54 protein-coding genes (1 of these 54 cut by a window edge) are annotated in these 56578 nt (G+C 65.7%); 27 read left to right on the top strand and 27 right to left on the bottom strand.

Translation table 11 applies throughout. From position 1 onward, the window contains the following. Together RMP10_RS06130 and RMP10_RS06125 are read right to left on the bottom strand one after the other, a co-directional pair. Positions 1 to 130, bottom strand: partial view of an alpha/beta hydrolase gene (locus RMP10_RS06130; RefSeq protein ID WP_310569488.1) — the 5' portion only. 725 nt of this gene lie to the left of the window's left edge; 130 of the gene's 855 nt are visible here — the first part of the coding sequence; it begins with the start codon at positions 128 to 130; its stop codon lies beyond the left edge, outside the window. A 154-nt stretch (positions 131 to 284) separates the two neighbouring features. Next, a complete protein-coding gene (locus tag RMP10_RS06125) occupies positions 285 to 680 on the bottom strand; it encodes a hypothetical protein (protein ID WP_310569487.1) in 396 nt (131 codons plus the stop codon). Positions 681 to 941: 261 nt separating this feature from the next. On the opposite strand from RMP10_RS06125, the gene RMP10_RS06120 reads away from it, so the two are divergent. After that, positions 942 to 2069, top strand: coding sequence for a hypothetical protein (locus tag RMP10_RS06120; protein WP_310569486.1), 1128 nt, complete (start codon positions 942 to 944; stop codon positions 2067 to 2069). 41 nt (positions 2070 to 2110) lie between these two features. Then, positions 2111 to 3271, top strand: a complete 1161-nt coding sequence (locus tag RMP10_RS06115; RefSeq protein WP_171227460.1) for a DEAD/DEAH box helicase — start codon at positions 2111 to 2113, stop codon at positions 3269 to 3271. A gap of 49 nt (positions 3272 to 3320) precedes the next feature. Here the strand turns inward: RMP10_RS06115 and RMP10_RS06110 are convergent, their stop codons facing one another. Then, complete coding sequence (locus RMP10_RS06110) at positions 3321 to 3776, bottom strand: GspH/FimT family pseudopilin (protein ID WP_310569485.1); 456 nt, start codon at positions 3774 to 3776, stop codon at positions 3321 to 3323. Between the two features lie 222 nt (positions 3777 to 3998). Here RMP10_RS06110 and RMP10_RS06105 point away from each other — a divergent pair, with 222 nt between their 5' ends. The 3 genes from RMP10_RS06105 (at position 3999) to RMP10_RS06095 (ending at position 6646) form a co-directional block, all read left to right on the top strand. Continuing rightward, positions 3999 to 4232: a hypothetical protein gene (locus RMP10_RS06105; RefSeq protein ID WP_310569484.1), complete on the top strand. Its 234-nt coding sequence runs from the start codon at positions 3999 to 4001 to the stop codon at positions 4230 to 4232. Positions 4233 to 4294: 62 nt separating this feature from the next. After that, complete coding sequence (locus RMP10_RS06100) at positions 4295 to 5374, top strand: ATP-dependent 6-phosphofructokinase (RefSeq protein WP_310569483.1); 1080 nt, start codon at positions 4295 to 4297, stop codon at positions 5372 to 5374. Between the two features lie 291 nt (positions 5375 to 5665). Further along, complete coding sequence (locus tag RMP10_RS06095; RefSeq protein WP_310569482.1) at positions 5666 to 6646, top strand: hypothetical protein; 981 nt, start codon at positions 5666 to 5668, stop codon at positions 6644 to 6646. Between the two features lie 12 nt (positions 6647 to 6658). On the opposite strand, the gene RMP10_RS06090 is transcribed toward RMP10_RS06095, so the two are convergent. Continuing rightward, complete coding sequence (locus RMP10_RS06090; RefSeq protein WP_310569481.1) at positions 6659 to 7474, bottom strand: hypothetical protein; 816 nt, start codon at positions 7472 to 7474, stop codon at positions 6659 to 6661. 38 nt (positions 7475 to 7512) lie between these two features. Beyond that, complete coding sequence (locus tag RMP10_RS06085) at positions 7513 to 8115, bottom strand: DNA-3-methyladenine glycosylase I (RefSeq protein WP_310569480.1); 603 nt, start codon at positions 8113 to 8115, stop codon at positions 7513 to 7515. 66 nt (positions 8116 to 8181) lie between these two features. On the opposite strand from RMP10_RS06085, the gene RMP10_RS06080 reads away from it, so the two are divergent. Beyond that, a complete protein-coding gene (locus tag RMP10_RS06080; RefSeq protein WP_310569479.1) occupies positions 8182 to 10863 on the top strand; it encodes a DEAD/DEAH box helicase in 2682 nt (893 codons plus the stop codon). Positions 10864 to 10871: 8 nt separating this feature from the next. On the opposite strand, the gene RMP10_RS06075 is transcribed toward RMP10_RS06080, so the two are convergent. From RMP10_RS06075 to RMP10_RS06065, 3 genes are all read right to left on the bottom strand, one after another. Then, entirely contained in the window at positions 10872 to 12875 is a 2004-nt protein-coding gene (locus RMP10_RS06075) for an EAL domain-containing protein (protein ID WP_310569524.1), read from the bottom strand. A 268-nt stretch (positions 12876 to 13143) separates the two neighbouring features. Then, a complete protein-coding gene (locus RMP10_RS06070) occupies positions 13144 to 14289 on the bottom strand; it encodes an FIST C-terminal domain-containing protein (protein ID WP_310569478.1) in 1146 nt (381 codons plus the stop codon). Positions 14290 to 14354: 65 nt separating this feature from the next. Further along, positions 14355 to 14852: a GNAT family N-acetyltransferase gene (locus RMP10_RS06065; RefSeq protein WP_310569477.1), complete on the bottom strand. Its 498-nt coding sequence runs from the start codon at positions 14850 to 14852 to the stop codon at positions 14355 to 14357. Positions 14853 to 14996: 144 nt separating this feature from the next. Between RMP10_RS06065 and RMP10_RS06060 the strand changes: the two genes are divergently transcribed. Together RMP10_RS06060 and RMP10_RS06055 are read left to right on the top strand one after the other, a co-directional pair. After that, a complete protein-coding gene (locus RMP10_RS06060) occupies positions 14997 to 15722 on the top strand; it encodes a TetR family transcriptional regulator C-terminal domain-containing protein (RefSeq protein ID WP_310569476.1) in 726 nt (241 codons plus the stop codon). 43 nt (positions 15723 to 15765) lie between these two features. Continuing rightward, entirely contained in the window at positions 15766 to 16440 is a 675-nt protein-coding gene (locus RMP10_RS06055; RefSeq protein WP_310569475.1) for a sigma-70 family RNA polymerase sigma factor, read from the top strand. Positions 16441 to 16468: 28 nt separating this feature from the next. Here RMP10_RS06055 and RMP10_RS06050 read toward each other — a convergent pair whose 3' ends face one another. Continuing rightward, a complete protein-coding gene (locus RMP10_RS06050; RefSeq protein ID WP_310569474.1) occupies positions 16469 to 17137 on the bottom strand; it encodes a hypothetical protein in 669 nt (222 codons plus the stop codon). Positions 17138 to 17156: 19 nt separating this feature from the next. Then, positions 17157 to 17810 (bottom strand): CGNR zinc finger domain-containing protein, encoded by a 654-nt coding sequence (locus RMP10_RS06045; RefSeq protein WP_310569473.1) that lies wholly within the window; start codon positions 17808 to 17810, stop codon positions 17157 to 17159. 96 nt (positions 17811 to 17906) lie between these two features. Between RMP10_RS06045 and yjjX the strand changes: the two genes are divergently transcribed. Then, positions 17907 to 18464 (top strand): inosine/xanthosine triphosphatase, encoded by a 558-nt coding sequence (yjjX, locus tag RMP10_RS06040; protein WP_310569472.1) that lies wholly within the window; start codon positions 17907 to 17909, stop codon positions 18462 to 18464. Positions 18465 to 18475: 11 nt separating this feature from the next. On the opposite strand, the gene RMP10_RS06035 is transcribed toward yjjX, so the two are convergent. After that, a complete protein-coding gene (locus RMP10_RS06035) occupies positions 18476 to 19396 on the bottom strand; it encodes a universal stress protein (protein WP_310569471.1) in 921 nt (306 codons plus the stop codon). Positions 19397 to 19460: 64 nt separating this feature from the next. On the opposite strand from RMP10_RS06035, the gene RMP10_RS06030 reads away from it, so the two are divergent. The 7 genes from RMP10_RS06030 to RMP10_RS06000 are packed head-to-tail and all read left to right on the top strand — an operon-like array spanning position 19461 to position 26145. Further along, a complete protein-coding gene (locus RMP10_RS06030) occupies positions 19461 to 19922 on the top strand; it encodes a thioesterase family protein (RefSeq protein ID WP_309669351.1) in 462 nt (153 codons plus the stop codon). 9 nt (positions 19923 to 19931) lie between these two features. Then, positions 19932 to 21167, top strand: coding sequence for a 4-hydroxy-3-methylbut-2-enyl diphosphate reductase (locus RMP10_RS06025; RefSeq protein ID WP_310569470.1), 1236 nt, complete (start codon positions 19932 to 19934; stop codon positions 21165 to 21167). Positions 21168 to 21205: 38 nt separating this feature from the next. Beyond that, the gene (locus RMP10_RS06020) at positions 21206 to 21484 is read left to right on the top strand and encodes a dienelactone hydrolase family protein (protein WP_310569469.1); all 279 of its coding nucleotides are present in this window, start codon (positions 21206 to 21208) and stop codon (positions 21482 to 21484) included. Then, complete coding sequence (locus tag RMP10_RS06015; protein WP_310569468.1) at positions 21481 to 22998, top strand: bifunctional metallophosphatase/5'-nucleotidase; 1518 nt, start codon at positions 21481 to 21483, stop codon at positions 22996 to 22998. Before RMP10_RS06020 ends, RMP10_RS06015 begins: the two co-directional genes overlap by 4 nt. A 34-nt stretch (positions 22999 to 23032) precedes the next feature. Further along, positions 23033 to 23827: an SDR family oxidoreductase gene (locus RMP10_RS06010; RefSeq protein WP_310569467.1), complete on the top strand. Its 795-nt coding sequence runs from the start codon at positions 23033 to 23035 to the stop codon at positions 23825 to 23827. Next, entirely contained in the window at positions 23824 to 25050 is a 1227-nt protein-coding gene (locus tag RMP10_RS06005) for an acyl-CoA dehydrogenase family protein (protein ID WP_310569466.1), read from the top strand. The genes RMP10_RS06010 and RMP10_RS06005 overlap by 4 nt, the downstream gene beginning before the upstream one ends. 6 nt (positions 25051 to 25056) lie before the next feature. Then, positions 25057 to 26145 carry a phosphotransferase family protein gene (locus tag RMP10_RS06000; protein ID WP_310569465.1) on the top strand — a complete coding sequence of 363 codons (1089 nt, stop codon included), beginning with the start codon at positions 25057 to 25059 and terminating at the stop codon, positions 26143 to 26145. Between the two features lie 103 nt (positions 26146 to 26248). On the opposite strand, the gene RMP10_RS05995 is transcribed toward RMP10_RS06000, so the two are convergent. The 4 genes from RMP10_RS05995 to RMP10_RS05980 form a co-directional block, all read right to left on the bottom strand. Further along, positions 26249 to 27415, bottom strand: coding sequence for a thiolase family protein (locus RMP10_RS05995; RefSeq protein WP_310569464.1), 1167 nt, complete (start codon positions 27413 to 27415; stop codon positions 26249 to 26251). Positions 27416 to 27437: 22 nt separating this feature from the next. Further along, positions 27438 to 29750 carry a 3-hydroxyacyl-CoA dehydrogenase/enoyl-CoA hydratase family protein gene (locus tag RMP10_RS05990; RefSeq protein ID WP_310569463.1) on the bottom strand — a complete coding sequence of 771 codons (2313 nt, stop codon included), beginning with the start codon at positions 29748 to 29750 and terminating at the stop codon, positions 27438 to 27440. 108 nt (positions 29751 to 29858) lie between these two features. Beyond that, the gene (locus RMP10_RS05985; RefSeq protein ID WP_310569462.1) at positions 29859 to 32402 is read right to left on the bottom strand and encodes a DUF5916 domain-containing protein; all 2544 of its coding nucleotides are present in this window, start codon (positions 32400 to 32402) and stop codon (positions 29859 to 29861) included. Further along, positions 32402 to 33022, bottom strand: coding sequence for a lysophospholipid acyltransferase family protein (locus RMP10_RS05980; protein ID WP_310569461.1), 621 nt, complete (start codon positions 33020 to 33022; stop codon positions 32402 to 32404). Before RMP10_RS05980 ends, RMP10_RS05985 begins: the two co-directional genes overlap by 1 nt. Before the next feature lie 16 nt (positions 33023 to 33038). On the opposite strand from RMP10_RS05980, the gene msrB reads away from it, so the two are divergent. Continuing rightward, a complete protein-coding gene (gene msrB / locus RMP10_RS05975) occupies positions 33039 to 33440 on the top strand; it encodes a peptide-methionine (R)-S-oxide reductase MsrB (protein ID WP_310569460.1) in 402 nt (133 codons plus the stop codon). 266 nt (positions 33441 to 33706) lie between these two features. On the opposite strand, the gene RMP10_RS05970 is transcribed toward msrB, so the two are convergent. Continuing rightward, positions 33707 to 34621 carry a hypothetical protein gene (locus RMP10_RS05970; RefSeq protein WP_310569459.1) on the bottom strand — a complete coding sequence of 305 codons (915 nt, stop codon included), beginning with the start codon at positions 34619 to 34621 and terminating at the stop codon, positions 33707 to 33709. A 105-nt stretch (positions 34622 to 34726) separates the two neighbouring features. Continuing rightward, entirely contained in the window at positions 34727 to 35275 is a 549-nt protein-coding gene (locus tag RMP10_RS05965; protein ID WP_171227485.1) for an RNA polymerase sigma-70 factor, read from the bottom strand. 172 nt (positions 35276 to 35447) lie between these two features. Between RMP10_RS05965 and RMP10_RS05960 the strand changes: the two genes are divergently transcribed. Beyond that, complete coding sequence (locus RMP10_RS05960) at positions 35448 to 36512, top strand: FecR domain-containing protein (protein WP_310569458.1); 1065 nt, start codon at positions 35448 to 35450, stop codon at positions 36510 to 36512. A gap of 56 nt (positions 36513 to 36568) precedes the next feature. After that, a complete protein-coding gene (locus tag RMP10_RS05955) occupies positions 36569 to 39247 on the top strand; it encodes a TonB-dependent receptor (RefSeq protein ID WP_310569457.1) in 2679 nt (892 codons plus the stop codon). Positions 39248 to 39375: 128 nt separating this feature from the next. On the opposite strand, the gene RMP10_RS05950 is transcribed toward RMP10_RS05955, so the two are convergent. Next, positions 39376 to 40905, bottom strand: coding sequence for a S8 family peptidase (locus RMP10_RS05950; protein WP_310569456.1), 1530 nt, complete (start codon positions 40903 to 40905; stop codon positions 39376 to 39378). Between the two features lie 253 nt (positions 40906 to 41158). Here RMP10_RS05950 and RMP10_RS05945 point away from each other — a divergent pair, with 253 nt between their 5' ends. From RMP10_RS05945 to RMP10_RS05930, 4 genes are all read left to right on the top strand, one after another. Beyond that, complete coding sequence (locus RMP10_RS05945) at positions 41159 to 42523, top strand: aminotransferase class V-fold PLP-dependent enzyme (protein ID WP_310569455.1); 1365 nt, start codon at positions 41159 to 41161, stop codon at positions 42521 to 42523. A 22-nt stretch (positions 42524 to 42545) separates the two neighbouring features. Next, complete coding sequence (locus RMP10_RS05940) at positions 42546 to 43205, top strand: DUF4412 domain-containing protein (RefSeq protein ID WP_310569454.1); 660 nt, start codon at positions 42546 to 42548, stop codon at positions 43203 to 43205. Positions 43206 to 43350: 145 nt separating this feature from the next. Continuing rightward, positions 43351 to 43641: a hypothetical protein gene (locus tag RMP10_RS05935; RefSeq protein WP_310569453.1), complete on the top strand. Its 291-nt coding sequence runs from the start codon at positions 43351 to 43353 to the stop codon at positions 43639 to 43641. 57 nt (positions 43642 to 43698) lie between these two features. After that, complete coding sequence (locus tag RMP10_RS05930; RefSeq protein WP_310569452.1) at positions 43699 to 44385, top strand: CAAX prenyl protease-related protein; 687 nt, start codon at positions 43699 to 43701, stop codon at positions 44383 to 44385. Here the strand turns inward: RMP10_RS05930 and RMP10_RS05925 are convergent. Further along, on the bottom strand, positions 44373 to 44690 hold the full coding sequence (locus RMP10_RS05925; RefSeq protein ID WP_310569451.1) for a hypothetical protein: 318 nt from the start codon (positions 44688 to 44690) through the stop codon (positions 44373 to 44375). The two genes, RMP10_RS05930 and RMP10_RS05925, sit on opposite strands and share 13 nt — an antisense overlap. Here RMP10_RS05925 and RMP10_RS05920 point away from each other — a divergent pair. Both RMP10_RS05920 and RMP10_RS05915 read left to right on the top strand, forming a co-directional pair. Continuing rightward, positions 44665 to 45546 (top strand): DUF547 domain-containing protein, encoded by an 882-nt coding sequence (locus tag RMP10_RS05920; RefSeq protein WP_310569450.1) that lies wholly within the window; start codon positions 44665 to 44667, stop codon positions 45544 to 45546. The genes RMP10_RS05925 and RMP10_RS05920 overlap by 26 nt on opposite strands. A 43-nt stretch (positions 45547 to 45589) precedes the next feature. Further along, positions 45590 to 45718 carry a hypothetical protein gene (locus RMP10_RS05915; protein ID WP_309669244.1) on the top strand — a complete coding sequence of 43 codons (129 nt, stop codon included), beginning with the start codon at positions 45590 to 45592 and terminating at the stop codon, positions 45716 to 45718. 34 nt (positions 45719 to 45752) lie between these two features. Here the strand turns inward: RMP10_RS05915 and RMP10_RS05910 are convergent, their stop codons facing one another. From RMP10_RS05910 to RMP10_RS05890, 5 genes are all read right to left on the bottom strand, one after another. Continuing rightward, the gene (locus RMP10_RS05910) at positions 45753 to 48194 is read right to left on the bottom strand and encodes a DUF87 domain-containing protein (protein ID WP_310569449.1); all 2442 of its coding nucleotides are present in this window, start codon (positions 48192 to 48194) and stop codon (positions 45753 to 45755) included. Positions 48195 to 48196: 2 nt separating this feature from the next. Next, the gene (locus RMP10_RS05905; protein ID WP_310569448.1) at positions 48197 to 48718 is read right to left on the bottom strand and encodes a hypothetical protein; all 522 of its coding nucleotides are present in this window, start codon (positions 48716 to 48718) and stop codon (positions 48197 to 48199) included. A gap of 54 nt (positions 48719 to 48772) precedes the next feature. Then, the gene (locus RMP10_RS05900; RefSeq protein WP_310569447.1) at positions 48773 to 50686 is read right to left on the bottom strand and encodes a serine/threonine-protein kinase; all 1914 of its coding nucleotides are present in this window, start codon (positions 50684 to 50686) and stop codon (positions 48773 to 48775) included. Positions 50687 to 50702: 16 nt separating this feature from the next. Then, positions 50703 to 50882 carry a hypothetical protein gene (locus RMP10_RS05895; protein WP_171223446.1) on the bottom strand — a complete coding sequence of 60 codons (180 nt, stop codon included), beginning with the start codon at positions 50880 to 50882 and terminating at the stop codon, positions 50703 to 50705. Between the two features lie 101 nt (positions 50883 to 50983). Continuing rightward, entirely contained in the window at positions 50984 to 51979 is a 996-nt protein-coding gene (locus tag RMP10_RS05890; protein WP_310569446.1) for an alpha/beta hydrolase, read from the bottom strand. Positions 51980 to 52323: 344 nt separating this feature from the next. Here RMP10_RS05890 and RMP10_RS05885 point away from each other — a divergent pair, with 344 nt between their 5' ends. Further along, entirely contained in the window at positions 52324 to 52533 is a 210-nt protein-coding gene (locus RMP10_RS05885; protein WP_171223449.1) for a cold-shock protein, read from the top strand. An 85-nt stretch (positions 52534 to 52618) separates the two neighbouring features. Here the strand turns inward: RMP10_RS05885 and RMP10_RS05880 are convergent, their stop codons facing one another. Further along, on the bottom strand, positions 52619 to 53059 hold the full coding sequence (locus tag RMP10_RS05880; RefSeq protein ID WP_309669249.1) for a DUF2721 domain-containing protein: 441 nt from the start codon (positions 53057 to 53059) through the stop codon (positions 52619 to 52621). Between the two features lie 318 nt (positions 53060 to 53377). Between RMP10_RS05880 and RMP10_RS05875 the strand changes: the two genes are divergently transcribed. Further along, positions 53378 to 54073 carry a hypothetical protein gene (locus RMP10_RS05875; protein WP_310569445.1) on the top strand — a complete coding sequence of 232 codons (696 nt, stop codon included), beginning with the start codon at positions 53378 to 53380 and terminating at the stop codon, positions 54071 to 54073. A gap of 33 nt (positions 54074 to 54106) precedes the next feature. On the opposite strand, the gene RMP10_RS05870 is transcribed toward RMP10_RS05875, so the two are convergent. Next, positions 54107 to 56125: a prolyl oligopeptidase family serine peptidase gene (locus RMP10_RS05870; protein ID WP_310569444.1), complete on the bottom strand. Its 2019-nt coding sequence runs from the start codon at positions 56123 to 56125 to the stop codon at positions 54107 to 54109. Between the two features lie 240 nt (positions 56126 to 56365). After that, positions 56366 to 56578: hypothetical protein (locus tag RMP10_RS05865; RefSeq protein ID WP_310569443.1), on the bottom strand; the 213-nt coding region annotated here is incomplete at its 5' end.

Genomic DNA, 56578 nt, shown 5'->3' with positions numbered 1-56578 from the left:
GGACATCCTGCCACAAGTGCGACGACGTGAAAGCGCCGTGGATCAGGACGATCGGCTCACCGACGCCGCGCTCGCCGAATGCATAGCAGTAGAGGCGTACGCCCCCCAGATCGACGAACTCGCCGCGCATCAGCGCTGGCTAGGGGAGGCGGAGAGAGCAGACATGAGCCGCAGTCAATCTCGACTGCACGGCGTCGCGGAACAAGCGATTCCGCCGCGGGACGACGAAAAGCGGGGGATGCCGACTGGCACCCCCCGCTTGGTCCCACATCCTGCGGTGTCGGTCAGAGACCGCCGCGGCGCTGCGGTATGGCCGCGACGTTCTCGTCGAACTTCTTCTTCTGGTCGTCGGTCAGCGCGGCCTTCAGCGCCTCGTTGCGTTCCGCGTTCATCTTCTGCATCGACTCGCGCATGGCGGCCATATCGCCACCACCGCTGCGCGCGGCCGCCATCGCTTCCTGTTGCTTCGCGGCGGCCTGCATCATGATCGTGTCGACCTTGGCCGACTGCGCGGCCGTGAGCGTGATGTCCTTGAACAGCTGTTCCTTCTGGCGAGCCATGCGCTCGGCGGGCGACATCTGCATGCCACCGCCACCGCCACCACCGCCGCCCTGGGCATAGGCGGGTACAGCGATCGCGAGGGCAGCCGCAGCAACGAACATGCGGATCGTGTTCTTCATGAGAAGGGGGGCTCGGTGGGTCGTTCGGCACCGTCCACGGCGCGGTCACGCCGCTGACGTACCTCACAGGGTAGACGTTCGAGCTGGCAGAAGCGTTAAGACAAAAGAGAAGATTATAGATGAGATCGCCTTATGAACGGTGCTGTTCGTCCCTCGACCTCTGGCGGAACGTCGGCTGAGGGGTACAATTGCAGAATTGTGACGCTTCCGCCCTCGATATCGCCGCTACCTTTGCCTGATTCGCAGCCGGTCCCTCCGGACGTGCGCCTCTCGCTGTACCAGCCGATGCCGGCGCCCCCGCCGCCGCCGGGACCGGTCACGGTTCCCATGAGTCGGTTGCTCCGTACCGCGTCACCGTCGGTACAGTTCCGCGCCACGAAGGCCTTCTGGCCGAAAGCGGCCGCTGAAGCGGGGTGGGCGACACTTCCCTATGCGAGCCGGCAGGGATGGCACCTGCTGCTCATGCAGGATGGGGACGGACAGTGGCCCGGGGGCATGCTCACCGTGCCTGCTGGGTTGTCCCTGGAAGGCATCGGTACGATTCCGGCCTACCGTCGGCTGCTGGAGCTTGGGTGGGACCCCGAGAGCCCGGCGTTAAGCTCGACCAAGCGGCTCCTGTTCCGTCTGTTGGCCGAGGACGATGATCCGTCGTTTCTGGCCGAGATGATGCCGAAGGAGTGGGACGACGATCTGATCAAGCGTGGGCGATTGTTGTTGCGCGAGGGGGCGGCTGCGGCGCTGGCGCAGGCGGGGTATGAGAGCGATCCGCGGCTCCGCGGGGCAGCCCGACGATTGGTGGATCGGGTCATGACGTTCCTCAAGTCACCGTTGGCACAGAAGCCGTGGATCCGTCTGGGCAACCAGCATGTGCTCCCGGCCGAGGTCACGGCCCCATCGTTTCACCTGCTGGTGATGCTGGGCTACATGCCCCATTTCCGCAGCGAGCACTACGAGTTCATGGATCGGCTGTACACCTATCTCACGCAGCCGTGGCCGCGCCAGCAGCCGGTGCAGCAGGTGGGGCCGCATCTTCTCGAACAGCCGCATCTGGTGCTGGGCGACCTGCTGCCCACCCGCAACGCGATGGATGCCGATATGGCCTCGTCGCTGGGCTGGCTCGAGGTCATGGCCCGCATCGGCTTTCTCAAGAAGCACGATGGGTGGTGCAAGCTGCTCGATCGCCTGTTGGACGACCGCGACCGCAAGCACGTGTGGACCCCGCCGCGCTCGGTCGTGATGCCGGAGCGCGTGCCCGTGTGGTCGTGGCCGCTCCTTCCGCTCTCCGATCCGACCTTCGGCGAGCCCACCGACTCGGCCTTTTCCGCCGACGTCACCTTTCGGCTTGCCTTGATCGCCCAGCTGAGCGGTCGAGAGATCGAGCTGCTCTAGGCTTCCCGTACGGCCCGACCGATTAGCTTTCCGGTCAACACATGACTGCAATCGACCCTGACACGCTGATCGACGACACAACGTTCGCCGATCTGGGCCTCGCCCAACCCTTGCTCGCCGCGCTCTCCGATGCCGGCTACGAGCGTCCCACGCCCATTCAGCGCGATGCCATTCCGCTCGCGCTGAAAGGTCGCGATCTGATCGGCCTCGCCCAGACGGGCACCGGCAAGACCGCCAGCTTCACGCTGCCGATGGTGCATCGACTGCTGGGCGGACCGCGTCGGACGCGCGTCCTCGTGCTCACCCCCACCCGCGAGCTCTGTCTCCAAGTGGAGGAGAGTGTCCGCAAGTATTCCAAGTACGCGCCGGTAGACGTCATCCCCGTGTTCGGCGGCGTCGGCTACGAGCCGCAGGAACGCGCGCTGCGCGCCGGCGTCGACGTGGTCGTCGCCACGCCGGGACGCTTGCTGGACCATCTCGAGAAACGCAACGTCGACTTCTCGTATCTCGAGACGTTGGTACTCGACGAAGCGGACCGCATGCTCGACATGGGCTTTGCGCCGCAGCTCAATCGCATCGTCGAACAGGTCCCGCGCTACCGGCAGACGCTGCTGTTCAGCGCCACCATGCCGCCCGAGGTCGAGGCGCTCGCGCGCAAGTATCTCCGCAAGCCCGTCGTGGTGCAGGTCGGTCGGCGTTCGTCGGCCGCGACCACGGTGACGCACGCGGTGTACCCGGTACCGCGTCATCTCAAGAATGATCTGCTCGTGCATCTGCTCACGAAGAAGGCGCACGACTCGGTGCTGGTGTTCACGCGCACGAAGAGCGGCGCCGATCGCGTGGTGCAGGATCTCGAGAAGGCCGGCGTGAAGGCGGGCGCGATGCATGCCGACAAGTCCCAGCGCGAACGCATGGCGGCGCTCGAAGACTTCAAGTCGGGCAAGTTGCGCGTGTTGGTGGCCACCGACATCGCGCAGCGGGGTCTCGACATCTCCGGCATCACGCACGTGATCAACTATGACGTACCGCAGCAGCCGGAAGACTACGTGCACCGGATCGGCCGTACTGGCCGCGCCGCCAGCACCGGCGATGCCTACACCTTCATGGCGGCCGAAGACATCGGCATGGTGCGCACGATCGAGCGGACCATCGGTCAGGAAATTCCGCGCGTGAGCGTGCCGGGCTTCGACTTCGGCACCTGATTCGAGGCGGTTGCGTCGGCGGTTGCGTCGGCGGTTGCGTCGGCCGTTGCTATCGTCGTTGCACGCGCCCGAGACGCGACACCGTAATGGTGTCGGCTCGGGCGCTTCGCTTAAGAACGAGTCGCAGATTCGCGGCCCCCACGCCCAATCCTGATGGCGCATAGCTGAGCGAGTCGCGCGTGGCCTCGAGCGTGAGTCCGCTGCCATGGAAGTCGCCCACGGCGATGGTGTCGCGGCCCGCGTGCACGACGACACGCGTGCCGGTCACATCGAAGCGCACCGCAGTCCGGCCGCCGGTGGCAATGGCGTGATCACGCGCCAGTGCGAGCAGGTCGACAGTTTCCTGGGCAGCCATCGCCACATCGAGGGCCGCGAACAGCTTGCCCCCCGACGTGATCGCGAGCGCGGCGAGGGCGCCAGTGAGCACGAGCAGCCACAGCTGCTCGACCAGCGTCGCGCCGCGTCGACGTTGGCGCAGGCCGTCGGTGCGGCGCGAAAGGTGCATCGGTAACATGGGCGCAGGGTGTCGTGGATGAGGCGCGGCGACGATATCGTGAAGCATCGCGTTGCTCGTCGCGCTGGATCACACGATCACTCCGAGGTTGTCGAACGGTGTCATCCGAACTACGCCGCCATGCGCTTCGCAACGCTGACCGGTTGGCCGGGCCTCGCCGGGTCGCGACCCTGATCGCCATCGCGCTCACGAGTCTGTCTGCGACCACGGCCATTGCCTGCGGCCACCGCCGGCGGCGGCATCCCCAGCCCGGCCAGCGAACTGAATTCGGGACAGGCGGTGATGGACCTCGGTACGCTCGTGGGCGAGCTTCGCGAGGAGAATTCCATGCTGCAGGCGCAGATCGACTCGCTGCGCGGTGTGCTCGCGTCTCAAGACACCATCGTGCGCCAACTGGCTGCCGGTGCCGGGGTTCAGATGCGCGCACCCGCATTCCCGACGCCCTGAATGCGTGATGACGCGATAGATTATCGCGATCACTCCCAACCACTCGATCCATCTCTTCTGACATGCGGATAGCGATTTCCACCGGCGGCGGCGACGCTCCGGGACTCAACGCCGTCATCCGGGCGGCAGTGCTCTCCGCCCGAACCCGCGGCTGGGACGTGCTTGGCATCAAGCGCGGCTACGCCGGGCTCCTTGGCGAAGACGAAATCGTCCCTCTCACCGAGGAGACGGTGCGCGGCATCGCCAATCAGGGCGGCACGATCATCAAGACGACCAATCGCGGCAGCCCGTTTGCGTATCCGATTCTGCAGCCCGACGGAACGTGGAAGAATGTCGATCGCTCCGATGAGCTCGTGGAGAATGCCCGCAATCTCGGCATCGAAGCGATCATCTCGATCGGCGGCGATGGCTCGTTGAAGATTGCGGCGCAGCTGGCGGCCAAGGGCATGCGCGTGATCAGCGTGCCGAAGACGATCGACAATGACGTGCCCGGCACGGTGACGACGTTCGGCTTCGACACCGCGGTGAATACGGCCATGGAAGCGATCGACAAGCTGCACACGACGGCGGAGTCGCACGATCGCGTCATGGTGCTGGAAGTCATGGGGCGTGACGCCGGATTCATCGCGCTGCACGCCGGAGTGGCAGGGACCGCCGACGTCATTCTGATTCCCGAAATCGAGTGGGAGATTCAGAAAGTCTGTGAGAAGATCATGGACCGGGACGCGGCCGGTCGGCGCTTCAGCATCGTGGTGGTCGCCGAAGGCTCGAAGCCCAAGGGTGGTATGGAGTCGATCATCGGCGCGTCGCTACCGGGGCAGGATCGTCGTCTGGGCGGGATCGCTGAACGCATGGGGTACGACATTCAGCGCATTACGGGCAAGGAAACCCGCTCCATGGTGCTGGGACATCTGCAACGCGGTGGATCACCCACCGGCTACGATCGACTGCTGGCCACCCGCTTCGGCGCCGCAGCCGTGCAGGCCGTGGCCGACAAGCGCTGGGGTCACATGGTCGCGCTACAGTCGCCGCACCTGGTCACCATCCCGATCGCCGACGTGCTCAAGGAAACGAAGCGCGTCGACCCGGCCCATGACGTGGTGCAGGCCGCCCGAATGATGGGTATTTCGTTTGGGGATTAACAGCGAAGTAGGGAGTCGGGAGTAGGGGGTAGGGAAACACGCACTCCATACCCCGTACTCCATACCCCTTACTGTTTTTAAGACAGTGAGTGTCCCCTCCTACGGACGCTGCCTGTTACCTCACGATCCCTCCCCCTGTCCGTAGGGTACCGTGGTGCCGATACTTACACCGCAGCAGTGCGCCAGCCGACGGTCGGGTCCGTCGTGGCATGGACCCTGCCCTAGAAAGACATCGGGACGTCCGTATGCTCTCCGTGGTGGACGGCGCGCGATGTCCTGCAGGAGGAAGGCATGTTTCAGATGAATTGGCGCATTCTGGCGACGACCGCCGTACTGAGCCTGACGCTTGGTGCGGAGCGCGCGAGCGCGCAGGGTCGCAGCGAGAGAAACGATAAAACGGATATTCCCAAGGACTATCGGCCGCCGGCTGGCATGTGCCGTGTGTGGGTCGAAGGGGTCCCGGCCGCGCAGCAGCCGGCGCCGACCGACTGTGCCAGTGCCGTGCGGAACAAGCCGGCGAACGGGCGCGTGATCTACGGTGAGGATGCGGCGAAGGGGAAGAAGCCGGATCTGCCGATCAAGGGGTTCGCGAAACCCACCGACAAGAAGGGCGCTCCGCTGATTCCGCCTGATCTCTCTCAGGCGGATCCGCGGGCGAGGGACGCCTGGGAAGCGAAAAAAATTACGGACGCGCAGCTCCACGGTGATCAGCCGGCGAATTCTTCGCCGGCTTCGTCGTATCCGGGGAGCGCGGTGTCACCGCAGGGGCCCACAGGGTCATACGGCGGGTACATCACGCCGGGCGGCGTGGTGGTGCCGGGCGCGGTGAACGATCCGCGCTACTTCGCGCAGGCGCCGGGCGTCCGGCCACCGGGATACGGCTCGGCGACGTGTCTCGATCGCGACGGCGACGGCTGGTGCGACGACCAACGCTATGGCCCGCCGGTGTGCAACGATCTCGATAAGGATGGTCGGTGCGATGATCTGCCGGAGTACGCGTCTCGCGCCTATCCGCAGGTCCTGCCGCCCATGCGCTCGGTGACGGATGTGCTGCAGGGTCGGCCCAGCAGCGACATCATGCAGTGGCTCGGTACCAACGAATTCACCGTGCGCGTGCCTGATCAGGGACGGGGCGGCGTGCCGTGGCGCGCGATCTTTCTTGATCAGAGCAACGAACTGCTGCAGGTCTGGACCGACGTGAACCGCGACGGACGCGCCGACCGCATCGAGATCTTCAAGAACGGCCAGCGGGTGAAGCTGATTCAGCGGTAAGCGCTCGGCCGCTTATGCGCCGGCAACCGCGGGCGAATGACCGCTCGTCTCGTCGGGAAAGTACTCTTCAGCGCAATCACGACACAGGCCGTGCGAAAGTACGGCCTGTGTGCGTTCGGCCACGAACGTCTCCAGCTTCTGCCACGAGGCATCCTGCTCGCCGCGAACGGCTTTGCAGTGCATGCAGATGTGCACGAAGCCGCTGAGGGCCTGCGTGAGCCGCTGCTCAACGGTGCGCCGTGCCGCCAGTTCGGCGTCGTACGAGAGCCGGAAGAAGGTGGCGAGAATGCTGATCCCAACCAGCAGCTGCGACGCCCATGCCAGCATCGTCACCCGGCCCAGCGCGGCGCCGCCATCGGGGAGCTGCGATGCCGTGAACGACGCCAGCCCGTACACGGCGAGCGAGATGGATGACGCAGCGCGCTCGAAGCGAGGCAACGCACTGGCCGTGGCCAATCGCCACGCGGCGATCAGCAACAGCAACAGCATCACGCTGAGATTGAGGCGATTCTGATCGCCAGAGCGCATCACGGAGCCGAGCACCCCCGTGGCTAACGGCACGCCGATGGCGACAGCCGGAATGAGCCACACACGGAAACGATCGCCGCGCAGTGCAACGGTGCCAGCCAGGATCGTCATGGCGAAGCCCACCCGCAGCATGGCGGCTGCCGTCCCGATCCACGGTGACGGATACGGAAGGCCCCACACGCTGCTCCACACATAGCGCGCGACCAGCAGCGCCCAGGCAGCCGCCCAATACACGGCCAGTCGTTCGCGACGCACGACGCCGACATACGCCAGGGCGAGGAAGCAGATCCCGGCGATCATGGTGGGAACACCCGACCGGAACAGGCCGTCGCGCCACATCAGCGAGCGTCGAGTCGATGGTGGGCGTTCTGGTCGCGGGCGACCTCGTCGTGCCGAAAGCACGAGACCAGATGGTCGTTCACCAGCCCGACGGCCTGCAGGTACGCATAGCAGATGGTGGTGCCCACGAAGCGAAATCCGCGCGCTTTGAGATCCTTGGAGATCGCATCGGAGATGGCGGTCTGCGTGGGCATCTGGCTCGACGCTGTGAGCCGCTGATCGATCGGTGTGCCGTCAACAAAGCGCCAGAGGTACGCGTCGAAGCTCCCGAACGCGTCCTGTATGGCGAGGAAGGCGCGGGCGTTGCCGATGGTACTCACCAGCTTCTGGCGATGTCGCACCAGCCCCGCGTTCTGCATCAGTGTGTCGACCTGAGCCGGTGCGAACCCGGCAATGGCGCTGACATCCCACTGCTGAAAGGCGGCGCGATAGTGTGCGCGCTTGGCGAGCACGGTGGACCAGCTCAGTCCCGCCTGCGCCCCCTCGAGCGTGATGAACTCGAACAGCGTGCGGTCGTCATGTACCGGTACGCCCCACTCCGTATCGTGATACGCCACGTCCAGTGCCTTGACGGGCCAGGTACAGCGAACCGGAGTGCTCATCACTCAAATTTAGCGGCGCGCGCCTGATTGATCCAATGCAAGCCGAATCCGCAGTAGATTTCACAGGTGCGCACTCCTCGAGATCGTTACCTACCCCCCGACCGCGACGCCTTTGTCGCGGCCAAGCCGCCGACCGGGCGCGTCATCGTCATCGCACCGACCCGTGCGGCATGCGAGACGATCGAACTCGCGGTCGGCTTGCACCTCGACACGTTCCTCGAGCGTACGCGCGGGGATGACCTGCGGCGCCTGGCGTCGAGTGGGCAGGGGTTTGGCATCGTGGCCGGCACGGGCACCGGGAAGACGCTGGCGATTCGTCCCATCGCCGAAACGATTCTTGGCACGACCGCGCTGAAAGCGGGCGTGGTGAACCGCGAACGGGAAGCGACGCCGGAGACGCCGTCGTGGAACGTAGTGGTGATCACGACCGGCATCGCGCGCCGATGGTTTCAGGATGGCGACATCCAGCCGACCGACACGCTGGTCGTCGATGAGATTCACCAGACGAGCGCGGAGCTCGAACTGTGTCTCGCCCTCGGCAAGCGCGTGGGGTGCCGCTTTATCTGGTTGTCGGCGACGGTCGACCCGACGTTCTATGCGCGCTATCTCGAGAGCGCCGATGTGCTGCAGGTGTCGGCGTTCGATGCCACCAAGGCCGCAAAAGTCGAAGTCGAGCGTAAGCAGCCGCTGAATTTTCTTGACGACAAGTTCCTGCAGAAAGTGTCCCGCTCGGAGCGCGGCGTGGCGATCTTCCTGCCCACTCGCGCGTCGGTCGAGGAAGCGGCCGAGTGGGTGCGCCTACGCTATCCGCGCATTACGGCGGCGCACTATCACGGCGGCGAGCCGATTCGCGTGATCCGTCCATTCCTCGAGGGCGTGGTACCGAAACCGTTCTTTCTCGCGATGACGGCGGCCGGGCAGAGCGCATTGAATGTGCCTGGGCTCGACACGGTGATCATCGACGATACGCGGTTCACCAACGTGATCGACCGTGGAAGGAACGTGCTTACGCGTGTGCACCTCGGGTCGAACGAGATCCTGCAGATGGCCGGGCGCGTGCATGGCCGCGTGGCCAATGGTCGCGTGTTCATTCTGAGCGATCGTGACATCCGGTTCGAGACGCTCAAGCCCACGGCGCCGGACTTCCAGTTGGCGGGTGACTCCGAGCGCGTGGCCCTCACCTGCGCCGACCTAGGCGTGCAGGCGGACGCGCTCGACTTGCCGGTGCCGCTCGATCGCGTGGCGTATCGCAAGGCGATCGCGCATCTCGAGTCGCGTGGACTGATCGAAAACGGCCGACTGACCGCGTACGGCAAGGCCGTGGAAGCGTTGCCGGTGGAGCGCGCCTGGGGTGAGCTCATCGTGAACGGCGATGACGAACTGCTGCCGATGCTGGCGGTGATGAGCGGCATCGACTCGCTGCATCGCATGACGCGTGAAGGGCGCGATCTGGAAGGGTTGGTGGTGCGCGGCAGCGATCATCTCACGGCGTACAACGTCTACGCCGATGGCTTCCGTGCGGCCGGCTACATCGGGGAAGTGTACGGGCTGTCGCGGCACATGTTCGACGCCGAGCGGATCGCGCACTGGGCCGAGCAGCGCGGTGTGCTGGTGAAGTCGCTGGAAGATGCCGCGCTCGCGATGGCCAGCGTCTATCGCTCGGTCGGCATGCCGTTGCCGACCACGCTGCCCCTGGTGCGTCATGACGTACAGCGACGCTTCGGCGATCTGCTCGCGCGTTTCATGCCGTTCGATCTCGTGATCGAGGAGCAAACCACGGATGGTCAGGAAGCGCGCGTGTCGAAAACGAGCGTGTGCGGCAGCTGGGGCGCGGTGGCGGGCCCGCTACGCTACTTCGCCGATCGCTTCGGTGTGCCGCGGGCCAGCATCGAGGGCACGCAGCTCTCGATCGAACTGATCAAGCAGTACGCGCAGCGTCATTTGCCGGAGCTGGCCCTCGATCCTGACCGTAAGCAGTCGCCGGTGTTGTTGCGCCGACGGCTCACCTACTTCGGATTCGAACTCGCGCGCGAGAGTGAAGGACTGGACGAATTCCCACCAGAGCACGCGCAGGCCGCGCGACATCTGTTGGCCGAAGCGGCGGCGCGCAATGAATTGCGGCACGCCTCGGTGCGCCGGAATCAGCCAGTGGTCGAGGAGATCCGCGAAGTGTGGCGGCGCCTGGGCGGGGTCACTCCGCGTCTCGGGCAGGCGGAGCTCACCGCGTGGTACGAACAGCAGATGGGCACGGCCACGAACTGGGAGTCGATCCGGAATATCCCGATGCTGATTGATCGGCGGGATTTCGTGAGTCACGAGCAGGTGGCCGAGGCGCGCGCCATGCCGGGGGCCGTCGAGATCCGCGATCGCACGGTGCCGATGGACTATGACGTGGAGGAGCACGACGGACGTCTGGTGCCTGTGGTGCGGCTGCGGGTGCCGGAGAAGGTGGCGCGCACGATGGTGCAGGAGGAGGTGCCGTCACTCGATCGTCCGGTGCGCTTCGTGGTGCCGCGCGGGCAGCGCGGGTCGGTGCGGGCTGATACGCTCGCCGACTTGCAGCACAAGCTCGACTTGCCATTCACCGATGATGAACGCACCCGCACGACGGAGCCGAAGGTCGAGCGGAAAGGCCACGACCGCGGTCGCGGAGACGCTCGCGGAGGCGCTCGCGGAGGTGAGCGTGGTGGCGGTAAGAGCGGACCCGGCGGGCATCGTCACCCTGGGAAGGGGCGACGGCGACGCTGACCGCGCCGCTACGCGAACTTCTTCCCGGCCGACGACAACATGGGGAGCACTTGCTTCGACTGCTTCACGAAGGCCTCGACGTCGCCGGCCGGCAGTGAACGGCTGTACAGATACCCCTGTCCGAAATCGCAGCCGATCGAGTGGAGGAACTGCTGTTGCCCGACTTCCTCGATGCCTTCGGCCACGACTTCGATCCCCATCGATTTGGCGAGCGACACGATGGTGCGTACGAACGCGGCCTCACGGTCACCGTCCTCAATGCGCGACACGAAGGAACGGTCGATCTTGAGCTCGTCCACCGGGAAGAACTGCAGGTTGCTGAGCGACGAGTAGCCCGTGCCGAAATCGTCGATCGCGAGCTTGATGCCGAGCGCCTTGAGCGCATTCAGCTTTTCCAGCGCGAGCTCGGGCGTGCGCATCACGTCGCTTTCGGTGATCTCGAGAATCAGGCGACTCGGGTCGAGCCCGGAGACCTGCAGCGCTGCCCTGGTATCGTCCATCAGGCTGTCGCCGTCGAGTTGCTTCGCCGCCACGTTCACACTCACGGATGGCGGCTCGGCGGCGTAGTGCGTCCATCGTGCCGCCTGCATGCATGCTTCCATCAGCACCCAGCGCCCGAGCGGCACGATCATGCCGGTTTCCTCGGCGATCGGCACGAACAATCCCGGCGTGATGCACCCGCGCTTTGGATGTTGCCAACGGATCAACGCCTCAAAGCCTTTCACACGGCCGCTCTCGATGCGCATGAGCGGCTGGAATTCGAGGAAGAACTCGTGCCGGTCCACACCCATGCGCAGATCGGACTCGAGTTCCAGCCATTCCATCGCATCGCGGTGCATCGTGGGATCGAAGCGTCGCACGCAGGCCTTTCCCGACGACTTCGCGGCGTACATCGCGGTGTCCGCGTTGCGCAGTACGGTCTCCTCATCGTCCAGCAGGTCGGCGATCGCAATACCGATGCTGACGCCGACGACGACTTCGCGTCCCCCGATGCGCATGGGCATGCGGAGCAACATCAGCAGGCGCTCCGCGAGCACCTCTGGATCATCCCCCTGTTCGATCGATTCAATGACGACGGAGAACTCGTCACCACCGAGGCGCGCGACTGTTTCACCGGATCGAACGGTGCTGGCGATCCGGCGTCCGACGATCTGCAGTAGCTCGTCGCCGACCGCGTGACCGAGCGAATCATTGACGCGCTTGAAGCCGTCGAGGTCGAGCAGGATGACGGCGACTCGAGTGTTGCTACGATTCCGTCGCTCGAGCGCGTGCCGCAAGCGATCGCGGAAGAGGACGCGGTTGGCAAGGCCGGTCAAGTCGTCCTGGAACGCCTGCTTGAGCAGCTGGCCTTCCATGCGCTTGCGCTCGGTGATGTCCTGAATCATGCCGATCATGCGTGAGTCGCCGCCGTGCGTCACGCGGGAGACCGTGAGCTGTCCCCACACCACGTGCCCTTCCTTGTGGAAGAAGCGGCGCTCGATGGTGACCGAGTCGCGTTTCCCGGTCCGAAGATCGTGGCCGAGTTCCCGCGCGGCCTCGATGTCTTCCTCGGGTGACAACGAGACTGCCGATCGGCCAACGACTTCGCTCGGTGAGTATCCCAAGAGCTCCTGAGAGGCGGGGTTCGCTTCGAGAATGATGCCGTCAAACGACAACACGTGAATCGCGATGCCGGCGTACTCGAAGAACGCGCGGAAGCGGGCTTCACTTTCAGCGCGAGCACGGACGGACGCGCGCTCCAGCGTGACATCGCGCACATGCACGATCACCGCTTCGCGCTCCCGCAACACGACGGCGTGGAACACGATCTCGCCATCAAGTACACGCCCATCGCGGGCGCGCATCATCGCTTCCATCGGCGCTCCCGACTCCGGAAGTGGAACGTTTGGGGCGAGCATGGGCGTAAGCAGGCACTCGTCGCCGCCGCAAAGCCGGAGGCTCTCGATCGGCTGACCGAGCACCGCCTTCGCCTCGTAGCCGAAGGTCGTTTCGGCGGCGTGGTTCCACGCGATGAGGCGGCGGTCTTCACGGGTGACCGCCGCCTCATCGCGATCGGGCTCTCGTCGAAGAGCAACCGATAGCGCTGTTCGCTTTGCTGCATCCGCTCGTAGCGCGACTCGAGCTCGCGTGACAACTCCGTCATGGCGGCAGCGCCGAGCTCACGCTCCCGATCGACGTCATGCAGCAGTGCACTGACCGACCTGAGGATCGGGTGCAGCGCATCGGACGCCTCGCTGATGCCATGTCGTCGCAGCTGACGCAGCACGTACGGGTGCATCCTCAGAGCTCCGAGATCGTCGTCACGGTCATCGTCTGATTATGCAGCACGGCAGCGGCGAATTCACGACCATCCGAGGGAGGCGCGATCTCCCCGTTGCTGTAGAATCCGACGACGGTGGATGCACCGCTCAGACGCGCGACCTCCTCGATCTCTTCCTCGACGCGGCTGCGCATTACGGCGCGGCGCCCAATGCAGGAGATGCAGAGCGTGAGTGCGGAACTGCCCTCGGCGAGACCGTCGTGAGCCAACTCGGCGGCCTGCGCGGCACCGTCGATCAGCTTGTCCGTCGTGGTACGCATGAGGCGCACGATGCTGCCGGTGGGGATGTCGCCGGCAAAGCGCATGGAGCCTTCAGCCTCGTTGATGCCAACCAGCGTGCGTACCGAAATCGGTCCGTCCTTGTACGACCGCACGGCGAGCGGGAAGAGCAGGCCACTGCCGGGTAGTTCCTTGGCAAACTCACCGAGATAGCGGGAGTACACGTCGAGGGCGCGCTCGCCGTCGAGTTCAAAGACTTCGGCCACGGTCGAGCGTGTCACGATGCGATCGGGACCGAACAAGTCCCAGCCTCCGACTGAGCCGGTGCCGATGACCAGCGATTCGCCCACGAGCCCGAGCGCGACCGCGCGGCCGGTCGTGGGGGTGTCGTTGAGGCCGATCACCGAGCGCGTGAGCAGAATGCCATTCGACGCGAGCCCGCCGCTGACCTTGACGCCCTGAGGGAGCATCGGGTTGAGACCGTCGAGGAAGCCGGCGGCGTTAATGGAAATACCTTCGGCGAAGATCAGCACATGCCGAAGACCGGCAATCCTCGTGAGTTCCGCGCCGATGTCGGCACCGATGGCGCGACTGTTCTCGACCGTGACCCCGTCACGGACGACGGGAACGAGCGTGGCGTGATCGAAGGAGACGGTGGTCACCACGGTATGTGCGTCGTCCACGGCACCGTTGGCGATCTGTCCGCCGCCGGAGGCGTAGAGGTGCTGCGCGGCCGGGAATCGCTCGGCGATCGCGGAGAACCAGGCGCTGTCCGGAGGCTCGACCGGTCCAAAACTCAGAACGAGTTGGACGGACGTGTCAGGTGCAGCGGGTAGCGGTATGGACCAGCCGGAGGCCGGCATCCAGAGCGACGAACCAACGAGCATGGTCCATATCCGATAGCGACAGCCGCCTGGTGCGCCTCGGAGTGTGGCGACATCGTGGCGGCCGGCTAATTCGACGAACCGGTCGTGTGGTAAGTCTCGGCACGTGTGATCAAAAATCCACGGGCGAGGTAGTTCGGGAGCGCCGCCGGCGCGTCGAGGGTGCAGGTGTGGAGCCAAACCCGCACGGCGTCCCACGCGAACGCCGTGTGGACGGCCTGCGTGACGAGCCATCCGCCGAGACGGCGGCCAAGGACGCGCTGGTCGAGTCCGATGTACGCGATCTCGACCGACCCGTCTTCGTGTCGCTCCAGTTCGAGAAAACCAGCCGCGTCCGTCCACTCGGGACCGAGCTCGGCCTTTACGCGATAGATCCGAATCTCCGGCCGAGCGAGATGCGCCGCCATGGCGCCTTGGTCCCATGCGTCGCGGTCGTGCCAGTGCCAAGGCTCGCCGATTTGCCGGTAGAGCGCGCGCCACGTGCCGACGGTACAGGGGTCGATCCGGTCGAGCGACGCCTGCACGCTGGGTTGTTGCCCAGGTACCAGTTGCCGAGGAGAGGACATCTCAAGATAGGTTCGCGTGACCTGATGCCCAGCACTCGGACTCAACGGTCCTAAGTTTTCGCCTTCACCGCGCTCGTTTTTGCTCATGATCGAAATGCCGTGTGTTCGTAAGTGTTTATAAGGGATATGCTTATGGCATCTTATGTGGCCGGGCTTGCGCATTGGACCGTACGGTCCTATTATCACCACACGATGTCAGACCGCCGAACGCAAATCCTAGATGCAGCCGCCACGTTGATCTCCGAGCGAGGGTTCACCTCCACCTCGGTGGATGACGTGATCAAAGGCGCGAAACTCAGTGGCAAGAGCCACTTCTATCACTACTTCAAGTCGAAAGAAGAACTTGGCTATGAGGTGTTGAACCGTCAGTTCGAGCGTTTTGCCGAACGCGGTCTTGCCATTTTGCGCGAGCCGATGATCGACCCGCTAGAGCGGCTCAACCTGTTCATCGACGCCGTGGTGGCGCTGCAGTCGGAAAGTGGTGGCCGTCGGGGTTCACCGTTCGGAAATTTGGCGGCCGAGCTGGCCGACGCGCATGAGGGCTTCCGGGTCCGGATCGAAGCCGTGTTCGAACGCTGGGCCAGTCAAATCCGCTCGCTGCTGTGGGAGGCGCGTCCGCAGCTGCACGATGACGTAGACGCGGTGCGGTTGTCGCGATTCATCATTGCCGCGCTGGAAGGCGCGGTGCTGATGACGCGCGTGAAGCGCGATCTCTCGGTGCTTGAAGGCATCGCCGAGGATCTGAAACGGTTCATCGCGATGCATGTGCGCGATAGCGCGGCCATGCACGTCAGCCGGAACCTCGAGTTCACAGGATCCTCACAGCACGGCATTGCGGGGAACATGTCGGTTCCCTCGATGGCAGTATGACGGCGACTGCTGCGCGCGGCGCAGACTCATGGAGAGCAGGATCATGGTGAGCATGAATAACGAGGCGGTGCTGCTGGCGACCGTTCCGCGCGAGGCACAAGACGCGGCGGATCGGAGTGATGATCGCGTTGCCCGTCGCGCGCAGTTTGAACGTGAGGCGCTTGTGCATTTGGATGCGCTGTATTCGTTCGCGCTGAAACTCGCGCGCTCGCGCGACGACGCCGAGGATCTGGTGTCCGACACCTTGCTGCGCGCGCTCGAGCGGTGGGAGCAGTACCATCTCGGCACCAACATCCGCGCGTGGCTGTTCACCATTTTGTACCACGTGTTCGTGAGCCGGAAGCGTCGCATCGATGCGCGCGAAGTGCAGCAGCCGGAAGATACCGAGGGGTGGGCGCTGTTCGAGGCCGTCGGCGAGGCCGATCCGGAAGGGCGCTTTTATGACTCGTTCCTCGACGACGAGATCACACGCGCCATCCGCTCGCTTCCCGAGGAGTATCGGGCTGCGGTGGTGCTGAGCGATTTGCAGGGTCTGCGGTATGCCGAGATCGCCAATGCGCTCGGCGTGCCGGAAGGCACGGTGAAGTCGCGGTTGTTCCGCGGGCGTCGTCTGCTGCAGCGCAAGCTCGCCAACTACGCGGTTGAGATGGGCTACTTGAAGGAGTCGGTCGTGCGCGCGGTGGTCACACCCAACGTGACGTCAGTCGTCAGCACGTAAGACCGCGTCCACACACGCGCGGCACCGATCAGGCGTCGCGCGCGAGCGAACCGGCGGCGCCGGCGAGTTCGTGCAGTGCGCGCTCCACGGTGCCGCTCCAGCGACGTAGCTTTTCCCGAACGGCCGCCAGTTCAGCACGACTGGCGGCTGAGTCGCGTGCGGCATCGTCGTGCAGCGCACTCAGTTCCATCACTCTCGCCTTCATGACATCGAGGGCGCTCGCGAGCGAATCGCGCTCGCGCTCGGCGTCTTCGAGCAACTCGTGCACGCGGGCGCGGGTCTGCGTGAGCAACGTGCACATCGCACGCCACGCGTCGCGCTCGAGCGTGAGCTGACGACGCGATGCGGTATCCTCGGCGAGGCGTTCCCGAAGGCGCGCCAGGCGCTGCACGAGTGATCCGTTGCCGTTGATCGCCGTGCCCGGCCCCAGCACGGCGAGGGCGGCCTGCAGTTCCTTGTCGAGTTCGTGCGCCCGCCGCTCGAAGTCATCGCGTGCGGCGCGGGTTTCGTCGAGCGCGGCGAGGGCTTCACGCAGGGCGCGCAGTTCGACGGCAATGCGGCGGACGCCACGCGCGTCGCCTTCCGAGACGAGCCATCGTAATGACGCGACAAAGCCGCGCTCCAGCGTCAGGTCCGGATCGGACTCTGGTCGCGGCACGGCGTCGATGGCGCGGGTGGGGGTACGCGGCGTCGTCATGCGCGGCGTGCGAGCTCGCTCAAGGGCGCGGGACCGTGCGTGCCCGATGACGGGCGGCCTTGGCGCGATTGCCGCAGGTCCCCATATCGCACCAGCGACGCCGTCCGTTCTTCGTGCCGTCGAGAAACACGCGATGACAGCGCGGATCGGCGCAGCGGCGCGCGCGCGCCAGCTCGGCTTCCACCAGCGAGTCGGCCGCCGATTCGACGATCGGGATCATCAGGCCGGCGAATGCATCCCCCGTGGGCACAAAAGCGCGCGCATACCCGCCCTCGGCGCGCGCATCGAGCCGACGCGTTCCTGCACTCCGCCCGAGCACCCGGTTGATCTCCAACACGGCATCGTCGCGCACCCGATCGGAGAGATGCCCCTTTTCCGCCAGTACGCGGAGTGCGGCGCGCACCCGTCGCGCATCGACGAGCGTGGCGGCCGCGGCGGCTGGCTGGAGCACGGCACGTCGGCGAATGCCTGCCGCGCGCTCGTCGTCGACCGCGCCCTGCGCCTGGAACCAGCTCAGGAGCGCCTCGAAGTCCCGCAACAAATCGCCCCCGGGCGATTGCGCGGCGGCGTCGGTGTTGACGAAGTCGAGCCAGAGTCTCGTGCGAGGGGGCACGGGTCCGGGTGGACGATCGCGCGAGTCGGCCCGTCGCGCGTCGGAGAGGGAGACGGGCATATCGTGGAGTCAGAAGAGCTAGGTTACTTGCATACGTGCCTGCGAGCAAGCGTTTGGAACCAACCTCGACCCTTTTCTGCGGCGAACCGAGTGAATATGACCTTTCCCTTTGCGCGTGTGGCCGTCGGTTCGCGAAATCCGGTCAAGCTTGCTGCCGTGCGCGCCGTACTCGAGCGTGTGCAGCCCGCGTTGGAGTTGGTGGGTGTCGATGTCGCGAGTGGCGTGCCTGACCAGCCGATCGGCGACGATGAAACGCAGCGCGGTGCCCGCAACCGGGCCCTCGCCGCGCTCGAGGTCACCGGCGCCGAGCTTGCCGTTGGACTCGAGGGCGGCGTCGTGGAGCTCGCGGATGGCCGGATGCGTAGTTGCGCGTGGGCGGTGGTCGTCGATCGCGACGGTGTCGAGGGGCTTGGCGGCTCACTGTCGATGCCTTTGCCGGATTTGGTGGCCGCGCGCATTCGTGCCGGCGAAGAGCTCGGGCACGCGATGGACGAAATTGCCAACGTGGTCGGCACCAAGCATGGGCGTGGTGCCGTGGGCATCCTCACGGCGGGGCTGATCGACCGGCAAGGGGCCTATGAGCCGATGGTGGCCTATGCGCTGGCGCCCTGGTTGGCGCCAGCGCTCTTCGCACCGGCGGAAGGCCACGCGTAGCGCGACCGCGCTCAGGACGGTCGGTACACCAACACTGGCGCGTGGGTGTGGCGGATGACTTCGTCGGCGACGCTTCCCAGCATCATACGCTTGAGTCCGCCGCGTCCGTGTGTCGCCATGGCGAGTGCTCCCGCCGAGGTGCGTGTCGCTTCGTCGATGATGGCGCGAGACACACTCATGTCGGTGACGGCGTGGACTTCGGTTCCGAGCGGGCAGTCGGCTGCCATGCGCGTGAGATAATCACGGCGTCCCGCCTCCTCGAGCGCGATGGCGCTGTCGTCGGCGAGCAGCGTTTCGGCGCCGAACGGCGCCATCGGCATCGCGTGCGGGACGGCGACCGACAGCAGCGCCATCGTGAGCCCGACCGCGTCGGCGAACGCCTTGGCGTGCGGCAGGATGGCTTCGGCGAACGGAGATCCGTCGAGGGTGCAGAGCAGGGTGCCCACGGGTAGTTCCGGCGGCGCGTCACTGCCGGATCCCCGCACCAGATAGACCGGCGCCGTGGCCCGCGTGAGGTACGCCGTCGCCACACTGCCGAGTCGCAGGCGTTCGAAGCCGCTGCGTCCGTGAGAGGTCATGACGGTAAGATCGACCCCCGACGACTGGGCGTGCTCCACGAGCGCCTCGACAATTGTACCCTCGAGCAACACGCCCGTGGCGCTGATGCCCTGCGCCATGAGCCCCGCCACGGCGTCGTCGAGCGCGGCCTGATCCTGCTTCCGGTGTTCGCTGACCAACTCCACATCGTACACGGGAATCGCGACTTCTCCGGGCACAAAGGGGATGTAGGCGCTGGGATCATGCACGAGCGCGAGCTGCAGCGTGGCGCCGGTTCGGCGGGCAAGCGCCACGGCAATGGGCAGGGCGCGGGCACTCAGCACCGAGCCGTCGAACGGCACGAGAATGGTCTTGTACATTGCAAGACGTTGCACGCCCGGGAGCGTTCCTGCCAGAGGGGATCTCCCGACAGTTGGTCACCGTTCTGCACCAAGTCTCATGACGGCATCGCGTCCCTTTCTCACGCACGAGCGCGTCCGCTGGGCGGATGTGGATCTCGTCTCGATCATGCGTTTCAGCGCGTTTACGCGTCTCGTGGAGGTCGCTGAGCAGGAATTGCTGCGCGCCGTGGGTCTACCGTATTCCACGCTGTTCGACAATCCACGGATCTGGATGCCGCGCCGGCGACTCGAGATCGACTATTTCGCACCCGCACGCCTGGACGACGAGCTGGCGCTCGTGACGTATGTGTCGCGTATGGGCGACACGTCGCTCACGCTGCAGGTGGATGTCCGTCACGCCACCCGCAACACCCTGATCGCCGCCGCCACGATGGTCGTGGTGTGTGTCACGGTAGAGGGATTCGCGAAGCGCCCGCTCCCGCGAATCGCCCGCGAATCGCTGGCGCCGTTCGTGATGACGGTAGAGGAAGCCCGGGCCGGCGCGCCCGAAATGCGCTAGATTGCCGCCATGTCAGACATGACGTACGTACGCAAAGGCTTCGGCCTGAAGGCCGAGGTGCAAGACACCCTCGCGGCCGACTACACCGGTCAGCTGGTGGACATGCTTCGCGCGCAGGAATACACGCTGCACGCGGGCCAGACGACGGTGCGCCTCGCGAAGGAATTCGGTTTCTGTTACGGCGTGGAGCGCGCGGTCGACTACGCGTATCAGACGCGCCGGAAGTTTCCGGACAAACGCATCTTTCTGGCGGGCGAGATCATCCACAATCCGCACGTCAACGCGAAGTTACGTGAAATGGGTGTGGTGTTTCTGTCGGCCAGCGGCAAGGGCTTCGACTACGCGCCGGTGGAGCCGGCCGATGTCGTGATTCTGCCCGCCTTCGGTGTCACCATCCAGGATTTCCAGACGCTGCGCGACCTCGGATGCGTGGTGGTCGACACGACCTGCGGATCGGTGCTGAACGTGTGGAAGCGCGTCGAGGTGTATGCGCGCGATGGCTTCACCTCGCTGATTCACGGCAAGTTCTACCACGAAGAAACGCGCGCGACGGCGTCTCAAGTGGAGAAGTATCGGGGCGGGCAGTACATCGTGGTTCGTGACATGGTGGAAGCCGACCTGGTGATGGACTACATCGAAGCGAAGGCGGGCAAGCCGACGCCGCGTCCGCCGCTCTCGCGTGCGGCGTTCCTCGAGAAGTTCGCGAAGGCCGCCTCGGATCACTTCGATCCCGATCTGCATCTCGATCGTATCGGCGTGGCGAATCAGACCACGATGCTGGCTCGTGAATCGCTGGCGATCGGGGCGGCGGTGGGCGACGCCATGGCCCGTGCGTATGGTGATGCGCATCGCTCCGAACACTTTCGCACCTTCGACACGATCTGCAGTGCAACGCAGGACCGGCAGGATGCGGTGGTGGAACTGCTGGCCGAGCCGCTCGATCTGATGGTGGTCGTGGGCGGCTACAACTCCAGCAATACGATCTCGCTGGCCGCGCTGTGCGGTGAGCAAGTGCCGACGTACCACATCGCCGATCCCGACGAAATCGACGTCGAGGGCAATGCGGTACGCGTCCGCCGCGTGGGGCCGCATCATCACGAAGACGAGATCGCGAACTGGCTGCCGACCACGGGCCCGTTGCGGATCGGTATCACCGCTGGTGCCAGCACGCCGAACAACAAAATCGGACAAGCCGTCGCGCGAGTCTTCGCTATTCGTGGCGAACGCGTCGATACGAGCCTCTGAGTTCGTCACACGGTTCACGGCATCGGAGATCTCCGCACATGCATGGCACGATGGTGGAGTTTCGCGCGAATGGCGGCGCCGCCGGTAGCACGGCGGCCAATCTGTATCACGGCGAGCGGGCCATCCCGCCCGACGATGCACAACGGTTGCTGATGGCGCTCGAAATGCCGCACACCGCCGGCGTTCGCGCCGAGACGTACGTCGACGACGCCGGTCACGCCTTCTTCAACGACACGGGCGCCGTGGTGTACAAGCCGGACGCGGCGCATCTGGCGTGGGATCGTACGATCGAGTTCTTGCCGCAGTCGCTCGTGTGACATCCGCCGTGCGCTTGATGCGACTGCTCGTGCGTGGAGCGCTGCTGGCTGCGAGTGCGTCGATCGCGGCCTGTCGTGCCCCGCGTGCTCGGGAACAGGCCGTGCGCATGCTGCTGGTGAACGATGTGTATGTCACCGATACGCTGCGCGACGGCCGCGGCGGATTGGCGCGCGTGGCGGCGCTGCGAGAGTCGATCGAACGCGCGAACGGCGACACCGTGCTGTTTGTGCTGGCTGGCGACGTGGTCAGTCCCAGCGTGCTCGGTAAGTGGTATGGTGGTGTGCAGATGGTGGATGGCTTCAACGCGGCGAGGCTCGATCTCGCGACGTTGGGCAATCACGAGTTCGACGGATCACGCGCGAATCTCGTGGCGCGCCTGCACGAGTCGCGCTTTCGGTGGCTCTCGGCGAATTGGAGCGAAGCGAGCGGCGCACCGTTTCCCGGCGTGCACGGCTGGGATACGCTGCGGCTGGGCGGCGTGAAAGTCGGCATTCTCGGTACGACGGTGGTGCAAGACTACGCGCCGTACGTATCGTGCCGAAATCCAGACAGCGCCACCACCGCCGGCGTCGATACGCTGTTGCAGCAGGGATCGGAGCTGGTCGTCGCGCTGACGCACCGTTTCAGGCTGGAAGATGTGACGACACGCGAGAACGAGCCGTGCATTACCGCAATTCTGGGCGGTCACGATCACGACGGGCGGCGGGCGGTGCGCGATCGGCGCCTGCTGGTGAAAGCGGTGTCCAACTCACGCACGGCGATTCTGGTCACGTTCACGCGGGATGGCGCGACGCCGTGGCGTGTGTTCGACCAGCGGTTCGATATTGGCCCGGGGATGCGTGATGACCCCGCCACGGCGGCCGCGGTTCAGCGGTGGCGCGACACGCTGACGCGCCGCATCGGTCCCGATCGCGTGCTGGGTATCGCACGAGAGCCGATCAATGCGATCGATTCGATCTCGAAGCGTGAGCGTCCGTTCGGCAATATGATTGCCGACGCCATGCGCGTCGGTACGAAGGCCGATGTGGCGCTGATCAACTCCGGCGCGCTGCGTTTTGACGACATGATGCCGGCGGGTCCGATCACGCGGCACATGATCGAGGGTGTGTTTCTGTTTGCCGACGAAACGCGCGTGGTGACGTTTGACCTGCTCGAAGGAAGTGTGGGGCGCGGTGGCCTGAACAACGGGCCGTATCTGCAGCTCAGTGGCGTGCGGTTTCAGTTCGATGCCACGCTGCCCAGTTCCGCCCGGGTGGTCGGCGCGCTCACACGCGATACTGGTCGTCCGATCGGTGTGACGGACACGCTGCAGGTGTCGATGGTGACATACCCGTCTTGCCGAAGCGGCGACGGCTATCGCATTCCCGAGGCGGCCGAGGCCTGTCGTGCGCTTGAAGCCGCACCCGGATCTCGTTCCCGCACGGCTGATCTGGTGCTGCAGCATCTTGAACGCATGAATGGCCGAATCGTCCCGCCGCCGATCGGCCGCGTGACGCGTCTCGATCGGCGCTAGCCACCGCGTGACTCCCTCCAACAGGCCCATTGCCATGCACGAGCCCATTACCCCGCGCACTGCCGACGCGATCTCGCGTCTCCGCCTCGATGGTAAAGTCGCGATCGTGACGGGAGGCACCCGGGGCATCGGGTTGGCGATCGCCACCACGCTGGCGCGCGCCGGGGCCAAGGTCGCGATCTCCAGCCGGAAGCCGGAGCACGTGGACGCCGTAGTGAAGGCGCTACGCAGCGAAGGGCTCGACGTAGTCGGCATTCCGGCCAACATGGGGAAGGCTGCTGATGCCCACGAACTTGCGGCACGCACGGTGGAGCACTTCGACGGCATCGACATCATCGTGAACAACGCCGCGACCAACCCGATTTTCGGTCCGCTGCAGCAAGCCACCGACGATGCGTTCGACAAGATTTTCTCGGTGAATCTGAAGGGACCGCTCGAGCTCTGTCGCACGGCCCACACGGTCATGGCGCAGCGCGGTAGCGGGGCGATCGTGAATGTGGCGAGTATCGGCGGCGTGTCACCGGAAGCAGGGCTCGGCCTGTACAGTGTGAGCAAAGCCGCGCTGGTGTCACTCACGAAGGTGATGGCGCAGGAGTGGGGGGCTGACGGCATCCGTGCCAATGTGATCTGTCCGGGACTCATCAAGACGCGCTTCTCACAAGCGCTCTGGCAGGACAAGGATATTTCGGATCAGGTGCTCGGCCATCAGCCCATCCGTCGTATCGGCGAACCCGATGACGTGGCTGGGCTCGCGTTGTTCCTCGCGTCCGATGCGTCATCGTACTGCACGGGTGGCGTGTACATGGTCGATGGTGGGTATCTCACATGATGCACGGACATACGGGGCCGAGTGCCACGGAATTCGAGGCGTTGTTGGCGACCGCGCGCACCTTTGTGCGCGACGCCCTCGTGCCGCTCGAGTCGCAGCTGCTGCATGGTGCCTGGGCACAGAACGAGCCGGTGTTGGCACAGCTGCGTGAGCAGGCGCGCGCGCTGGGACTGTGGGCCCCATTCCTACCGGCATCGCTCGGAGGGCGTGATCTGCCGCTCGACGCCTATGCGCGACTCAGCGAGGTGCTCGGATGGACGCCGTTCGGACACTACGTCTGCAATTGTCAGGCGCCGGATGTGGGCAACATGGAACTGCTGCTGCAGTTCGGCACCGACGAACAGCAAGCACAGTTCCTTGAGCCATTGGCACGCGGCGAGATTCGCAGCTGTTTCGCGATGACGGAGCCGGAACATGCTGGGTCGAACCCGGTGATCATGTCCACGCGCGCCGTGCGCGAGGGGAATGAGTTCGTGATCACCGGACACAAGTGGTTCACGAGCAGCGCCGACGGCGCGTCATTCGCGGTGGTGATGGCCGTGACCGATCCGGACGAAGCGCGCAAGCATTTCCGCGCCAGTCAGATTCTGGTGCCCCTTCCGGCGCCCGGCTACACGCTGGTGCGCAACATCGCCGTGATGGGCGAGAGTGGCGGCGGCTGGGCCAGTCATGCCGAGGTGCGCTTCGACGGCGTTCGCGTACCGGTCACGAATGTGCTCGGCCTACAGGGACACGGGTTCGCGTTGGCACAGGAGCGACTCGGTCCGGGGCGTATCCATCACTGCATGCGGTGGATCGGCATCTGTGAGCGCGCGTTCGATCTGATGTGCCGGCGCGCGGTCTCGCGCGAGTTGGCGCCTGGTGACGTGCTGGCCAACAAGCAGCAGGTGCAATTCTGGATCGCTGATTCGCGCATCGAGATTCACGCCGCGCGACTGATGGTGATGGATGCCGCCACGCGCATGGCACACCACGGACAGGAAGCCGCGCGCGAAGAGATCGCGTACATCAAGGTGTTCGTGGCGAATACGCTGCAGCGCGTGCTCGATCGCGCCATTCAAGCGCACGGCGCGTTGGGCATGACTGATGACACCCCCTTGGCATGGTGGTACCGACATGAGCGCGCAGCGCGCATTTACGACGGTGCCGATGAAGTGCATCGCACGGTGATCGCCCGTCGCGCGCTCAAGCCGTATCTCCCACCACGCACGCCTCGTGAGTAATTGCCTGTGACAGATGGAACGATCGCACTGCGCGAGGGCGAACAGATTGATGCCGAGGCGCTGCTGGCGTGGCTCGCAACGGCAGCACCGGACACGGTGCCGGCGGGCGCTCGCCTGAACATCAGGCAGTTCCCCGCCGGCTTCTCGAATCTCACGTATCTGCTCACGATGGAGCACGAGCACGGGCGACGTGCGCTCGTGCTGCGGCGTCCACCGCGTGGCGTGAAGGCGGGCATTGCGCACGACATGGGTCGTGAGCACGGCATCCTGATGGCCCTCCATGCGCGGGACGTTCCGGTACCCAAGCCGCTGGCCCGATGCGATGACGCCGCCGTAATCGGGGTGCCGTTCTACATCATGGAGCATGTGGACGGAGTGATCCTGCGCGGCACGCTGCCGGAATCACTCACCGACCATCCGGCGGCAGTGCCAGGAAAGCTCGCGGCCCTGTCGGACACGTTCGTGCAGACGCTCGCGCAGTTGCATGCGGTCGACGTCTCGACCGAACCGCTGGCGTCGCTGGGGCGCCCGGATGGGTACGTGCAGCGACAGGTGCAGGGATGGACGAAGCGATGGCTCGCCTCACGCACCGATGAGGTGCCGGCGTTGGACTGGATTGCGGCGTGGCTCGAAGCACACCGTCCGCCGGATCGTGCCGCGACGCTGGTGCACAACGACTTCAAGCTCGACAATCTTGTGCTCGAGCCCGATCTGTCGCGCGTGCGCGCGATTCTCGACTGGGAGATGGCGACCATCGGCGACCCGCTCATGGATCTGGGCACCAGCCTCGCGTATTGGGTCGAAACCGGCGACGCCCCGATCTTCCGCGCGCTCGGACTGGGCGTCACGGCGTTGCCCGGCAATATGACGCGGGCGGAACTGGTACAGGCGTACGGTGCGCACCGTGGTGTGGACGTGAGCGATGCGCCGTTCTACTACGCGTTCGGGCTATTCAAGGTGGCCGTGATCGCGCAGCAGATTTATGCGCGTCACGTGCAGGGGTTGACCAGCGATCCGAGGTTTGGGGTGCTGGGGGAGGTTGTAAAAGCGCTCGGGAATTCAGCGAGAACGGCAGCGGAGAAGGGGAGGGTGTAATTCAGCCCATGGCCCATAGCTCATGGCCCATAGCTCATGGCCCGTTTGAAAAGGCCATGGGCCATGAGCCATGAGCCATGAGCCGTGGGCCCTGGGCCGTGGGCTACGCGTACACCTCGAAAATCCCGGCGGCGCCCATCCCGCCGCCAATACACATGGTCACCATGCCGTAGCCGCCGCCGCGCTGCCGGAGTTCATGCACCAGCTGCGTGGTAAGCTTGGCCCCGGTGGCGCCGAGGGGATGCCCAAGTGCGATGGCACCGCCGTTCACGTTGATGATGCTCGTGTCCATCCCGAGCTCCTTGATTACGGCCAGTGCCTGCGCCGAGAACGCCTCGTTGAATTCAATGAGCTTGAGGTCGGCCAAGGTGAGGCCGGCGCGCGCGAGCGCTTTGGGTACCGCCTTGATCGGTCCGACGCCCATGATGCTTGGATCGACGCCACCAACAGCGAAGCTCACGAAGCGCGCAAGTGGGGTAAGTCCGAGCTCCTTGGCTTTGGCCGCGCTCATCACGAGCACGGCGGCCGCGCCGTCGGAGTACGGGCTGGCATTACCGGCCGTGACGGTCCCCGTGGGTGAGAACGCCGGGCGCAGCTTGGCCAGTCCCTCGAGCGTGGTCTCCGCGCGCGGGCACTCGTCCGTGTCGAACACCATGTCGGTTACGGTCTTCTCGGCGCCCTTCCACGTGTAGCGCTGCGTGTGGATCGGCACGATCTGTTCGGCGAACGCGCCACGCTGAATCGCCGACACCGCCTTCTGCTGACTCTCGAAGGCGAATTGATCTTGCGCCGCGCGCGAAATCTCCCAGCGCTTCGCCACGCGTTCGGCGGTGAAGCCCATGCCGATGTAGCTCTCGGTGATTTCGGGGGACAGCCGAGCGTTGTAGCCCGACATCGGCACCTGCGACATCATCTCGATACCACCAGCCATCACGGCGTCGCCCTGACCGGCGATGATGGCCTGCGACGCATAGGCCACCGACTGCAGTCCCGACGAACAGAACCGATTGACCGTGGCGGCCGATGTTTCCACCGGGAATCCACCACGCAGCCACGCCAATCGCGCGTGATTGAGACCCTGCGAGGCCTCGGGCATCGCGCATCCCCACTGCACGTCTTCGATGATCGCGGGGTCGATTCCCGCGCGATCGATGGCCGCCTTCATCACGGTAGACGACAAGTCCACCGGATGCACGCCGGCTAGCGCACCATCCGCCTTGCCGCGCGCGACCGCGCTGCGGGCGGCACTGACGATTACGACCTCGGTCATCTCTATCTCTCCTGCCGCGCGCTCAATTGCGCAGCGGCTTGCCGGTCTTGAGGGTGTACGCGATGCGCTCCTGCGTCTCCTTGGTGCCAAGGAGGCTGAGGAACTGTTCGCGCTCGAGGTCGAGCAGGTCCTGTTCGGTGACGTCGCGCGGGGTGCCGTCGCCGCCACACAGCACGTAGGCGATCGCACGGCCCACGCGAACGTCATGCGCCGACGCCTGTCCGGCTTCCTTCGCCGCCCAGAGCGCATACTCGAGATTGCCGAGGCCTTCACGACCCAGCGCGCGCACCGTGCGCTCGAGGGGCGGGAGATAGCCGCGCGCAAGATCGAGTACCCGGGCTTTCGCGTCGGCGAGCTGATGATCGCGATTCATGCTGATGCGATCACTGTCGCGCAGGAAGCCCAGCGCCTTCGCTTCGTACGCCGACGTCGTGGTGGTGGCGAAGGCGATCAGCTTGAACGCGCGCTTCACGGCGGCGAACAGATCGATCTCTTCGTAGTTCTGCAGTTCGGCCGTGAAGCGCATGAGCAGTTCCTTCGTGCCGCCACCGCCCGGCAACAGCCCCACACCGGCCTCCACGAGTCCCATGTAGGTCTCGGCGTGCGCCTGCACGGCATCGGCGTGCAGCGTGAACTCCGCTCCGCCGCCCAGCGTCATGCCGGCCGGTGCGACGACCACCGGGAACGGCGCCCGACGAATCGACATCACACTGTCCTGGAATGTCTTGCAGGAGAGCGCGATGTCATCCCACGCGCCGGCCGACACGGCGAAGGACACCAGCGAGAGATCGGCGCCGACACTGAAGGCGCGCGCGTCTTCGTTGCCGATCACCATGCCGTTGAAGCCGAGCTTCTCGACTTTGTTGAGCGCGCTTTCGAGTCCCTTGAGCACGCCGTCGCCGAGACTGTTCATCTTTGAGCGGAACTCGAAGCACGCCACGCCGTCGCCAAGATCGATGAGTCGGGAGAGGCCATTGTCGTCGAGCACGCGACCGTGCTTCGCGAGGCTGGCGAGCGACAGGCGACCGGGGATGCCGGGGATCGGCTCGTAGGTCCCGTCGAAGGTGAGGTACTCGCCGTCTTTGTAAAACGACCCTTTCGCCATCTCGAGCAGCGGCGGAATGCTCTTGCCCTGCGCGCGGAATTCTCCGCGCAGCCACTCGATGCCGAGGGCGTCGATGATCTGGAAGGGGCCGGCTTCCCAGCCGTAGCCCCACTCCATGGCGCGGTCGATCGCCACGATGTCGTACGCGAGCTCGGACGCGAGCGTGAGCGTGTAGTGCGCGGCATCAGCAAGATGGTCGCGCAGAAACGCCCCCTGGGCACCCGTCATCGCCACCGCGGCCGGCAGTCGCTGGGCGATCGGCATGCGGATCGCCTGACCGATGTCCCCGCCTTCGAGCCGCTGCTGCGGCACGTAGCTCTTGGACTTCCAATCAAAGGTCTGCGTGCCTACCTTGGTCTTCGCGTAGAAGCCGCCCCCCGTCTTGTCGCCAAGTTTTCCCTTGGCCACCAGTTCTTCGAGCATCCACGAGGGGAGCGTGAAGTCTTCGCCGGTGGCACCACCGATGCCTTTCGTGACGTGCGCAAGCACATCGAGGCCCGAGAGGTCGCCGGTGCGGAACGTGGCGGTACGCGCGCGTCCAATGAGCGAGCCCGTCAGGCCGTCCACTTCATCGATCGTGAGTCCGTGTTGCTCCATGCGCCGCATGGTGCCGACCATGCCGTAGACGCCCAACCGGTTGGCGACGAAGCCCGGCACGTCCTTGGCGATCACGATGCCCTTGCCCAGCGTGCGTTCGGCGAACTCGCGCGTGGCTCCGATCACCGCCGGATCCGTTTCCGGCGTCGGGATGATCTCGAGCAGATGCATGTACCGCGGCGGATTGAAAAAATGCGTGCCGAGAAAGCGGCGACGGAATTTCTCGCCACGTCCTTCCAGCAGCACCGACATCGGAATACCCGACGTGTTCGACGAGATGATCGCGGTGGGCTTCATCAACGCTTCGATGCGCGCGAACAGCTGCTGCTTCGGCTCGGCGAGTTCGACGATCGCTTCGCAGATCCAGTCGCACTCGGCGAGGAGCTGGAGATGATCTTCGGTGTTGCCGGTGCGCACACGGGCGGCCGCCGCTGCTTCCATGAAGGATGCCGGCTTGGACTTGATCGCCTTCTGCAGCCCGTTCTTCGCGGGCGCACTTCGGTTCGGCGACTTGGGGTCGCTATCGCCGGGGATATCGAGCAACACGACACGGCAGCCCGCCGAAGCCGCGAGGGCGGCAATGCCGCTCCCCATGGCCCCAGCGCCCACCACGCCGACAGTCGTCATGCGCATTCGGAACTCTCTCCGTAAGGGACCCCCACAAATTCCGCCGTGGATCGGCCGGGCGGAAGGGGGAGGAGCGAAAAACACGACGCTGGCGTCATGTTCGGCCCCGGGAACCTACGGGTTGAACCAGTAACTGACCTTGAGCAGCAGGGTGTTCAGGGGGCGGGCCCCGAAGAGATCGCGGACGTCGCGGCCCGGGACGAACACACCCGGATTTCGCGCATCCTGGGCTCGACCTTGCTGCCAGACCAGAAAGACGGCGCTGGCTGGCCGGTACTCCCAGCGGAGTACCGCGTTCGAATTGAACTGCTTGACGTTGAAGTTGGCCGGCGCCGACGTGCGGAAGGTGGCGAACCGGTCGGCGTACGCGTCGGCGCGGGCGTCGTTCAATTCACGCCAGTCGCTATACTGTCCGGTCGTCACGAACGGCTGCGCGTACAGCTGGAACGAGAGCGTCGGCGTCGCGGTCCAGTTGGCCCGCATGGTGATCCCGAGAATGTGCTGGTGCAGCCGTGCGAAGGTGAAATGCGTGGTGTCGGAGAGAAACGCGCCGTAGTTGCCGATCCACTGCTGGTCGTTGGTGACCTGATCGTAATTGAGCGCCATCGATGTCGAGAAGCGGCTGGCGAAGCGCCACTCCGCGCCGGCGTCGGCCCCACGGTACCACGAGCGGCCTTCGTCACTGGTGCCGATGCGATACGCGGCGCGCGGCACCACCACCGGGCGCGGATCGCCGACGAGATCGAAGCGCAGGTTGTTCTTCATCGACTGCCGCAGCGCGGGGCCGCCGCGCGCACAGCTCACACAGTGCGTGCCGCCGAGATCGCCGAGCGAGGCGGTGATCGCGCCGCCCCAGTTGTTCAGCAGGGAGCCGCTGGTATGCACCGACAATGTCTGCGCCGCGAGCAGACCGCCGGTGGTCCAGTGTGTTTCCGCGCTCATGGTGGAGAACGATGAGCGCAACACCCCGTTGGGGCGCAGCTGGCGCAGGTCCAGCGATTGGCGGAACGACACGTCGTTCACGAGGTTCACGAAACCGAGGTCGTTCATCTCGACGCCGGCCGACGCGTAGCGCAGCACACTTTCGTATCGCACACGGCCGCCAACCTGCTTGATGCCGGCGGAAACCACCACACCGCCCATCGCGGTGCGAGTGGAGTCGTAGGTTTCTTCGTGATCGGGACGCTGATAGAAGTGCACGCTGTTGCGTTGCGTGAGGGCGATGGATCTGGCCGAGCCACTCACTTGATTCAGGCCCGTGTAGCCCATGACTTCCCAGCGGTCGCGCGCAAACCGATGATAGCCTTGCAGTAGCAACGTCGTCGCGGCCCGCCGCAGAAACGGATCGGTGGCGTCGTCGCTCCGGCGGCGTACATCGGTGAGCTCCATGCCAAGCTGCGAGCGGCCGCCGCGCATTTCGCGCAGGCCGCGCAGCACGAGATAGTTTGTCTGCGGCTCGATGGTGGTGCCATCAGCGCCGCGCACATGCTCGGTGGACGCGTTCACCAGGCCGAACGCGAGGCCGTTGTCGAAGCGGCCGGTGATCTTGGCGGCGGCCGTGATGTTCGTGAACAGCGCGTCGGCGTTCGAGCGTCGCATCTGCGGCGTGCGACCGATGCGGCGGGTATAGAAAATGCCTTCGCACGATCCCCCGCAGCGATACAGACCAGCCCCTTCCTGGAAGAAGGGACGACGTTCGTCGAAGCGGATTTCGAACGCGGACAGGTTGAGCACCGCGGGGTCGGCTTCGACTTGGCCGAAGTCGGGGTTGACGGTGGCGTCGATCGTGACGCGCGATCCGATGCCGGCCTTGAGATCGAGACCGCCGGCCACCGCCCCACGTGAGCCACCAGGTGCCGACGCCGGATTGGGAACGCTCTTGGTGACGGTGTACGGCAAGAGCTCGAGCCGGCGCGGTGTGCCGATACCGGCAATCCCTCCAAGCGTCCCGAGTTGCGAGATGAGCGTGCGGCGCGACGGCCGGTAGAGCGGCCAGCCAGTGCGTTCGTTCAATCGCGTGATGTCGCGCCACACGCCGAAGCCGAAGGTGTGCACATCCTTCGCGGTGAATCGGAGCTGACTGAAGGGCACGCGATACTCGGCGACCCAGCCCAAACTGTCGATGCTGGTGGCGACGTCCCACACGCCATCCCATGTGACGTCTTCGGTAATGTCGCCGTAGATCGAATAGTCGCGCTTCACCCCGGCCGGATTGACGGCGAGTTCGATGCCCGTGCGCCCGTCATGGTACGCATCGATGAGAATCTTGAGCTGATCACTGGCCGTTTTCACATCGCGTCGCGACAGCAGCGACGCGAGGCTGTCGGGGTGCGGATCGAACGCCCGCACGATCACATACAGGTAGCGATCGTCGTAGGCGGCACGCGCTTCGGTGCGAAAAGTCGGCTCGCCATTCTCGCCCGGCTCGAACTGCCGAAACGCGGTCATCGGCGTAGCGGTTCGCCACACGGCGTCGTTCTCGCGACCATCGATCTCTGGTGCGCGTGTTGCGCGAATGGCGTGGCCGACGGTCACGTGCGCGCTGTCCAGCCCCTGCGCGGTCAAGCGCGACGTCGACGCGGCTGTCAGGAGAGCGAGCAGCGCGACGGTGGACCGCGCGGAGGGACCGGCGGTACGGCGTGACAGCGATGCCGACATCAGGTCTGTTGCGAAGGGTCGTATCCCGCCACGTCGGCGTAGTACGCCCGGATGCGGGCGATTCCCGCGGCAGGATCATCTTCGACCGGCATCGTGGAGGGCCCGAGTCGTACGACTTTGCGTCGGAAATCGAGGGCGACGCAGCAGATCGGGACGTTCGCGCCCTTGGCGACGTGCCAGAAGCCGCTGCGCCAGGCCGTGACTTTCTTGCGCGTGCCCTCGGGCGCAAGCGCCAGGGCAAAGCGCTCGTTCGACCGGAACGCTGCGATGGTGCGCTCCACGGCGTTCTGTGAGTTCTTGCGATCCACGGGAATCCCGCCGTTCGCCCGCATGAACCAGCCGATGGGCGGTACGAAGAGGGTGTGTTTGCCCCACCAGTGCGCGTCGAAGCCAAGGGCCCACTTGGCCGCCAGGCCGATCGGGAAATCCCAGTTCGACGTGTGCGGGGCAACGATCGCCACGAAGCGTGGCACGTTCGGCATCTGCCCTTCGAAGCGCCAGCCGGCCCGGAAGAGGAGGGTGCGCCCGAGCGCGCGCAGCCACGAGCGATGCGATTGCGGGACATCGGGACCGAGCTGCCAGTCTTCCGGCGTGTTCGTGCTGGCGGGGGTGGGCGTCATGCCGTTCATTTGACAGATGGCAGACAAGATCCGCAAGAGCGAGCTGGAGTGGCGGACGATTCTCTCCACCGAACAGTTCCGCGTGATGCGTTCGCACGGCACCGAACGGGCCTTCGGCGGCTGCTATTGGGATCATTACGACGACGGTGTGTACATCTGCGCCGGCTGTGGGCGGCCGCTCTTTTCGTCGCGCGCGAAGTTCGACTCCGGCACGGGGTGGCCCAGCTTCACGGAGCCCCTCAGCGACATCGCCGTCGAGACGAGCACGGATCGGAAGTGGTTCATCGTGCGCGTCGAGGTCCACTGCGCCGCCTGTGATGCGCATCTCGGGCACGTCTTCGACGACGGCCCCGCGCCCGGTGGCATGCGCTACTGCATCAACTCGGCGTCGCTCGACTTCAGCGCGACCGAGGAATAGGTTCTCGAGTGGGCGATCGGTGCGGCTCACTGCTGTCGCTACGGCAACTGAAACTGCGAAAAGCAACAGCCTGAACACGGAGACCACTGATTGCACTGAACCAACACAGATAAGCAAACGGCGCTGTTGGCTTATCTGTGTCGTTGTCCGTGCAATCAGTGGTCTTCGTGCTCAGGCTCTTTCTCACCACCGCCTTCCCGCGGTGGACATGCCAGAGTGTCAGTCGCGGATGATCGCGCCATTCACTCCGTCCATCGGCTGTTCGCTTACGAGCAGCTCGGGCGTCCACGCGGCAGGGCGACGGTGCAATTCTTCGTGGTGCCGTTCTCGGTGATCTGCAACTTGGCGCTCGCCGTGCCGTCGTAGGTGATCACTTCGCGACGTTCCCGGGTGGAGCTGGTGCCGTCGATCGTCATGATCACCTTCATGCGGCGAGTCACTGAGCCGGCGGTCGGATAGGTCTGCGCGGTAGCCGAGACCGGAATGACGAGGCCCGTCGTGGTGTCGGCGGCCGTGCGGACCGACGTGAAAGTCTTGCCGTCGCGGTTGGTGCCGGTGGCCGTCTCGTTGCCCTGCGAGGTCCCGTTCACGGTGCGCTGCGTGCTGCCGGCGGCAAGCCCCGTCACGGTGCGGTCGCCGCTGTTGTTCACCGTGGCGGTGACGCTGCCGTCGCGGCTGCGGGTGGCCGTGCCGGTCACTGCGGTGCGAACGCGAACCGAATTCGTGGTGAGGCTATCAATCGCCGACTGCGCCGTACCGGCCGCGTTCTTGATCGTGTAGATCGACGTCACCGTGAGGCCGTTCTTGACCGTCGGGCCGCAGGTCAGATCACCGGTGCCGGCGGCGAAGACGCAGCTGGCATCGATGCGAATGCCGAAGGGTCCGCCGTGCGGGCCACGACCCGGTGCGGCATTGCCGATGAAGGCATCGCCAAGTCCGCCGCCCATGAAGCCACCCATGCCAGGGCCGCCGCCAGGTCCGCGACGCGGCCCGCCCCACGGCATGCCACTGCTGTCGGTTGACGCGTAGCTGCTGGACACGAGGTCGAGGCCGGCGGGCGCGCTGCTGAACGCAAGATCGGACAGGAACGCGTTGGGTCCGTTGCTGTTATCAAGATTGCAGGCAGCTGCGCCGAACAGCGTGGCGGTCGCAGCCAGCGTCAGAAAACGGGATCGTGCCATGAGAGACCTCTCAAAGGGGCGGCCTGTCGATCCTCGCGACCGTCGCGAGCGCATCATTGAGGCCTTTGCAACAGGAGACACGCGATCGCGACGGGACCCTACGTGCTACTCGCCGGCACTCGGCAAAAATGGCGACAGCTTCTCTCGCAACTGTCGCAACGCCCGACTCATATTCGCTTCCACGGCCTTCACCGTCACGCCAAGCTGCTCGGCAATCTCACTATAGCGCAGGTTGCGTTCGCGACTCATGAGAAACACCTCACGCGTGCGAGGAGGGAGGGCGTCGATTGCTTCACGGATCGCGTCCTGTAACTCACCGGCCTGCGTGTCGGCATCGGCGTGCTCGGCGGGCTCGCTGAGTGCTTCGACATAGACCGCCGACTTCTTCTGCACCTGCAGATGTCGCAGGTGATTGAGCGAACGGTTCCGCACGGCCTGCATGAGGTAGCCGGCGACGCTGCTGTCCGGCGCGAGTGTCTCGCGACGGCGCCAGAGCTCGAGGAAGACGTCCTGCGAGAGCTCTTCGGCTACGCCCGGGTCGTGCAGCACGCGATTCGCGGAGCGCACCACGGGCTCGTACCACTGCCGGAAGATCGCATCGAACGCTGCGTGATCCCCGCCCCGGAGGCGGGCCAGCAAGTCAGCGTCGGACACGAGGGGCGTGGGATCGGGAAATGACCGGGACAGGATACGGTCGACGCGACTCCTCGGAGTCCTGTCGGCCTCAGTTGCAGCGTATACTACATCGGACCGCAGCGCTTGTGCGCTGGGGCCCGCCGGAAAAGCGGGGACGTAGGGTATCGCCATCCACTCGTGTCTCTTGGGCATGTCCGAGGAAATCCGTCCATCCGCTGCATCCGCTCCTGAGACCGACTGGGACGCGATCTCCCGCTCTGTGGCCGGGGAGAGCGATGCCGTCGAGTCGGCCGCCGTCAGCCAGTGGCTGGCCGCGCATCCGGAAGACGCGGCCCTGGTGGCCCTTGTTAAGGCGCGGGCCGATCAGGCCGAGTCCCGATCGGCGGTCTCCGTGGATACGGAGCGCGCGTTGGCAGCCGTGCGAAGCCGGATCACGGCGACGCCGTCGTTGACGGTCACCCGTGGCGGCGCCGTGAAGTCTGCCTCCGCGACCGTGACCCGTCGTTGGCGCGGACCGGCGTTCGCCGCGGCAGCGGTGCTCGCGGTAATGGTCGGCATCGCGCAGTGGCGCGGGGGCAACGCGACGTCGCCGCAGGTGTATGCCACGCAGGTGGGGCAGCGCGACTCGGTGAAGCTGCCCGACGGCAGCACGGTCGTCCTGGCTCCCGGCAGTCGCCTCACGGTCGCCTCGGGATTCAACGCCGGCAATCGCGAGGTCGCGCTGGAAGGCGCCGCGTACTTCGATGTGAAGCACGACGGCGCCCATCCGTTTGTGGTGCATTCTCGCGGTGCGGAAATTCGCGACATCGGCACGGCCTTCTCGGTGAACACCGACGTGAACGGTCGCGTAGCGGTGGCGGTGACGCACGGGATCGTCGCGTTACGTGATACGGCCGCGGGCAGTGCAGCGCCGGTGGAACTGCGCGCGGGTGATCGCGGCGTGCTGCAGGCCGGCTCGGTGGCGGTGGCACGCGGGACGGTCACCGATGAAGACATGGCGTGGACGCGCGGGCAGTTGGCGTATCGGGATGCGCCGCTGGCCGAAGTGCAGGCCGACCTGCGTCGCTGGTACGGAATCGAACTGCAGGTGACGGATGCGGTGCTGGCCCAGCGCACGCTGACCGCGTCGTTCCGCGGCGATTCGGCGGCGCAGGTCGTGCAGGTGATCGCGCTGGCCCTGGGAGCCGATGTGGTACAGCGTGGCGATACGATTCTTCTTCAGCCGCAGGGACCGGGTTCAACGCCGAATCCTTGAACGGGGCGATCGACGCGCATATGTGGCGGTGGCAAGTGGTACGACGCGGAGTGACCGTGGGCGCGATCGCCGTATTGATCGCGCCTCTTGCTGTCGTTCGCGGCGATCGCGCGCCGGTGACGGCGGATCCGGTGTGTACGGTGCGGCTTGGGGCGCAGGACCGCTCGTCGCTGTGGGCGCCGCCGCTCGACCGCATCGTGAATCTGCACGTGCCTGAGGTCTCGATTCGCGAGGCGCTCGACCAGTTGGCTGTGGTCGCGAAAATCGAACTGTCGTACAGCGCGGAGCTGCTGCCCGCGGCCAAGCGCGTGTGCCTTGCGCTCGATCGGGTGCCGGTGGGGGCCGTGCTGGAGTCGCTGCTGTCCGGAACATCACTGCGGTCGATCGTGCTTGGCAGCACGCAGGTCGTCCTCGCGCCATCGCGCGCTGGCGCGGTCGCCGAGGGAGCCGTCACGAATGTGCTCACGCCGTCGGCACGTGTCGTGTCGAGCGCCTCCATGTCGCGACGGGCCAGCGTGCTCGATCGCGTGGTCGTGACGGGATCCCCCGACGGGGCGCCTCAACGTGGGTCGCCCTTCGCGCTCGACGTGATCGATGGGGCGACGCTCGCTCGACATGGTGTAGGCACGCTGGGTGAAGCGCTGGATCTCGCGGTGCCCGGCGTGTGGTCGTGGACCGCCAGCGCCGGCACCTTGTCCGCCCGATACGGCAGCATTCGCGGGGCCAGCTCGTTCGGCGTCAGCGCCATGAAGATCTATCTCGATGGAATCGAGGTGGCCAACCCGCTGCTGGTGACGCAGCTCGATCCCGCGCGGGTGGAGCGCGTGGAAGTGATTCGCGGACCGCAGGGGGCGGCGCTGTACGGCGCCGATGCTATCAGCGGCGTGGTGAATATTCTCACGCGACACGATGGCACGCCCACCGGAGCGCCGGTGGTGCAGCTGTCCACGACGGCCGGGTTGTCGGCCACCGCCTACGCGCCGCGCGACGCCTTCGTGCAGGATCATGCGCTGTCGTTCCGCCGTGGCAGCAGTTCACGCAGCCTTGGGCTTGGTCTCAACATCGGCACCGTCGGGGCGTATGTGCCGGGCGCCTCGGAGCAGCGTTTGTTGGCCGATGCCGATGTGCGCGTGGCGCGCGCGAACGCGGTGTTCACCGGCACCGCGCGCTTTTCCGCGCAGCGCGCGAATGCCAGTACGAGTCTGATTTTTGGTGGGGCCACCTCCCCCGCGTTAGCGGCGAGCCGCACCGCGACCACCACGCCGCTTTGGCCGTCGCGCCTGCGCGCCGCTGTCGGCGGACTCGGGGCGCCGCCGCCGGATTTGTCCGGCTATCGCCCACCGCTGGATACCACGGCGCGTGTGCCACTTACCGGCGATAGCGCGACTGGCCAGTCTTTGTCGCAGTACACCGTGGGCGGTACGATGGCGGTGATGCCCAATCTGCACTGGACGCATACGGTCATCGCCGGCGTCGACGGCTATCGTCTACGTGGACTCTCGTCGGCCTCGTTGCCGACACCGGTGTCGTCGACAAGTGCGCTGGGCGAAGGGATAGGGGCGGCCGATCGGGGGACACTGCGGTTGCGCACCGTGGGCCGTTTCGACGTGGCCGAGGGTGCCTTGCTGGCCGTGACGTTCGCGGCCGAACAGGCGCTCACGCGTGACGTCGCATCGGAGTTGGTCAACGCCCCGGGGTACCGCCCAAATGGTGGCGCGCTCACGCCGGCCGTCTCGTCGTCGCCCGCGTCCTTGCGACTGGCGCAGAGTTGGATCACCAACTCCGGCGTGTCGGCGCAGGCCATGTTGTCGTGGCAGGACCGTTGGTACGTCTCGGCCGGTGGTCGGGCGGAGCGCACAAGCGGCGCCACCGCTGAGGTGCAGCACGCGTGGTTGCCGATGCTTGGCGCGGCGTATGTGCGTGAATACGGACCGGCGGTCGTGAAGCTGCGCGGTGCATTCGGCACGGGCATCCGTCCGGCGCGCACCTTGGCGCGCGGCACGTCGTGGATGGGTCGGGGTGTCGCGTCGGCCACCGACGGACTGCAGCCCGAACGGCAATCTGGTCTCGAGGCCGGTGCCGATGTGGTGTTCGCCCACGGCATCTCGTTGCACGTCACGCGGTTCGATCAGGAAGCCTCCGGTCTGATCCAACCGGTCGGCTCGATGAGTACGTCGGTCGGCGCGAACGGCCGCATCATGCGCAACCTCTCGTACACGCTGCAAAACGTCGGCGCGATTGCGAATCGTGGATGGGAACTGCAGGCTACGGCACGTCGCAGCATTCTGCAGCTGGTCGGCACGCTGTCTCTGGTGGATAGTCGCGTGGCACGCACCGCAACCGGGTACCGCGGTGAGTTGCGCGTGGGCGATCGCATGCTCGATGTCCCGGCGTCTACCGTGAGTCTGTCGGCCACGTGGGCGGCGCGTCGCTGGAGCCTCAGTTCGACAGCCACTCGCGCTGCCGACTGGATCGGCTACGATCGCACGGCGATCGGCGAAGCCGTCGCCAACACGGCGCACGAGTACGACTTCGGTGGTCCCCTGCTGCGCCGCTACTGGCTGCACTACGGCGGCGTGACGCGCTGGCGGGCCAACGCGAGCTACCGGATTCGCGGCGATCTGTCGCTGCTCCTTGGCGGTGAGAATCTGCTGAACGTGCAGCGCGGTGCGCCGGACAATGCGACGGTCACCGCCGGCCGCACCTTGAGCTTCGGACTTCGATCGACGTTTTAATCGCGTGGCGGTTGCTGGACACGAAGAAGCGCCCCAGGCTGCGAGCCCTCGGGCGCTTCTTCGTGGTGCGGCCGCGTTACTGACGCGTCACAGCCGCAGACGAACGGTCAAGCGGCCGCAGGTGACGATCAGAACACGACCGTGACATCGGGCGAGCAGATGGTGGTGCCGGCATTGCACACCTTGTAGACCCAGGTGCCCTTAGGGCGCTTGGCGTCGTTGTGCGAGCCGTCGTTCGCCGTCGTCAGGAAACGGACCGCGTTGCGGTAGAGGTCGACGTTGGTCGTCGTCGCGCCGCTCCAGGCCATCCGCGCGGTGTTCTGGGTCTTCGTAATCTGCTTCATGACCGAGAGCGCGATCACCGGCGTCGGCGTCGGTGTGACCGTGGTGGTGTCGGGCGGCGGCGTCACAACGGTGTCGGTCGGCGGCGTCACTGATGCCGCGAACATGTTGGTGAGCAACACATTCGGCGAACCGGTGCCGGGGCCGACCACGATGTTGGCGGTGCCACCGGTCAGCATGGCGCTGCGGACCTGAGCCGGCGAGTACGTGGGGTAGCTGCCGAGGATCAGGGCGGCCACGCCGGCCACGTGCGGCGACGCCATCGACGTGCCACTCAGGCTGGCGTACGCGCTGGTCGAGCCGATGTACGAGGAATAGATGCCACTGCCGGGAGCGAAGATGTCGAGGCAGCTGCCGTAGTTGGAATAACTCGCCCGGTAGTCGTTCGACTCCGTGGCGCCGACGGTCAGGGCGTTCGGCGTGCTGGCCGGCGACGTGCTGCAGGCGTCGGCGCCGCTGTTGCCGGCGGCCACCGCGAACGTCACACCGGCGGCGATCGCCTTGGTGACGGCATCATTGACGGAGGCGCTGTAACCGCCGCCGAGGCTCATGTTCGCGGCCATCGGGATCGACTTGTTGGCCGTCTTCTGGCCCGTCACCCAGTCGATGCCGGCGATGACGCCGCTCCACGAGCCGCTGCCGCTGCAATCAAGCACGCGAACCGGCACCACGTTGACGCCGCGCGCCACACCGGTCGTGTTGCCACCGATCGTGCCGGCGACATGCGTGCCGTGTCCGTTGCAGTCTTCCGGGTTGTTGTCGCCGAATGCCGAGAAGCCGGCCAGTGCACGGCCGGCGAACTGCTCATGCGAGGTCAGGATGCCGGTGTCGACGATGTAGACGCGGACGCCCGCGCCGTTGCCGGCGAAGCTGTACGAGCCGTCGAGGGGCAGGGGGCGCTGGTCGAGCCGATCGAGGCCCCACGACGCCGCCGCGACGGTTTCGGTGATGAACACCTTGCCGTCCTGTTCGACGCGGAGAATGCCGTCGGCCGCTTCCAGGCGCTTGGCGGCGGCCGGCGTGAGGGTGGCCGAGAAGCCCTTGAGCGCGAACTTGTACTCACGCTTGAGCTTTCCGTTCTGCTGCGCGAGCAGCGCCCGGGCCCGACCGGTGGGGTCGGTCTCGGTCGCAGCGAAGGTCACGATGTAATCGATTTGCGTACTGTCGTCGTCGGCAGCGCTGGAGGAAGCGGCGGCAGCCAGGCGAGCGGCTGCGGGCACGGCGGGACTCGTCACATCAGTGGTATCGGAGCAGGCGGCCAGAGACACGGCGGCGAGCAGCACAGAACCAGTGGAGACGCGCGAAAGGAGTGACATCGATGGGTAGGTTCAAAAAGGTAGGACCGCCCTCGGCGCCTCGTGCGTCGTGCAGTCGAGCTAGTGACGGATGACCCCGCTCGATCGGCACAACGTAAATCGCAGTTCGTGTGACACACGTCCCATTCTGTGACGGTCTTCATCGTCTCGACACGAAACGCGGGCTGCCGCGAGCGTTTTTGGCCCGAACTGGACGTTTTTGTGACAGCGCCTTCATCCTCGCGCTTCGCGGATTTCGGCGGCATCTTCTCGCATGGACCGCCGACTCTTCGTTTCCGCCGTGGCCGGGGCGACCGCCCTGCCCAGCCTCGCCGCCGCGTTCTCGCCGCGATTTTCGCCGCACGCGATCCGGCGCCTGCTTGATGCCGCCGACGTCGCGAAGGATCGCGGCGTCGCGTTGCTCGACCCGGCTGCCCCCGCCTGGCGCGGTGACGCGGCCCAGGCGGACGCGTTTGCCGCCGACGAGGATTTCTGGGAGCCGATCCAACGCGCCTTTGACCTCGATCGCACGTGGATCAACCTGAACAACGGCGGCTGCTCACCGGCCCCATCGCACGTGATGGCGCAGCTCGAGCGCGACCTGCGCTTCTCGAACGAGCTCCCCGTCATCCAGATGTGGCAGACCCTGGAGCCGCGCGTCGAGATCGTGCGCCGCGAACTCGCGCTGGAGTTCGGCTGCGAGACCAATGAGATGGCGATCACGCGGAATGCATCGGAATCGCTCGAGACACTGATTTTCGGCATCGACCTCAAGCGCGGCGATGAAGTAGTGGTGAGCAATCAGAACTATGGGCGCATGCTCAACGCGTGGAAGCAGCGCGTGCGCCGCGATGGCATCGTGGTGAAGGAAGTGTCTTTTCCCGTGCCGTGCACCGAGCCGCAAAAGATCGTGGATGCGTTCGCCGCGGCTATTACGTCACGCACGCGGGTCATGGAAATCACGCACATCACCAACCTGACCGGTCAGATTCTGCCGGTGAAGGAGTTGATCGCGATGGCGCGCGCGAAGGGCGTGGTCACGTTCGTGGACGGCGCGCACGCGTTCGCGCAGTTCCCGTTCACGCGCGATGAACTCGACGTGGACTACTATGGTACGAGCCTGCACAAATGGCTGCTGGCACCGATCGGCACCGGCTTCCTGTATGTGCGCAAGGACAAGATCGAGTCGATGTGGCCGCTGATGGCGGGCAACCCGGGGCAGGAAGCCGACATTCGTAAGTACGAGGAGATCGGCACCCATCCGGCGGCGAATCACAACGCGATTTCGGTGTCGCTGACGTTTCATCGCGCAATTGGCGCCGCGCGCAAGCAGGCGCGTCTCAAGTTCCTGCGCGACCGCTGGGCGAAGCGACTGCTGGCCGAGGGCAAGGGGCGGGTGAAGGTGCTCACGCCGCTCGATTCCACGTGGGGTGGCGGTATCGGGTTCTTCAACGTCGACGGGCTCGATCCCGTGAAGCTCGGCAGCTGGTTGGTGTCGCCGCACCGTGTGGCGCAGACGCCGATCGTGCACGCGGAATTCAGCGGGATCCGAATCACGCCCAACGTGTACACGACGTTGGATGAGATCGACCGATTTTCCGAGCTCGTGCTCAAGGCGATGCGAAACGGTGTTGCCTGATGTCTCCTTTCCGAGTGTGCTGATGTGTCCTGTCTCTGCTGTTTCCCTCGCTGCCGCGTCGCTCGCGGTGTGCGCGGCGATCGTGCCCGATGTGGTGCTGGCGCAACCGTTCGAAGGCGCGGTGACGATGCGCATGACCGGTAAGGGCGCCGGTGGTGTGCAGCAGCAGGAGATGGAGTATCTCGTGCGCAACGGGAAGGTGCGCGTGTCGATGGGCGGGCCCGGCGGCGCGATGGCGCTGATCTCGGTGCCGCAGGAGCAGAAAGTGTACGTGCTGATGGCGGCCCAGAACGCGTACATGGAGATGCCGCTCGCTGACGCTGCATCGAGCGTCGCGGCGAAGACCCCGGCCGATGCGAAGATCACGCGCACCGGGCGCATGGAAACGGTGGCCGGCTATGCCTGCGAGCACGTGCTGGTGGCGAGCGCGACGCAGACGGTGGACGTCTGCATGGCGAAGGGACTCGGCGGCTACGTGAATCCCTTGGCGTCGATGCAGCGAAGCAGCGAGCCGGTGTGGCAGAAGATGCTGACGGCCGATGGTGGCTTCCCGCTCAAGGTCACGATGCCCGACGGGAGCGTCCCGATCGAAGTCGTCAAGATCGAGAAGAAGAAGCTGGCGATCGACCTCTTTTCGGTGCCGCTCAACTACACCAAGATGGAGATGCCGCGGCGTCGGTGAGGCCGTGGCACCGTGGCAGATTGACACGACGGGACGGAGCTGAAACCTCCGTCCCGTCGTCGCGTTAGAGAGGAGAGAGGGTAGCGGCAGCACGACGCCCAGGGCTGTGTGACGCGCTCCGTCCCCGAATACTCAGGAGGTTTCCGTGTTCTTTCTTATCTCGTTTGCGATCGCCAGCATCCTGGCCATCGTGCTCCATGGCACCACGCGTCGTTTCGTGCGCAACCGGCTTCGCTACGTCGACTCCGTGCAGAAGGGCCTCGCGCCATGGGCTGCCGGTGGCGCCGCGTTTCTGTTGGGCGCGGTCCTGGTCCCCTTCCTTCCGCTCGTGGGGCTCGGCACGGCGCTGACCGCCGGCCTGGCGGTGGGCTCGGGCGTCGCCGCTGGCGCCCGTGACATCAAGCAGGGCACCTCGCCCATCGTTTACGGCCCGTGATCGCCTGAAGGCAGCACGAGGGGGCCGCAGCGGGCCCCCAGGCGATACAATTGGTGCATGTCAGAACTTTCATTGAACCGGCAGTACCCGTCGCTCCCCTGGATCGCGCCGTTCGCGGTGTTCATGATCCTGTTGGCGGTCGGTCCCTCGCTTCCGATTCCGCAGCCGTGGGAATCCATTCTCCGCGTCGGCGTACTGATCGCGGTGATGCTCACGATTTCGAAGGACGTGGTGCTGTCGCTTCGTGTGCGCCACGTGGTGCCGAGCGTGCTGCTCGGGCTGGCGGTGTGCGCCATGTGGGTGGCGCCCGATCAGCTGTTTCCGGGATGGCGCGGGCACTGGCTCTTCCAAAACAGCATCACCGGCACGGTGAAGACGACGATCGCGCCGGCGGAGCTGGCCGATCCGCTGGTCGTGATGCTGAGGGTGGTCCGCGCGGCGCTGTTGGTGCCGATTCTCGAAGAGCTCTTCTGGCGAGGCTGGCTGCCGCGCTGGATCGTGAACAACGACTGGCAGAAGGTGCCTTTGGGCACGTTCAACGTGTTGGCCTTCGTGGCCACCGCGATGCTATTTGCCAGCGAGCACGGCCCGTTCTGGGAAGTCGGGCTGCTCTGCGGTTTCATCTACAACTGGTGGATGTGGAAGACGAAGTCGCTGGGGGACCTCGTACTGGTCCACGCCGTCACGAATGCAGCGCTGTCGGGCTTCGTGATGGTGACGAAGCAGTACGCTTACTGGATGTAAGGCTCCGGATGCTCGACCTCGCGGACGAGCATCGCCTTCGGGCCGCCGAAGTCCAGCAGGAGTATGTCGCCGACACCGTGCTCGATACGGACGCTCATGCTGTGCGGCGCGGCGGGATTGTCGGTGTGCAGCATCTCCCCGTCCACGCGATACACGAGATCGAGACTCTGGTCTTGTCCGCCCACGTCGACGTGATAGCGAAGCACGCCGTCCAGCAGAAACTCCATGCGCACACCCGGGGCGAAGTCGAGTGACGCGTCGGCGCGCATGAGGCGCCAGATGCCCAACAACCAGTTCGTGCTCATCGCCATACTATACACGATGTCATTCTCGCTGCGCAGGGTCTCGAAGGTCGCACGTCGGTGGGTGCCGGCGGTGCTGTTCGCTGCCGCGCCCGTTGCTGCGCCCGTTGCTGCGCAATCGGCGGCCGTCCCGCCGCCGACCCGTGTGCCGACCCGTGTGCCGATCGACCATTCGGCGTTCGACGGCCTGCTGCGCGCGCACGTCACCGACGGTCTCGTGGACTACGACGCCTTCCGCGACGCGGCCGCGTTTCGCCGGTATCTCACCTCGCTCGAACGGGTGTCGCTGGCCGGCGCCGACGACGAGGAGCAACTGGCGTTCTGGATCAACGCGTACAACGCGTACACCATCCAGCTGATCGTCGCGCACGGAGAGCGGGAAAGCATCCGCAACATCGACCGGACGCTTGGCGTGCTGCGACTCAAAGGGCCGTGGAGCGAGCCGATCGTGCGCGCGGCGGGACGCACGCTGTCGCTCGACGAAGTCGAGCACCGGATCATCCGCAAGGATTTCAAGGATCCCCGCATCCACTTCGCGCTGGTGTCGGCGGCGAAGGGGAGCCCGCCCTTGCGGTCGGAGGCATACACCGGCGCCGAGCTCGATCGTCAGCTGTTCGATCAGGGCCGGCGGTTCCTGAAGGACACCACCCGGAACCAGATCGAAACGCCGTTTCCACGACTCAGTCCCATCTTCACGTACTACCGGTCCGATTTCGGCAACTCACGGTCGGATCTGGGAGCCTATCTCGCCACGTGGTTCGACGGCGAGACCAAGAAGACGCTCGAATCCGGCCGTTTCGGGATGCGGGAAATCCCGTTTGACTGGTCGCTGAACGCGAAGGCTGTTACGCGAAGGTAGGCTGCGGCGTCGGAATGCACATGCCCTTTTTCCGGAGCCGCCCATGCATCGACCCGTTCCCCCGCATCTCACGCGCGCCCGTTCGATCCGTTTCGACATGCAGTCGCTCGCCCAGGGCGGTCTCGCGTTCCTGATTGCCTACGCGGTCGCGTACGCCTTCAACGCGTTCTGAGCACGCTGCGCTGGCATGCCCACGGCGGCCCGGCTTAACGCCAGGCCGCCGTTGCCATTCCTGCCGCATCGCGGTGGAACGGCACCCACACCAGCGCCACCAACTGCACGTGCACGTCGCCGCTCTTGGCCTTGATGGGGATCGCCTCGAGCGCGTCCTGCTGCGCGTCGTAGGTCGCCCCCAACGCGTCGATGTCCTGCTGGAGCGCCGCTTCCAGGTCGGTGTATTGCAGTTGCAGCGCCTGCACACTCTCGCTGGCGCGTGTCACGTCGCCCTGCTGCTGCGCGGCGCGTCCGGCGCCGCGCGCGGCCGTGCCGACTTTGCTGATGGCGCCGGCGGAAACCTTGCCGCGTCCGAAGATCGCGCCGAGGATGGCGCCACCGACGGAAATCGCGGTATCCATCTTGGCCTGCGATGCCTGGGCCTGCTCGCGCTGCACGGCCTGTTCGGCGCGACGCAGCCGCTCCTGCAAGGACGCGAGCTTGGTGGCGTACTTGCCGCGCAGCGTCTCGATCTGATTGTCGCGCGCTTCCCGCGCCATCAGCTGTAGACGAATGCGGAAATCCCGCTCCGACTCGCCCGGGTTGGAGGTCTGCTTGAAGGCGGCGCTGCGCAGGAGCGAGACCGCCTCGTTGGTGACGATCCACTTCTGAAACGCCTTGCTCCAGGCGGGATAACTTTTCGCGTTGGTCGCGGCCTTGGGCAGTGCGCCATAGGCGGCCCCGTTGGTCGGTCCGCGCTCGAGCGCCGATGGATCGAGGTCGAGGCGCTCCGCGTTGTCCCATTCGAGCGTGATCGGACCGTCGTCCATCGTGCCCAATAGCGCGACGCGACGTTGCTCGGTCACGCCGTACTTCGCACTGACGAACGACACGTCGGCCACGCCGAGCACCGCCGGGTGGTACGTGATCGAGCCGCCGTTCGAGTGCACGGGAAGGAAGTACTGCGGCACATCCGCGGCCAACACGGGAGCCTGCGCCGATGCTGACGGGTCGAGCGCCGACATACTGCCGCTGCCACTCGCACTCGGCGCGGCGCTGGCGGGCTGCGCGGCGGTACCGGCGGCGGTGGTCGTGCGCGCGCTGAGTGCCTTGATCTGCTCGCGCGTCATCGGACCAGCGAGATACGACATGGTCCATCGTGTCTCGAACGTGATCGGCGCCGACTCGTGCACGCTGTGCATGAGAAACACACGTTTGCCCAGACCGGCAATCGTCTGCTCCATCGCGGCTTTATCGAACGGCTGTCCACCCGATGCGCCTTCGAGTCCTTCCATCACGCGCATCTTGTCGCGTTCGGTTTGCAGCCGACCGATGAACCACGTACCGGTGTTCGACAGTCCGCGATAGTCGAGGTCCACCGGATTCTGCGTGGCCAATACGACGCCGAGTCCATACGCGCGGGCCTGCTTGAGCAGCGTGAGCAGCAGCACCTTCGACGGCGGATTCGCAACGGGCGGCATGTAGCCGAACAGCTCGTCGATATAGAGAATCGCGCGCAGTGAGCCGGTGCCCGGCTGGGTGCGTACCCACGCCAGAATGTCGGCCAGCAGCAGCGTCATGAAGAACATGCGCTCAGCATCGCCGAGATGCGCGATGGAGACGATCGAACCCTTGGGCTTTCCGCTCGGGTCGTACAACAGCGTTGCCGTGTCGAGCGGCTCGCCCTGCATCCACGTCTGGAATCCTGGCGCCGCCAGCAGGTTGTTGAGCTTCATCGCCAGGTCGGTGCGATCCTTCGGCGGGAACACCGTGTCGAGTGGCATCACGCCGACGGTCGTGAACGGCGGCGACTGAATGCCGCCGATCAATCCGGCGAGATCGAGATCACGTCCGTCACTCCATGCGGCGTGCAACAGATTCGCGAGCAGGATGTGTTCACGGCTCGAGATCGGATCGCCGTCGATGCCGAGCAAGGCGAGCACGCTCGTGGCGGTGGCGTCGACGCGCTCCTGCATCGCTTCGGTGTCGTCGCGAATGACCGGCGGTGGTGCGACGAACGCCTTGAGCAGCGACAGCGGCCGTCCGGCGGTGCTGCCTGGCGTGTAGATGGTAACGTCGGCGGCGTCGACGAGACGCTGAATCCGCGCGCCGTCTTCACCCCAGCCGGCGAGTCCGTCCTTCCAGAGCGCGGCCTGCTTTTCGGCGAACGCATCGGCGGACAGTCCGGCATTCGCCGCCTGTTGGGGATCGACCCACGGACGGAAGTCGGCGGGCGCGAGCGACGGGAAGCGCAGCGCGAGATTGCCAAGATCGCCTTTGGGGTCGATCGCGATCACGGGGATGCGATCGATCAGCGCTTCCTCGATGATACCGACGCCGAGACCGGTTTTCCCACTGCCCGTCATGCCGATGATCACGGCATGCGTGGTGAGATCCTTCGCGTCGTACAACACGAAGTCGTCCTGCCGCGCGCGGGCGGCGAGGTCGTAGCGCTTACCGAGGTAGAAGGCGCCCAGCGTCTCGAAGTCGGTCATGGTCAGCGGTCGGTGCGAGGGGCCGTGTAGGTCGTGGACACGCGGGCGAAGATCTCGCGCTCATGCTTGCGCATGTTCTCGATTTCGTAGGGCTGCACTGTCTTCTTTACGAAATCCACCTGCTTGGTGGCAGAATCGACCTTGTCGCCGGTGAGATAGATGTTCAGGAGCGAGTGCAGCGTCTTCGGCGTACTGTTGCTCGACGCGGCAGTGAGCGCGCGATGCTCGAAGAGGCGTGTCGGTGTGAAGTCGGCGCTGTAGAAGTACGCGCGCTCGGAGCGCGTACGGTCGGCGAGCATCATCTGCTCTTCGATGACGACGAGCTTGCCATTCACGTACTCCGCCAAATAACCGGATTCAGCGGTGACGCTGTCCGACCAGATGCCTTGCACCTTCATGGTGTCGGTCGCGGACGCGGTGGACGACGCGGCGGTGCTCTCCACGGCGGGGGCCGACTTACTCTCGCCGCAGGCGGTGAGCGTGGCGGTGAGCGACGCAACAAGCAGGAATGTCGAGCGAGTCATATGAGACCGGGTTCGGGATCAGTGGGCAGCACGAGAGGCGCCCGTCCCGCAATCTCACACCGGCGTGAGCTCTGACGCGAGTCGCAAGGCGGGGCGGGCGAGCAGACGTTCGACATCGCCGGACGCGTCCACCCGGCGCTGCAGATCGCGCACGACCTCGAGTTGTTCGGTGAGGCTCCCCGGCAACGAACGTCCGGTCTCGATGCGGAGCAGGTCGAGTCGGATGGCCTCGAGGGCGGCGATGGTGGCGCCCAGGCGCCCGTGAACGGCTTCGCGCTCGCGATCGAGGGCTTCGGTGGCCTGCCGCTCCTCGCGTGGCATCTCGGGCCGCGTAGCGGCGCGCCGGAGTCGTTGTTCTCCCGAGATCTCGAGCGCGCGGCGACGTAGGATGATGGCATCCTGCGCCAAGGCCGCGGCCGCGGCGGGAAGGGCCTGCAGATCCCGACGGGCGGCCTCCGGCAGGCGCGCGAAGATCTCATCGGCGGCCTGGCCGAGCAGAATCTCGGTGGGTGCGTCGGCCGGTACCGGCCGCCAGGCGTTGACTGCGGTCTTTCCGCCGAGCCAGCCCACGAGGCGCGTGGCGAGCGGCTTCCGCAGGAAGCTGTAGCACCAGGCGCTGAAGCCACCGGTCTGGCGCGAGGCCGCGAGACTGCGTTTGATCATGATGGGTGGCAACAGCCACGTGATCAGACTGAGGAGGGTTTCGAGTCCAGACGGCAGCGACCACTGATCCACGTGCCCCTGAGCGATGGCGAGCAGGAAGGCGGAGCCGAGGACGGCCGCACTGCGCAGCGGCCCCATGGGATGGCGTAGCGCCGACGGTCCCGGGGCGAGGGCGTCGGCCACATCCTGCGGGGAGACGCCGTGGGTGAGGGCGCGTCGGGCGGCCAGAAGGGTCTCGCCACCGCGCAACGCGATGCCAGCGGCGGCCAGCATCGAGACGCCCTGCAGCATGCCCACAAGGAGTCCGCGCCCAAGTGACCCCGCCCGTTCTCCGATGACCAAAAAGAACCCGGCGAAGGCGATCGCGATTGCCCATTCCACGAGCGTCATGGTGCCCGACGCGCCGAGTCGAACTTCGCGGGCCTCGGCGGGCAGTTCGCCACCCTCCGGGGTGCGCTCGATGGCGGCGACGAAACGAGCGGCCGTATCGAACCGATCGGCCACGCTGGTCGCGAGGCACTGATCGATCGCGTCCGCCAGTGACTCGGGGAGTTGTGGCGCGAGCGTGCGCACCGACGGGGCGCGGGCGACCGACTGCTGGGCCAGAATGGCGAACGCGCTGTGGCCGTCGTACGGATATCGACCGGCGGCCGCGAGATAGAGCGTCACACCCAGTGCGTACAGGTCGGCGCGTCCATCGAGGCTCTCACCGAGCGCCTGTTCGGGGGCCATGAATCGCGCGGTCCCGGCCACTTCACCCGACGACTGTACGCCGACCATCGCCGGCGCCGACGAGTCGTCGTGAAAGGCGATGCCGAAATCCGCGATGAGGGCACGATCGGTGCCGTGCTCGAGGAGGATGTTTTCGGGCTTCACATCCCGGTGCACGACCCCGCGCTCGTGCGCGTACGACAACGCCCAGCCAATCTCACGACCGATGCGGCGAATGCTCTCGCCCGGAAGGCGTCCGACCCGGCGCAGGCGATCGGCCAACGTCTCGCCTGGCACGTACGCCATGACGAACCACGCCAGATCGCCCGACTCTTCGACCCCGTGAATGGGGACGATGTTCGGGTGAAAGCACTGGGCGGCGATGCGCGCTTCACGCAGGAACCGGCGCCGTACGTCGTCGCGCGCGGCGATGGCCGGCGCCAGCAGTTTGATCGCGACCGGACGTTCGAGAATCACGTCGCGCGCCAGATAGACAATGCCCATCCCCCCGCGTCCGATCTCACTCTCGAGCGAGAAGCGGCCAGCGAGGGCGGTCTGCAGCGCGACGAACGCCGGATCAGGAGCAGTACTCATGTGGCACCCTACGGCGTCAGAACTCGCGGCGCTTCATCTCCTTGAAAATTCCTTCGGCTTCGGAGCCTTCGAGGGGTTCGCTCTTGCCGCGGGTGGCCTCGAGTGTGGGGTCGAACAGGCTGCGGGAGGGCTTCTTCTGCTGCGACGCCTTGGCGGCCGTCTTCTTGAGCAACGCCTTGAGCTGCGAATCCTTCATGAGCACTCCGGTTGGGGGCTCCTTGATGTTGCCGGTATCGAAGTCCCCTGTAAAGGCCGATGGACAAGACGGAGGTGACGGTGTTGGCGGACTCGACGCGATCAGTGCGCGGCGGGGGGCAAGCCGAGCAAGGCGCGTATGGCGTCGATCACCGCGCGACCGGCGGCCTTGTACGGCGTCATGGCTTCGAAGTGACCGTCGCCAACGATGGTGAGGACGCGTGCCTTGTCGCCGCGCGCCGTGGCGGCGGTCGCGAAGGCCTCACGTACGGCAATGGGCGCGATAAAATCGCGATCGCCGGCGATGTGCACGGAGGGCACGCCCAGCGGCAGCCGCTCGATCGGCGACGCGTCGCGAAGGCGCGCCGGCACGCTATCCGGAACGCCACCGAGCAGCGATTCCACGGCGGGATTGCCGCATGTGTTCCGCTCGCGGCCGTAGAACTCGCGCAGATCCGCGATGCCGCCTACGGAGACGACACCACGCACGGACATCGGTGTACCGCCGAAGAGCGGACTGGCGCGGTCGAGCGAATGACGCGACGCGAGCCAGAGCGCGAGGTGGCCGCCGGCGGAATGGCCGGCGAGCACCAGGCGGGTCGTGTCGATGGGATAGAGCTTGGCCAGTGTACGGACGTAGTCGGCCCCGTCGGCGACATCCCGAAACGTGCCGGTCCAGCCGCCCCCCGGATTGTTGTAACGCCGGTACTCGACGTTCCAGGTGGCCACCCCGGACTGCGCGAGGGCGTCGGCCAGCGGCGCGCTATTCCGAACCGAGGCATACGGCGAGTACCAGCAGCCGCCATGAATGATGATGGCGATCGGTGCCCGATTGCTGTTCGTCGCGCCGTTGGGGAGCCGGAGTTCACCGAACTGCAACGAGTCGCGCCCGTAGGCGATGCGCACACCTGCATCACGGAGTGGCACCGTGTCCACATCGCCGGCCCGCATGAGGCGCGGGGCGGGACTCGCCGGCGCGACGCTCTGCGCGGTCGCCGTCACCGGGGCGATGGACGCCGGCGCCGTGAGGATCAGCGCGATGGCTGCAGGCAGCAATGCGGTGCGCCGTGGTGTCTGAGGGCGCGCGGGAATTGGCATGGCGTGAAGCTGGGGCTCCGGGCGTCAGGCGTCCAGCCGGAGCGTCTGGAGCGCTGAATGCCCGGGAAAAAATTCTGTTGACAACTCCCCAAGGTCGACCCTACCGTGTGGGGCATTCGAAACACGATAGCCGCGCCACGGCGCGGGAAACGCGCAGCAGGCGACTTCGGGGACCTGGCGACATGCGGGTCCCTTTTTGTATACACGGCGGTCTCGAGTTTGGATGCTGAGCTGATGGCGCACGGCATCGGCGACCCACGCGGGGGTCTGGTCCGCGAATCACACGAGTGCTCGGTGCGTACGGCAGGGCCGGACTCCGAACACACAGCAACGGGAGCAGTGCCATGCGTACGACCGGCAAGGTGAAGTGGTTCAATGACGCCAAGGGCTTTGGATTCATCACGCCCGACGACGGCTCGAAGGATTGCTTCGTTCACCACTCGGCGATTCAGGGCGGCGGATTTCGCACCTTGGCTGAGGGCGAGCGTGTCGAATTCGACATCGTGCAGGGCCAGAAGGGTCCGGCGGCCGAGCAGGTCGTGAAGGTTCACTAAGACGGCGCTGGTCGTCATGCATCGCACGAGGGGCCACCAGCGTCGCGCTGGTGGCCCCTCGTGTATCGTGGCGCGACGGATGCCGTCAGTGCGGCCCGATGCGCAACGACCGCATGGCGAGCTGAATTTCCCGCAAGAAGCTCACGAGGCCGGCAATGAGCGCCGCCATCGACAGGACAAAGCAGGTGGCCACCACGCGCGAAATGTCCGCCGTGAAGAACGCGCTGATGAACAGAATGGCGATCATCAGGCAGACCAGCAGGGCGGCGATCGTACACAGGCTGATCGCGTGATTGATGTGCCGGGCGCGCCGGGCCAGCATGTTCAGGTCGGAGCCCATCACATGCTTGTGCTCGCCCGTGACATCGATGAGTCTGTCTTCGAGGGCTCGCGCGCGGTCGATGATACGGCCGAGGCGATTCGTGAGCACGCCGAGCAGCGAGCCGATACCGGTGAGCATGAAGACCGGTGCGATCGCCAGTTGAATGACGTGGGCGATGGCGGAAATTCGGACGTCTGGCTGCATACAGCAAAGATGACACCGGGGAGGCTCCTGCGGGATCGCCGATGCGTCCGCAGATTATCCGAGCGACCCGACCGCGCGTCGCCACTCTTCTTCATCCCACCCGCCATGCAGACGGACCGATCGGATTGTGCGATATGCGGGAAGGCCCTACCTGCGTGGCGCGCCGCCGCGTCGGTGGTGTGCGAATCGCCGATCTGTGCCTTTCGCTTCGCGGCTATCCCCGCGCACGAGAAGTGTCTGATTTGCACACGGCCGGTACCACCACTGCTGCGGGCGGCGCGGCACTGTGGCGGCGCGCGATGCCGGCACGTGTTGTTGGTGGAGCGTCCCACGGCCGCCCTGCGCGAGGCGCGGGCGACCATTCTCGCGACGGCGCCCGCGTATCAGGAGCAGGCGGCGGCCGCGCAGGGGCTGACCGCCGCAGCAGGCCGGAGCTATGCATTGTCGGTGATACCGAAGAATCCGGACCGCGTGACGCGTTTGCCGGCGCGTCGCCGCCGCGAATTCGAAGTGCACCTGCGGAAAAAGCTCGCGGGTGCCCGACAGCGGTTGTCCGTGGGGGCCGCGCCCTCGCTGGCCGCTGTCGCACCGCCGGAGGAGGAGCCGCTCACGCCGCGGCGTCGAGCCGAACTGGCGATTTTGGGAGCCGGATGTGGCGCCTGTCGCGGCAACTGCTGCCGCGGTGGTGGTGATCACGCGTATCACGGCGAGGACTCCATGGCGCGGTATCTGCTTCGACACCCCGGTCGCGAGGACGATGCGGTGATCGCCGACTATCTCGGTCATGTCCCCTCTCGCACGATGTCTTCGGGATGCATCTACCAGCAGGCCGGTGGGTGCGCCCTCCCGCGCGACATGCGGGCAGACATCTGCAATCAGTTCTACTGCGACGGACTGAACGAGATTCGATTCCTGTACGGCGATGGTCGTCCGGTGCGCGCATTCTTCGTGCACTATGACGGGACGATGCTGCACGGCGGACAGTTCGTGGAAATTCCCGAAGTCGCCGACTGAGCAAAGGCGCGCAGTCGGCGACTTCGGTGTGTCTTACTTGATCTCGCCGTTGCCGCGGTAGTAATCGCCCAAAAGGTGTTCGGCGAAGTACTCCATCAGCATGCGCTGGTTGTACGGGCCCGTGCCGCGGTAGCCGTGCGGTTCACCCGGGTAGATGAAGAAGTCGAAGCGCTTGTTGGCCTTGATCAGCGCGTTCGCCAGGCGGATCGTGCCGCCCGGGTGCACGTTGTTGTCGAGATCACCGGTGGCGAGGGCGAGGTTGCCCTTGAGGTTGCCGGCGAGTTCATCGTTGGTGGGCACGCGGATATCGAACTTGATCTTGTCGGCGTTCGTGGAATCCTGCACCACTTCCTTGGCAGCAGCGTTCGCGCCAGGTCCGCCACGACGCGCCGCGCCGGTACCACCGGCACGCACCGCACCGGCGGCGCTGTCGGCCTTGGCGATGACCTTCACGCCGTGGTTCCACTCGCTCCAGTTCTGGTTGTAGATGTTGTTGTCGTGATTGCCCGATTCCGACCAGCCCACCTTGAAGAATTCGTTGTACGGCGGAAGGAGCAGGGCGGCGGCGGTCATGAAGCCACCACCGGAGTGGCCGAAAATGCCGACCTTGTCGAGATCGATGAACGTGTGGCGCGCACCGAGCTGCTCGATCGCGTACTTCTTATCGGCCAGCGCATAGTCGCGCATGTTGCCGTAGCCGTAGCGATGATATGCGAGCGAGCGGAGCGGGCTGCCGCCGCGATGTCCGACTTCGATCACGATGAAGCCGAGCTGCGCGAGCTGCATGAGCGGGCCGCGCACGCTGAAGCCCGTGGTCGTACCTTCGGTCTGCGGGCCCGGATACACGTACGTGATGATCGGATACTTCTTCGTGCTGTCGAAGTCGAACGGCTTCCACATGTTGCCGAAGATGCGCGTCACCCCATCGGCCGCGAGCACCTCGAATGTCTCCGCATACTTCCAGCCCGCTGCCTTGAGCGCGGACAGGTCGGCTTCCTCGAGATCCATCACCGGGCGTCCGGTCAAACCGTCGCGCAGGATGACACGCGGCACCGTGTCGACACGCGACGCCATGTCGACGATGTAGTTGCGATTCTTCGACGGCAGTGAGTTGTGGTTGAAGTTGCCGCCGTCGAGCAGCGCGATGCTGCCGTCGTACAGGCCGACGCGATAGAGGTGCTGGTTGTACAGATTCTCGCCCTTCTCGCGCCCTTCGCCGCGAATCCATGCGATGCCGCGGATGCTGTCCACGGCCATGACGGCATCGGCACGCCATTCACCAGGCGTGAGCAGCCGCTTCAGCTTTCCATCGTTGCTGTACAGATAGTAGTGGCCCCACCCGTCGCGCTCCGAGAACCAGATGAAGTCGCCGCCTTCCTTCACGTAAATCGGCGCCTGGATCTCGAGCGAACCGAAGTCGCCCTTGGTATCGCTCACGAGGGTCTTGCTCGCGCCGGTGGCGATGTTGAGCTCCACGAACTCCACGTTGCGCTGCAACCGGTCGCGGCGCACGAAGCGCAGCATGTCGCCCTTCTTGCCAACGAAGTAGCCCTGACCCGCGCCCGGGCCGCCGGGCCCACCGGCACCTGCACCGCGTCCACCACCGGTGATTACGCCAACCTGCGGTGTGGCTACCAAACGCTGGTCGCGCCACTTGTCGATCGGCGCCTTCTTCGCCGTCTTGTCGCCGCGCAGGAATGTCCAGAGTTCCGGCTTCGGAATGCTGTCTTCGCCGGGCATCGGATACGAGTACGACATGAGCGTCGGGCGCGGGTCCGTGAGCGAACGCACCAGGTACATCTCCTTCACACCGCGATTGTCCGTGCGCGTGATGTGAAATGCCTTCGAATCGCTCGACCAGGTCACCGCAGCGCGTGACGGCCGATTCGCGGCCGCGCCGGCAAGCTGCGCGTCGTCCTGCTGCTGCTGCTGTTGCAGCTGCGTCGTGTCCTGCTGTCCGAAGCCGCCACGTCCACCCCCGCTCGGAAAGCCACCTCCAGGGCCGAAGCCGCTGCCAGGAGCACCGGGGCCGGCACCAGCAGGGGGCGTCACCAGGGTAGCACCACGCTCGGAGGCCGGAGCGTCAGGCGGCGGCGTTACCAAGGTGGCTCCACGCTCCGAAGGCGGGGGCTGGGTAGCTGGCGCCACCACGGGGACAGGCGGTTCAGGAGCGTTCTGTCCCTACACAAAAAGGGGAGAAGCAAAAAGGCAAAGGACGAGGGCAAAAAAGCTGCGATGCATGAACTGGGTCGGGAAAATCGTGGTGAAATGCTGAACAGACGTGGCGCGGTTTTAACGACCGCCTTTGTCTTCCTTCTCAATCTTTTCAAAGATGGTCCGCACAGCGTTGCGGCGGTCCTCTTCAGGCGCGTTACGGAACTTTTCATCACTGAACTTCTCCCGCAGCGCCTCGCGGAACTTGTCGCGCGACTTTTCAGACAGAGACTCATATTTTTTGCGGTCCTCCTCGCTCGGGCCCCGGTTGCTGCGGCGGAATCGGTCATC

Origin of the sequence: Gemmatimonas sp., from assembly GCF_031426495.1 — a bacterium.
Taxonomy (GTDB): Bacteria; Gemmatimonadota; Gemmatimonadetes; order Gemmatimonadales; family Gemmatimonadaceae; genus Gemmatimonas.
Note: the sequence above shows the minus strand (reverse complement) of the source record. Positions and strands in the feature narration are given on the sequence as shown.

Bases quoted from the DNA above. Each gene is read 5' to 3' on its own strand.
- RMP10_RS06125 (WP_310569487.1), bottom strand. From the start codon at position 680: ATGAAGAACACGATCCGCATGTTCGTTGCTGCGGCTGCCCTCGCGATC.
- RMP10_RS06115 (WP_171227460.1), top strand. From the start codon at position 2,111: ATGACTGCAATCGACCCTGACACGCTGATCGACGACACAACGTTCGCC.
- RMP10_RS06110 (WP_310569485.1), bottom strand. From the start codon at position 3,776: ATGCACCTTTCGCGCCGCACCGACGGCCTGCGCCAACGTCGACGCGGC.
- RMP10_RS06100 (WP_310569483.1), top strand. From the start codon at position 4,295: ATGCGGATAGCGATTTCCACCGGCGGCGGCGACGCTCCGGGACTCAAC.
- RMP10_RS06095 (WP_310569482.1), top strand. From the start codon at position 5,666: ATGTTTCAGATGAATTGGCGCATTCTGGCGACGACCGCCGTACTGAGC.
- RMP10_RS06090 (WP_310569481.1), bottom strand. From the start codon at position 7,474: ATGATCGCCGGGATCTGCTTCCTCGCCCTGGCGTATGTCGGCGTCGTG.
- RMP10_RS06085 (WP_310569480.1), bottom strand. From the start codon at position 8,115: ATGAGCACTCCGGTTCGCTGTACCTGGCCCGTCAAGGCACTGGACGTG.
- RMP10_RS06070 (WP_310569478.1), bottom strand. From the start codon at position 14,289: ATGCTCGTTGGTTCGTCGCTCTGGATGCCGGCCTCCGGCTGGTCCATA.
- RMP10_RS06065 (WP_310569477.1), bottom strand. From the start codon at position 14,852: ATGTCCTCTCCTCGGCAACTGGTACCTGGGCAACAACCCAGCGTGCAG.
- RMP10_RS06055 (WP_310569475.1), top strand. From the start codon at position 15,766: ATGGTGAGCATGAATAACGAGGCGGTGCTGCTGGCGACCGTTCCGCGC.
- RMP10_RS06050 (WP_310569474.1), bottom strand. From the start codon at position 17,137: ATGACGACGCCGCGTACCCCCACCCGCGCCATCGACGCCGTGCCGCGA.
- RMP10_RS06045 (WP_310569473.1), bottom strand. From the start codon at position 17,810: ATGCCCGTCTCCCTCTCCGACGCGCGACGGGCCGACTCGCGCGATCGT.
- yjjX (WP_310569472.1), top strand. From the start codon at position 17,907: ATGACCTTTCCCTTTGCGCGTGTGGCCGTCGGTTCGCGAAATCCGGTC.
- RMP10_RS06030 (WP_309669351.1), top strand. From the start codon at position 19,461: ATGACGGCATCGCGTCCCTTTCTCACGCACGAGCGCGTCCGCTGGGCG.
- RMP10_RS06025 (WP_310569470.1), top strand. From the start codon at position 19,932: ATGTCAGACATGACGTACGTACGCAAAGGCTTCGGCCTGAAGGCCGAG.
- RMP10_RS06020 (WP_310569469.1), top strand. From the start codon at position 21,206: ATGCATGGCACGATGGTGGAGTTTCGCGCGAATGGCGGCGCCGCCGGT.
- RMP10_RS06010 (WP_310569467.1), top strand. From the start codon at position 23,033: ATGCACGAGCCCATTACCCCGCGCACTGCCGACGCGATCTCGCGTCTC.
- RMP10_RS06005 (WP_310569466.1), top strand. From the start codon at position 23,824: ATGATGCACGGACATACGGGGCCGAGTGCCACGGAATTCGAGGCGTTG.
- RMP10_RS05995 (WP_310569464.1), bottom strand. From the start codon at position 27,415: ATGACCGAGGTCGTAATCGTCAGTGCCGCCCGCAGCGCGGTCGCGCGC.
- RMP10_RS05990 (WP_310569463.1), bottom strand. From the start codon at position 29,750: ATGCGCATGACGACTGTCGGCGTGGTGGGCGCTGGGGCCATGGGGAGC.
- RMP10_RS05985 (WP_310569462.1), bottom strand. From the start codon at position 32,402: ATGTCGGCATCGCTGTCACGCCGTACCGCCGGTCCCTCCGCGCGGTCC.
- RMP10_RS05980 (WP_310569461.1), bottom strand. From the start codon at position 33,022: ATGACGCCCACCCCCGCCAGCACGAACACGCCGGAAGACTGGCAGCTC.
- msrB (WP_310569460.1), top strand. From the start codon at position 33,039: ATGGCAGACAAGATCCGCAAGAGCGAGCTGGAGTGGCGGACGATTCTC.
- RMP10_RS05970 (WP_310569459.1), bottom strand. From the start codon at position 34,621: ATGGCACGATCCCGTTTTCTGACGCTGGCTGCGACCGCCACGCTGTTC.
- RMP10_RS05960 (WP_310569458.1), top strand. From the start codon at position 35,448: ATGTCCGAGGAAATCCGTCCATCCGCTGCATCCGCTCCTGAGACCGAC.
- RMP10_RS05950 (WP_310569456.1), bottom strand. From the start codon at position 40,905: ATGTCACTCCTTTCGCGCGTCTCCACTGGTTCTGTGCTGCTCGCCGCC.
- RMP10_RS05945 (WP_310569455.1), top strand. From the start codon at position 41,159: ATGGACCGCCGACTCTTCGTTTCCGCCGTGGCCGGGGCGACCGCCCTG.
- RMP10_RS05940 (WP_310569454.1), top strand. From the start codon at position 42,546: ATGTGTCCTGTCTCTGCTGTTTCCCTCGCTGCCGCGTCGCTCGCGGTG.
- RMP10_RS05930 (WP_310569452.1), top strand. From the start codon at position 43,699: ATGTCAGAACTTTCATTGAACCGGCAGTACCCGTCGCTCCCCTGGATC.
- RMP10_RS05920 (WP_310569450.1), top strand. From the start codon at position 44,665: ATGCCCAACAACCAGTTCGTGCTCATCGCCATACTATACACGATGTCA.
- RMP10_RS05925 (WP_310569451.1), bottom strand. From the start codon at position 44,690: ATGAGCACGAACTGGTTGTTGGGCATCTGGCGCCTCATGCGCGCCGAC.
- RMP10_RS05915 (WP_309669244.1), top strand. From the start codon at position 45,590: ATGCATCGACCCGTTCCCCCGCATCTCACGCGCGCCCGTTCGATCCGT.
- RMP10_RS05910 (WP_310569449.1), bottom strand. From the start codon at position 48,194: ATGACCGACTTCGAGACGCTGGGCGCCTTCTACCTCGGTAAGCGCTAC.
- RMP10_RS05905 (WP_310569448.1), bottom strand. From the start codon at position 48,718: ATGACTCGCTCGACATTCCTGCTTGTTGCGTCGCTCACCGCCACGCTC.
- RMP10_RS05900 (WP_310569447.1), bottom strand. From the start codon at position 50,686: ATGAGTACTGCTCCTGATCCGGCGTTCGTCGCGCTGCAGACCGCCCTC.
- RMP10_RS05895 (WP_171223446.1), bottom strand. From the start codon at position 50,882: ATGAAGGATTCGCAGCTCAAGGCGTTGCTCAAGAAGACGGCCGCCAAG.
- RMP10_RS05890 (WP_310569446.1), bottom strand. From the start codon at position 51,979: ATGCCAATTCCCGCGCGCCCTCAGACACCACGGCGCACCGCATTGCTG.
- RMP10_RS05885 (WP_171223449.1), top strand. From the start codon at position 52,324: ATGCGTACGACCGGCAAGGTGAAGTGGTTCAATGACGCCAAGGGCTTT.
- RMP10_RS05880 (WP_309669249.1), bottom strand. From the start codon at position 53,059: ATGCAGCCAGACGTCCGAATTTCCGCCATCGCCCACGTCATTCAACTG.